The sequence below is a fragment of the Rathayibacter sp. SD072 genome (assembly GCF_017355185.1).
In the GTDB taxonomy this organism is placed as follows: domain Bacteria; phylum Actinomycetota; class Actinomycetes; order Actinomycetales; family Microbacteriaceae; genus Rathayibacter.
The window spans coordinates 1-55,729 of sequence record NZ_JADILJ010000006.1 but is presented as its reverse complement, the minus strand read 5'-3'; the positions used below and the strand labels follow the sequence as shown (position 1 = coordinate 55,729).

Below are 55,729 nucleotides of genomic sequence, written 5' to 3'. Positions count from 1 at the left end.
ACGGCAGGCCACTGGCCGAGTCGATCGTCGCGCCCAGCACGGGAGGGTCCTGGCTGCATCTGGCGGGCGGGCGCTCCGTGCCCTCGCCCCGGGCGGGGATCCTCGGGATCCCCAGCACGCCCCTGGCCGCCGACGTGGTCCGCGCGATCGGCCGTCGGGCCGCCGCGCGCGCCTGGCTCGACACCCTCATGCCCGTGCTGCGCATCGGGCGGGCGCACTCGCTCGCCGAGCTGGTGCGCACGCGGATGGGCGCGAGGGTGCTCGAGGATCTGGTCGCCCCTGTCGTCTCGGGCGTCTACTCCTCGCGGCCCGAGGACATCGACGTCGACCTCGCAGCCCCCGGTCTGAACGGGGCGATCACCCGCCGCGGCTCGCTCGCGGGCGCCGTCGCGGCGCTCCGGGCCAACGTGCCCGCCGGAGTCGCGGTGCGCGGTCTCGACGGCGGCATGCACCGCCTGGTGGCGGCCCTCGTCGAGCGGATCGACTACCTCTCGGGCGAGATCCGCACCGGAGTCGGCGTCGCGGGCCTCGGCCGGGCGGACGACGACGGTCCCTTCTCCCTCCGCCTCTCCGACGGCTCCGGCCTCACCGCGCACGCCGTGATCGTCGCGACCCCCGAGCACGACGCCCGCGCCCTGCTCGCCGACCTCGTGCCTGCCGCCCGCGACGAGGGCGAGCCGGGTGAGGACTCGGTCGAGCTCGTGACCCTCGTCGTCGACGACGCCCGCCTCGACGCCGCCCCGCGCGGCTCCGGAGTGCTCGTCGCGCCGACCGCGGACGACGTCGTCGCGAAGGCGCTCACCCACGCCACCGCGAAGTGGTCGTGGCTCGCCGCCACCCTGCCGCCAGGACGCCACGTCCTGCGGCTGTCCTACGGGCGGCCCGGCGAGCACCCGCCGCTCGCCGGCGCGAGCGATGCGGAGGCGTCCGCCGTCGCGCTGGCCGACGCCTCGATCCTGCTGGGCGTGCCCCTGGACCCCTCGACCCTCGTCGACTCGGCCCGGGTGCGCTGGGCCAACGTCCGCCCGGCCGCCGCACTCGGCCGGCGCGACCGGCTCGAGGAGTTCCGCGGGGCGCTCGCCCCCGTCGCAGGACTCGCCGTCACGGGCACCTGGATCGCCGGGACCGGGCTCGCCTCCGTGCTCCCGCACGCGGCGGAGGCGGCCGCCCTTATCCGCCGCCGCCTGGTGCGTCAAGGCGTCGGGATCGCGCACGAAGAACGGCACGGCGACGGCTACTCTGGGTCGCAGGCACCCGCATGAGTGCGGGCTGCACCGGCACGAGTGGTCATCGACCGCGTGAACGAGCCGCGAGAGCGGCCCAGGACGAGGAGTAGGCGTGAAGGGCAAGATCATCTTCGTGGCAGGAGCCGCAGCCGGATACGTGCTGGGAGCACGTGCGGGCCGCAAGCGGTACGAGCAGATCGCCGCGGCGGCCAACCGGTTCTGGCAGACCCAGCCGGTGCAGGACGTCGCGGGAGCGGTCGGCGGAGCGGCGAAGACGCAGCTCGACACCGTCTCGGACAAGGCGTACGAGCTCGTCCGCACGGTCGTCTCGAAGGCGGTCGCCGGCGGGAAGAAGTCGCAGGGCTCCAGCGATGCCGAGGCCACCGCCGCGGCCCGTCGCGCCGCCGCGAAGGTCGACGAGGCCGCGGCCTCGGCCGGCTCGGGGGGCTCGGCGTCGTCGACCCCCACGAGCAAGGCCTAGTCCCCATCCGCTCGGCCCCATCGACCGGTGCCGGGCCGGCACGTCCCGACCTCGAGGAGCTCCCGTGGTGAACGAACGCAATCCGAAGAACGCCCGATCACTGGGCGAGCTCGTCGGCGACCTCCCGGGGCTCGTCGTCGAGCTCGTGAAGGCCGAGCTCGCCTCCCTGAAGAACGAGCTGTCCGGCAAGGCCAAGAACGCGGGTCTCGCGGTGGCGCTGTTCGCCGTGGCGGCCTTCCTCCTCCTGACCGCGTGGGCCACGCTCGTGACTTTCGCGATCATCGGCATCTCGTCGTGGCTGCCGGCCTGGCTGTCGGCCCTGATCGTCACCGTGTTCTTCCTGATCGTGGCCGTGGTGCTCGCCCTGGTCGGCGTCAAGTCGATCAAGAAGGCCGTCCCGCCCGTCCCGCAGGACTCGATCGAGAGCATCAAGAAGGACGTCCAGGCGTTCAAGGGAGTCGGAACCTATGACCACTGACGTGAGCACCACTACCCCCCGCTTCGTCGACCCGGCCGAGCTCAAGCCCGACCAGCTGAAGGCCGACATCGAGCGCGCGCGCACCGAGCTCGCCGCCACCCTCGACGCCATCGAGTACAAGATCAACGTCCCCCGCAAGGTGAAGGACGCGCAGCGCACCCTGGAGCGCAAGTTCCGGGTCGTGAGCCGGCAGAACCCGTCCGCGCTGATCGCCGGTGCGGCGGGCGTCGCGGCGGCCGTCGGACTGCTCGTCTGGGGCGTCGTCAAGCAGGTCACCGAGGACTGAGCCACTCCGCACTCCGCAGCGGCCGTCCCTCCGGGGGCGGCCGCTCGTGCGTGCGCCACCGCTAGCGTTCCGGAGCCCCGGGCGCCAGAGCCGTCGACGCTTTTGTGCATCCGCGCGAGCGGAGGGATGATGGATCAATGACCGATCAGACCGCCGGAACGGCGGGTCCCGTTCAGTCCGCCCGCGAAGAGAACGCTGCCGCTCCCTCGCCGCAGCCCCCCGCCGATCAGGCCCCCGCCGATCAGCCCCTGGGATACACGCTCTGGGCGGTTCTCCGCAGGGACCCCGTACGTCCGCTCACCCTCTCCGACGACGCCCTGGCCCCGGCCGCCGAGCAGTACGAGCGCGTCGTCGCCCGGCTCGCGGAGGAGGGCGTCACCGTGCGCGGCACGTACGACGTCTCGGCCCTGCGCGCCGACGCCGACATCATGCTCTGGCTCGTCGGCTCCGAGCCCGAGGAGCTGCAGCGCGGCTACCGGGTCCTGCGCCGCACCGACCTGCTCGCGGGTCTCGCTCCCACCTGGAACGCCATGGGCGTGCACCGCGACGCCGAGTTCAGCTCGAACCACCTGCCCGCGTACATGCGCGGCAAGGATCCGGCCCGCTGGCTGACGGTGTACCCGTTCGTCCGCTCCTACGAGTGGTACATCCTCCCCGAGGAGGAGCGCCGCTCGATGCTCGCCCAGCACGGCCGTCAGGGCTCGCGCTTCCGCTCCGTCCTCACGAACACGGTGGCGTCCTTCTCGCTCGGCGACTACGAGTGGATCCTCGCGCTCGAGGACGAGGAGCTCGTCAACCTGGTCGACCTGATGCGCGACCTGCGCGCCACGGAGGCGCGCCGTCACGTGCGCGAAGAGGTCCCGTTCTTCACCGGTCGGCGCATCGAGGCCGACCAGATCGCAGAGGTGCTCCGATGAGCGACACGACCCCCGACTCCCCGACGACCGACGGCGTCCTGGTCCGCGGGGCCACTCCGCCCGCCGCGTTCGGACCCGAGCACGTCGAGGTGCCCGTCGCCTACGACGCGATCCTGCTGGCAGGCTTCGGCGGACCGGAGGGGCAGGACGACGTCATCCCGTTCCTGCGCAACGTCACCCGCGGCCGGGGGATCCCGGAGGAGCGCCTCGAGGAGGTCGCCCACCACTACCGCCACTTCGGCGGCGTCAGCCCGATCAACGCGCAGAACCGCGCGCTGAAGGCGGCCCTCGAGGCCGAGCTCGAGAAGCGCGGCATCGACCTCCCCGTGATCTGGGGCAACCGCAACTGGGCCCCCTACATGAGCGAGGCGGTGGCGGAGGCGAAGGAGCGCGGCTTCTCGAACCTGATCGCCATCGCGACCAGCGCCTACTCCTCCTTCTCGTCGTGCCGTCAGTACCGCGAGGACTACGCCGCGGCGCTCGACGCCACCGGCCTCGAGGGCGAGCTGCGGATCGACAAGGTGCGCCAGTTCTTCGACCACCCGGGCTTCGTCATGCCGTTCGTCACGGCCGTGCACGACGGTCTCGAGGAGCTGCAGGGGCGCCTCCCGGGTATCGACCTCGCCACCGAGGTGGAGGTGCTGTTCTCGACGCACTCGATCCCCATGGCCGACGCCGAGCGCAGCGGACCGCACGAGCGCCACGACGACGGCACCGTCGTCGACGTGCACGGCTTCGGTCCGGGCGGCGCCTACGAGGCGCAGCACCTCGCCGTGGCGGAGGTCGTCATGGCGGCGGCCACCACCGTGGACGTGCCGTGGCAGCTCGTCTACCAGTCGCGCTCGGGCCCGCCCACGCAGCCGTGGCTCGAGCCCGACATCAACGACGCGATCGCCGAGCTGCCCGCCCGGGGCCGCAAGGCCGTCCTCATCGTGCCGCTGGGCTTCGTCTCGGACCACATGGAGGTCATGTGGGACCTCGACAACGAGGCGCTCGAGACGTCCGAGGAGAACGGGCTCGTCGCGATCCGCGTCGCCACCCCCGGCACCGACCCCGTCTACGTGTCCGGCCTCGTCGACCTCGTGCTCGAGCGCGTCAACGGCACTCCGACCGAGGAGCGCCCGTCGATGACGGCGCTCGGCCCCTGGTACGACGTCTGCCGCCCCGGCTGCTGCGAGAACGTCCGCGCCGGCTTCAAGCCCGCGCTCGCGGGAATCGCCCCGTGACGGAGGTGCGTCCGTGAGCATCCGGGTGGGCACGCGCGCGAGCGCGCTCGCCGTCGCCCAGACCCGCATGACGGCCGACCGCATGGCGGCCGCCGCGGGCGTGCCCGTCGAGCTGGTGCGGATCGAGTCCGACGGCGACCGCATGACGGGCTCGCTGGCGTCCCTCGGCGGCACCGGCGTCTTCGTGAGCGCCCTGCGGGACGCGCTGCTGGCGGGGCGCTGCGACGCGATCGTGCACTCCCTGAAGGACCTGCCGACGGCTCCCGTCGAGGGGCTCGTCCTCGGCGCGGTCCCCGAGCGCGAGGATCCGCGCGACGCGCTCTGCGCCCGTGACGGCCGCACGCTGGCGACCCTGCCCCCGGGAGCGCGCGTCGGCACGGGCTCCCCGCGGCGCCGCGCCGCGCTGCTGTCGGCCCGCCCCGATCTCGAGATCGTCGACATCCGCGGCAACATCGACACGCGCCTGCGCCGGGTGACGGAGGAGGGCGACTCGGCGCTCGACGCGATCGTGCTGGCGGTCTCGGGGCTGACCCGGCTCGGCCGGACCGAGGCGATCACCGAGCTGCTCGACTTCGACGTCTCGCCGCACGCGCCCGGACAGGGCGCTCTGGCGATCGAGGTCCGCGACGAGGAGCCGTCGGACGAGCTGCGCACGGCCCTCGCCGCCGTCGAGCACACTCCGACCCGCGCCGCGATCACGGCCGAGCGGAGCCTGCTCGCCGCGCTGGAGGCCGGTTGCGCCGCTCCGATCGGCGCGACGGCCTCGATCGCGGGGGACGAGGTCGTGCTGCGCGGCGTCGTCTTCGCGACCGACGGCTCCGCCTCGCTCGCCCGCGAGGTGAGGGAGCGGGTCGGTAACGGTTCCCTCGGCGGAGGTCGACATTCGGCGGATCCGCAGTATGGTGGTCGCGAACTGCCCGTCGTCGATGCCGCGTTCCATTGCGGCTCCCTGCTCGCTGACGCGCTCCTCGGTGCGGGTGCCGCCGACCTCGCACCCCTGGGAGCCCCTTCGTGATCGTCCCCGCCGCCTACTCCCAGTGGGAGAAGCCGTTGCAGGGCTGGCGCGTGCTCGTCCCCCGCGGTGGCCCGTGGGGCGACGGCGTCGCCGCGGCCCTCCGCGCGAAGGGCGCCTCGCCCGTCGTCGCGCCCATGATCAACTTCGCTCCGACCGACGACTTCCCGGCGCTCGAGCAGGCCCTCGCCGACCTCGAGGCCGGCGCCTTCGACTGGATGACCGTCACGAGCGCGACCACCGTCGACGTCCTGTCGCTGCTGCGCACCACGGTCCCCCCGACGACCCGCGTCGCCGCGGTGGGCGAGACCACGGCCGCCGCGCTCGTCGCCGCCGGCTACGCCGTCGACCTCGTCCCGTCCGAGGACAACTCCGCTCGCGGTCTCCTCGCCGAGTGGGAGGAGGCGACCGGCGGCAAGCACCCGCTGCGCGTCCTCACCCTCCGCTCCGAGATCGCCAAGCCGCTGCTGACCGAGGGCCTCACGCGCATCGGCCACGACGTCCGCTCGGTCGTCGCCTACCGCACGGTCGGCGTCCCCGTCGAGGACCGCGTCGTCGCCGATGTCGCCAGCGGCGCGGTGCACGCGATCCTCGTCACCTCGGGGAGCGTCGCCGAGCAGGTGCAGAGCCAGCTGGGCCCGATCCCGGAGTCGACCCTCGTCGCGGCCATCGGCCCGCAGACCGCGAAGGACGCGCGCGCCTTCGGCCTCCGCGTCGACATCGTCGCCGACGAGCGCTCGGCCTCGTCCCTGATCGACGCGGTCGCCCGCGTCGCCGCGGAGCACGCGGGCCGCTGACCGGGGCGGTCGTCGCAGAACGTCAGCCGAGAGCAGGGGGTGTCGCCCGACAGCGGAGCGACCCCACTCTCAGCAGAGGTTCTGCTCCAGGAGCCGCTCACCTGAGCGGAGTTAGGCTGGAAGCATGACCGCCATCCGTCCGCGGCGACTCCGCACCACCCCGGCGATGCGCCGGCTCGTGCAGGAGACCCGCATCCACCCGGCCCAGCTCGTCCTCCCCCTCTTCGTCGCGGAGGGCATCACCGATGCCCGTCCGATCGGCTCCATGCCGGGGGTGATGCACCACTCCCTCGACAGCGTCCGGGGAGCGGTGACCGAGGCGGCCGAGGCGGGACTGGGCGGCGTGATGCTGTTCGGCGTGCCCACCACCCGCGACGCGGTCGGCTCGGGCGCGACCGACCCCGACGGGATCCTCAACGCCGCCACCCGCGCCGTGGTGGCGGAGGTCGGCGACGCCCTGGTCGTGCAGACCGACCTCTGCCTGGACGAGTTCACCGACCACGGGCACTGCGGGGTCCTCGACGAGCACGGCCGGGTCGACAACGACGCGACGCTCCTGCGCTACGAGGAGATGGCGCTCGCGCAGGCCGAGGCGGGGTCGCACCTGCTCGGGCTGTCGGGGATGATGGACGGCCAGGTCGGAGCGATCCGCGGTGCGCTGGACGAGTCGGGTCACTTGGACACGGCGATCCTCGCCTACTCGGCGAAGTACGCGTCGAGCTTCTACGGGCCCTTCCGCGAGGCCGTCCAGTCGACGCTCGAGGGCGACCGCCGCACCTACCAGCAGGACCCGGCGAACCGCCGCGAGGGTCTGCGCGAGGCGACGCTCGATCTCGCCGAGGGTGCCGACGTCGTGATGGTGAAGCCCGCGATGAGCTACCTCGACGTGCTGGCCGATGTGGCCGCCGTCTCGGACGTCCCCGTCTGGGCGTACCAGGTGTCGGGGGAGTACGCGATGATCGAGGCCGCCGCCGCGAACGGCTGGATCTCGCGCGAGCCGGCGATCCTGGAATCCGTCACGGGCATCCTCCGTGCGGGCGCCGACGCCGTGCTGACCTACTGGGCGGTCGAGATCGCTCGCGATCTGCTGAAGCGCTGATCGAGACCCCTCCTCGTCCACCGGGCGCGCAGCGAGCGCGCCGTATCGTGGAGGGGTGACTTCCCCGGTGAACGCCGTCTCGGCGAACGACAGCCTGTACGAGCGTGCCCGGCACGCGATCCCCGGCGGCGTGAACTCGCCCGTCCGCGCCTTCCGCTCGGTCGGCGGCACGCCCCGCTTCATGGTCTCGGCCTCGGGTCCGCACATCACGGACGCCGATGGGCGCGAGTACGTCGACCTGGTCTGCTCGTGGGGCCCGGCCGTGCTGGGCCACGCCCACCCCGAGGTCGTGGCGGCGGTGCAGGAGGCGGCCGCGCGCGGCCTCTCGTTCGGTGCATCGACCCCGGCCGAGACCGAGCTCGCCGAGCTCGTCGAGGCGCGGATCACCGCGGGCGGCGTCTCCCCGATCGAGAAGCTGCGGCTCGTCTCGACCGGCACCGAGGCCACCATGACGGCGATCCGGCTCGCCCGCGGAGTCACCGGGCGCGATCTGCTGATCAAGTTCTCGGGTCACTACCACGGCCACTCCGACGGGCTGCTGGCCGACGCCGGCTCCGGACTCGCGACCCTGTCGCTGCCCGCCTCGGCCGGCGTCACGGCCGCGACGGCCGCGCAGACGATCGTGCTGCCCTACAACGACCTCGACGCCGTGCGCGCCGTCCTCGCCGAGCGCGGCTCCGAGATCGCCGCGGTGATCACCGAGGCGGCGGCCGCGAACATGGGCGTCGTCGCTCCGGAGGCGGGCTTCAACGCGGCCCTCGCCGACCTCGTCCACGCCAACGGCTCGCTGCTGATCATGGACGAGGTGCTCACCGGGTTCCGGGTGAGCGCCGGCGGATGGTGGGGCCTCGAGAACCGCGACGCCGAGGCTCCGTACCGGGCCGACCTCTACACGTTCGGCAAGGTCATCGGGGGCGGCATGCCGGTCGCCGCGCTCGGCGGCCGAGCGGACGTGATGGACCACCTCGCTCCGCTGGGACCCGTGTACCAGGCGGGCACGCTGTCGGGGAACCCGGTCGCCGTGGCCGCGGGCATCCGCACGCTGCAGCTGGCCGACGACGCGGTCTACGCCGCCCTCGACGCCACCGCCGCGACCCTCCAGCGCGAGGTGTCGGCCGCTCTGTCGGCCGAGGGGGTCGCGCACACCGTGCAGACGGCGGGCAACCTGTTCAGCTTCGTGTTCACCGACCTCGGGCGACCGGTGCGCGACTACGCCGAGGTGCAGGCGCAGGACGCGTTCCGCTATCCGGCGTTCTTCCACTCGATGCTCGACTCGGGGGTCTCGCTCCCGCCCTCGGTCTTCGAGGCCTGGTTCGTGTCGGCCGCGCACGACGACGCCGCGATCGGGCGCATCGTCGACGCCCTGCCCGCGGCGGCGAAGGCGGCTGCGGCGGCGCGTCCGTAGGGACTCCTGCGGGGCGGCGGCGCCGCCCCGCAGGAGCCCTCAGCGGCGCGAGACCGACTTCGGCAGGACGAACACCAGCGCGAAAGCCGCGACGGCCATCAGGGTGCTGAGCAGCATCGCGGGTGCGGCGGCGTCGAGGAACCCGGAGGCCACGGTGTCGGGTCCGGTGATGATGAGCCCTCCGAAGAGGACGCTGCCGATCACCGCGATGCCCACGGCCGAGCCGATGCGCTGGATGGCCGAGATCACTCCGCTCGCCGCACCCGCGTCCTGCGGGTCGACGGTGGCGACGATGAACTGCACGTTCGGGGCGATGAAGAAGCCGTTGCCCAGTCCCGCGATCAGCAGGGGAGCGAGCAGCTGCCAGTTCGTGATCGAGTCCGGAGTCGCGGTCAGCAGCACGAGCCACACCCAGGCCAGGCCGATCGCGAGGAGGCCGCTGCCGAGGACGAGGACGTTGCGCCCCAGACGCGCGGTGAGGCGGTTGCTCTGCGAGGAGCTGATGATGCTGCCGATGGCGAAGGGGATCGAGACCAGTCCGGACTCGAGTGCCGTGTGGCCGAGACCCGACTGCCAGAGCAGCGAGATCGTGAAGAAGATGCTCGTGAACGCCGCGAAGTAGACCAGCGCCAGGATCACGCCTCCGGTGAACGCCGGGTGGCGGAAGAGCGACGGCGGGACCAGCGGCGTGCGTCCGCGGCGGACGTACAGGACCTCCCACGCGCCGAAGGCGGCCAGCAGGACGGCGCCGCCGGCGATCGAGAGGATCGTCCAGAGCGGCCAGCCCTCGTCCTCGCCCTGGATCAGCGGGACGAGCAGTGCGACGAGTCCGCCCGAGACCAGGACGAGGCCGAGCCAGTCGACACCGCCGCTGGGTGCGCGGGGGCCGGTCTCGAGCTCGCGGCGCGCGGGGAGGAGGCGGGCTGCGGCGAGGAGCGTGACGACTCCGATGGGCAGGTTCACCCAGAACACCAGGCGCCAGCCGTTCTCGTCGCCGAAGGCCTGGATGATCAGGCCGCCGATGATCGGGCCGAGCGCCGACGAGACGCCGAGGACGGCGCCCATGATCGCGAAGGCCCTGCCTCGCGACGGACCGCGGAAGAGCAGCTGGATGTAGGCGTTGACCGCCGGCACGAACATGCCGCCCGCGAGGCCCTGCACGATGCGGGCGATGACGAGCTGGACGTCGTCGGCGGCGAGGCCGCAGGCGAAGCTCGCGACGGTGAAGAGCGCGACTCCGCTGACGAAGACCCACTTGTGGCCGAAGCGGTCGCCGAGGCGCCCGGCCGGGATCAAGGCGAGGCCGAACGCCAGCGCGTAGCCCGAGATGATCCACGACAGGGTCGACTCCGAGGCGTCGAGCGTGGTGCGGATGGTCGGCAGGGCGACGTTGACGATCGTGGTGTCGAGCAGGGCGATGAACATGCCCGCGAGCAGGACGATCAGCGAGCGCCAGGCCCGGCGGTCGGGAGCGGGAGGGGCGCCGGTCGCGCCGCGGTCGGTCGACGTCTCGGTCATGGGGTGGGCCTTTCGAGCGGAAGGGGAGGAGCGCACGGGACGCACCGCGGGGGCACGGCGGCACAACCTGCGAACTCTCGCAGACGCACCCGCGCTTCCCCGAGCCGATGACTGTGCACGCCCTCAGACGAGGGCCAGCAGAGGAGGCCGGCGGACGAGGGCCGGTGGACGAGGGTGGGCGGGCGATGGCCGGCGTGCGAGGGTCAGCGCGAGCGCTCGGCCCGCCGTGCGCAGTCGATGCAGAGCTCCGCGGTGGGGCGGGCGGCGAGGCGCGCCGACCCGATGGGCCGCCCGCAGGAGGCGCAGTCGCCGTATTCGCCCTCGCCGACCCGGCGGCGGGCCTCCGCGAGCTCTCGTTCCGTCCGCGTCAGAGCGTCGCGCACCCCGGCCATCCGCGACCACTCCGCCGAGAGCGGCGTGCCCTCGGGGTCGTGCTCGTCGTCGGCCGTGCCGTCGCTGCGGGCGAGCAGCAGCTCGGCGAGGGCCTCGTCGAGGACGGCCGCCTCGCGGCGCGCCTCGTCCTGCCGCTCGGCCAGCAGCGCGTCCAGGCGTCGCAGCTCGTCGGGATCCATCGGCATCCGTCCATGGTCGCACCGCCGAGCGATCCGTTCCCCGGCGGTGCGGGGACTCGGGGCAGACTAGAGGCATGCCCGTCGTGACCGTGCTCCCCGACCGCCTCGAACTGCGCCTGACGAGGGCCGAGCGCCTGCTCGCCTTCCATCGCGGAGACGTCGTGATCGATCGCGCGAGCATCCGCTCGGCGACGGTCACCGAGGACCCGTGGATCTGGGTCCGCGGCATCCGCGCCCCGGGCACGGCCGTGCCGCTCACGATCGCGGCCGGCACGTGGAAGTTCCACGGCGGCAAGGACTTCCTGCTGATCAAGCGCACGGCCGCGGCCGTGGTGATCGATCTCGTCGACGAGGACTGGTCGCGCCTGATCATCAGCACGAAGCACGCTCCCGAGCTCATCGCGGCCCTGCAGCTCGGCCCGACGACGGCGGCGATCCCGATCATCGAGACCGACGACCTCGTCGTGGTCCCGGAGGTCGCGGAGCAGGCCGCGGCGCGGCTGGCGGCGGCGGACGAGGCGGCGATCGCCCGTGAGACGGAGGCGGCCGGAGCGGCCGAGGCCGACCGGGCGAGCGTGCCGCCCGCATCGCCCGCCGAGGACGCGGCGCTGGACACGGCTCAGGCGGTGGCCGAGACGTCCGCGGTCGCCGAGGCGGTGGCCGAGAAGAAGGCCGCGCCGAAGAAGCGGCCGCCGGCGACGAAGCCGACCTCGCAGCAGAGCACCGCCGGGAAGGCGTCCGCGAAGCCGACTCCGAAGCCCCGCACTCCTCGCGCCGACCCCTCCGTCGGCCACGCCTCGGCCGAGCCCAGCGGCGCCACCGAGGCCGCCGAGTAGCACCTGGCTCGGCGACCCCGCCGTCAGAGCCTCAGCCTCACCGCCGTCTCGAGAGCGGCTTCGATGCTCAGCCGCCAGCCCTGCGCCAGGCGCTCCTTCGTGCCGGAGTACAGGCTCGCCCCGTCGACCAGGTTGCTCGAGCAGGCGCAGACCATGCCCGCACGGAGCCCCCGGAGCCGGGCCACGACGTACAGCGCGCTCGACTCCATCTCGACGTTGAGGATCCCGTGCCGCTCGAGCGTCGCGATCCACTCCGGGGTCTCGGCGTAGAAGGCGTCGTCGCTCGCGTTGATCCCGGAGTGCACCGGCACGCTCTCGCGCTCGGCGATCGCGCGCGTCGCCTCGAGCAGCGCCGACGTGAGAGCGAGATCGGGCACCGCGGGGAAGCCCGGGTGCGCGTACGCGGCGGACGTGCCGTCGTTGCGCAGCGTCCCCTCGCTCACGAGCAGCGCACCGGGCTCGATGCCGGGCTGCGTGGCCGCCGAGCTGCCGACCCGGATGAAGGAGGTCACTCCGACCCGCGCGAGCTCCTCCACCGCGATCGCGGTCGACGGGCAGCCCATGCCGGTGCTGGTGGCGGTGATCGGGTGCCCCTTGTAGGTCCCGGTCATCGTGAGGTGCTCGCGGTTGTGCGCGACCTCGCGCACGTCGTCGAGGAACTCGGCGATCATCGGGACGCGGAACGGATCGCCCGGCAGGAGGGCCACGGTCGACACCTCTCCCGGTGCGATCCCGATGTGGTACTGGCGCTCGCCGATGCCGGCTGCGCTCTTGTCGACGGTGCTCATGCGGCCGACCCTACGCAGGCCCTGTTTCGGCGCGGTTACCCGCTCCGGTGCGATCGCGCGGTCACGCCCGGACGTCGACGAGCGTGCGCCCGCGCACCCTCCCCGCGAGGACGTCCTCGGCGATGTCGAGGGCGCCGCTCAGCGACACCGTCGTCGTGAGCTCGTCGAGCAGCTCGAGGTCGAGGTCGTGCGCGAGGCGCCGCCAGGCCTCCTCGCGGAGCTTGCGCGGCGCCTCCACCGAGTTGACGCCCGCGAGCGTCACTCCACGCAGGATGAACGGCATCACGCTCGTCGGCAGGTCCGGGCCCTGCGCCAGTCCGCAGGCCGCCACGGCGCCGCCCCAGCGGGTCTGCGCGAGCACGTTGGCGAGCGTGTGCGAGCCGACGGAGTCGACGGCGCCCGCCCAGCGCTCGGACTGCAGCGGTTTGCCCGCGTCCTGCAGCGCGGCGCGATCGACGACCTCCGCGGCGCCCAGGCGGCGCAGGAAGTCGCCCTGCTCGACGGAGCGGCCCGAGGACGCGACGACCTCGTGGCCCAGCCGCGCGAGCAGCGCGACGGCGATCGAGCCGACTCCGCCCGCCGCTCCCGTGACGAGCACGGGCCCGGCGCCGGGTCGGATGCCGTGCTTCTCGAGCGCGAGCACCGCGAGCATCGCGGTGAAGCCGGCGGTGCCGATCGCCCCGGCCCTCGCCGAGGAGATCGCTCCCGGCAGGCGCAGGAGCGAGGCGGAGTCGACACGGGCCCTCTCGGCGAGCCCCCCGTCCACCCGCTCGCCGAGCCCGGCGCCGTTCAGCACCACGCGGTCGCCGGAGTCGAAGCGCTCGGCCGCCGCGCCGTCGGCGTACTCGACGGTGCCGACGAGGTCGATCCCGGCGACCAGCGGCGGGCGCCGGACGATGCCGGGACGGCCCGCGAGGGCGAGGGCGTCCTTGTAGTTGACGCTCGAGTACTCGACGGCGACCACCACGTCGCCGTGGGCACGATCGGGTTCGTCGCGCTCGACGAGCGAGGCGCGGTTCGGGACGGCGGTGTCGGAGGAGTCCTGCTGCTCGACGACGATGGCTCGGAACATGGGCCCACGCTACGCCCGGGAGGGCGCCCCCGTCCCGGAAGGCTCAGGCGGTGCTCAGTTCAGCGCCCGCGTGCCCTCGGGCAGCGCGCCGCCGGAGTAGAGGGCGCTCGCCGTGTCCTGCAGGGCGGTCAGCGCCACGCGCTGCGTCCACGGACCGTACGAGATGCGGGCGACGCCCAGCTCCTCGAAGCGGGCGGGGGACTGCGACCCCGGAACGCCGATCACGCTGATCCGCTGCCGGCCGAGCGCGGCGACGAGCGCCTCGATCTCGGCGTCCTGGAGCAGGCCCGGCACGAAGAAGCAGGTGGCGCCCGCGTCGAGATAGGCGCGGCCGCGCTCGACGGCGTCCGCGAGGACCTCGGAGCGGTCGCGGTCGCCCGCGCGCAGGAACACGTCGGTCCGCGCGTTCAGGGCGAAGGGCACGGCCTCCTCCTCGGCGGCCGCGACGGCCTTCTCGACGGCGCGCAGCGCGTCGGCGAGCGGCTTCGCCTGATCCTCGAGGTTCGCGCCGACGACGCCGACCTCGATCGCGCGGCGGACGGTCTCGCCCGCGTCGCCGTAGCCGGCCTCGAGGTCGGCCGAGACCGGGACCTCGACCGCGGCGACGATGCGGGCGATCATGCCCAGGTGCAGATCCAGCGGGATCCGCTCGCCGTCCTCGTAGCCGAACGTCGCGGCGATGGAGTGGCTCGCGGTCGCGAGGGCGCGGGTGGCGGGCAGGGCGGCGACGGTGGACGCCGAGACCGCGTCCCAGACGTTCACCACGCTCAGCAGCTCGGGGTCGGTGTGGAGGTCGACGAGGGTGCGGCCGCGCGCTTCGATGCTCATGCCCCGACCCTAGGGTCTACCCGGTGCCGCGCGCAGGCGAGCTCGTCGCACTCCCCGCACACCACCAGCTGGGCGCGGCAGGCGGGATCGGGGCAGTTGCGCATCCGGCTCGTCGGGGCGGCGCACCCGGCGCAGCGCCCGATCACCTCGGCGTCGGGCGAGAACGTCAGCGACCCGCGGCCGTCGAAGACGTACAGCGCTCCGCGCCAGAGCCCGGAGTCGCGTCGCGCCTCGCCGTACCGGGCGATCCCGCCGTCGAGCTGGTACACCTCGCCGAAGCCGCGCGCGGTCATCAGGCTCGAGAGCACCTCGCAGCGGATGCCTCCGGTGCAGTACGTGACGACGGGGCGGCCCTTCAGGTGGTCGTAGACACCGGAGTCGAGCTGTTCGACGAAGTCGCGCGTGCTCGCGACGCTGGGCACCACGGCGCCGTCGAAGCGGCCGATCGCGGCCTCGAAGGCGTTGCGACCGTCGAAGAAGACCACGTCGTCGCGCTCGGCGACGAGCGCGTCGAGCTCGTCGGGCTGCAGCTTGACGCCGGTGCCCACGACGCCGTGCTCGTCGACGCGGAGCTCGTCCGGAGCGCCGAACGAGACGATCTCGTCGCGCACCTTGACCGTGAGCCCGGGGAAGTCGACGCTCGCGCCGTCCTCGTCCAGGCCGGACCCCTCGCTCCACTTCGCGTCCAGGCCCCGGAACGCCGGATGCTCCTTCGTGCGGCGGAGGTAGCGCTTGAGCGCCCCCATCTCGCCGCCGAGCGTGCCGTTCAGCCCGTCCTTCGAGACGAGGAGCCGACCGCGCAGGCCCAGCGACTCGCACAGCTCGCGCTGCCAGAGCCGGATCGCCTCGGGGTCGGCGAGCGGCACGAAGCGGTAGAACAGCAGGATCTTCGGCAGCACCGGCACATCCTACGAGGGTGCGGCCGCTCGGGAAACGGCGCCGCAACACGGCTGTGACAGCATCGGCGGGTGACCGACACCTCCGCCACCCTGCCGCACTCCCGGATCGAGGACGTCTTCGGGCTGGTGACCGGAGCGTTCGTCGTCTCGCTGGGCCTGTTCCTCCTGCGGGCGAGCGAGGCCGTCACCGGCGGCACCGCGGGGCTGGCGCTGCTCCTGGGCTATCCGCTGCCGATCCCGTTCGGCGTGATCCTCGTGGTCGTCAACATCCCGTTCCTCGCGCTGTCGCTGTGGAAGAAGGGCTGGCGCTTCACCCTGCGGACCATGTTCTCGATCGTGCTCGTCTCGGTGCTCGCGGGACTGCATCCGCTCGCGTTCGGCACGCTGAGCATCGAGCCGGTCTACGGAGTGCTCACGGGCGACGTGCTCGCCGGCATCGGCCTGCTGATCCTGTTCCGTCACGGCTCGAGCCTCGGCGGCTTCAGCATCGTCGCCCTGATCGCGCAGGAGCGGCTCGGCTGGCGGGCCGGCTACGTGATGATGGCGCTCGACGCCTGCGTCGTCGTGGCCGCGCTGCTCGTGGTGCCGCCGGTGAACGTGCTGATCTCGGCGGCCGGCGTCGTGGTGCTCAACCTCGTGCTCGCATTCAACCACCGGCCCGGCCGCTACCTCGGCTCCTGAGCAGGTGCTCCGCAAGCCCTGGCCCTCGTCGTGTGCGTTCGTACCCTGGAGAGGGCCCGCGATCGCGGGTCGCCCCGTCCGAACGGAGAACCCGATGTCCGACTGGAACTACGACCCCTACGCCCGCCTCGGGGAGGTGCCGTCCTTCACCCTCACCAGCGACGACATCGTCGACGGCGCCTCGCTGGCCGCCCGCCACTACGGCGAGGGCTCGGGCGGCGAGGACGTCTCTCCGCATCTCGCCTGGTCGGGAGCGCCCGAGGGCACGAAGAGCTTCGCAGTGACCGTCTTCGACCCGGACGCGCCCACCGGCTCGGGCTTCTGGCACTGGGCGCTCTACAACCTGCCCGCCGAGACGAGCGAGCTGCCGACGGGAGCGGGGGCGGCCGGCTTCGAGCTGCTGCCGCCCGGCGCGCAGACCCTGCCGAACGAGATGCGGCTGCGCCAGTTCATCGGAGCGGCGCCGCCGGACCGCGAGCACCGCTACTTCTTCGTCGTGCACGCCCTCGACGTCGAGCGCCTCGACCTCGATCCGGAGTCGACGCCGGCGATCCTGGGCTTCAACGTCCACTTCCACACGCTGGGCCGCGCGCAGATCGTCGCTACGGCGACCCCGGACGGCGCGAAGGGCTGAGCCGCCCGAGGGGCGCGCCGCTCAGCCGAAGAGCGTGCGCGCCTCCTCGTACCGGGAGTCCGGCACGGTCTTGAGGGTGCCGAGGGCCTCGGCAAAGTCGACGTGGTAGATGTCGGTGCCGCGCAGCGCCACCATGCGGCCCCAGTGCTCGGCGACGACGGAGTCGATCGCGGCCATGCCCAGGCGGGTCGCGAGGACGCGGTCGAACGCGGTGGGCGTTCCTCCGCGCTGGATGTGGCCGAGGGTGGTGGCGCGGGTCTCGATGCCCGTGCGCTCCTCGATCATGGGGGCGAGCATCTCGCCGATGCCGCCCAGGCGCGGGCGGCCGAAGGCGTCGAGGCCGCGCTCGGAGTGGGCGTCGTCCATCGTGTCGAGCGAGAAGCCCTCGGCGACGACGACGAGCGGCGCACGACCGCGGTCCTGTGCGCTCTGCACCCACTCGACGATCTGATCGATCGACGTGCGCTTCTCGGGGATGAGGATGACGTGCGCGCCCGCGGCCATGCCGGAGTGCAGCGCGATCCAGCCGACGTGTCGGCCCATGACCTCGGCGACCATGCAGCGGCCGTGCGAGTCGCCCGTGGTGCGGAGGCGGTCCATCGCGTCGGTCGCGATGCCGACGGCCGTGTCGAAGCCGAAGGTGTAGTCGGTGGCGCCGAGGTCGTTGTCGATGGTCTTGGGGACGCCGACGATCTTGAGGCCCGCGTCGGTCAGGCGCTTCGCCGCGGCGAGCGTGCCCTCTCCGCCGATCGCGATGATCGAGTCGATGCCGTTGCGCTCCATCATCGCGGCGATCTTCTCGGGGCCGCCGTTCTCGCCCTCGAAGGGGTTCGTGCGGCTCGTGCCGAGGATCGTGCCGCCCTGCTTCGCGATGCCCTGGATGTCGGAGCGCTCGAGCGGCATGATGTCGCCCTCGACCACTCCCCGCCAGCCGCCGCGGAAGCCCACGAACTCCTGGTCGTACACCTTGATGCCCTTGTAGACGGCACCGCGGATGACGGCGTTGAGGCCGGGGCAGTCGCCCCCGGAGGTCAGGATCCCGATCTTCACCCGCTCAGAGTAGAGGACGCCGGAGTCCGCGGTGCACCTGCGGGGCCGAGGGAGGGCCGGCCGCCGGTCCGGACGCGACGACGGGCCCCTCCTCGCCGCCTCGAGGAAGGGCCCGTCGTCGTGCAGGGTGGAGGACTAGCCGGCCGCGCTCGCGTTGAGCTCGCCGTTGACTCCGTTCGGGAAGAACCCGCCCTTGGTGGTCGACGCCGGGTTCAGGTAGACGATGTTCAGCACCTGGCCGGGGCTGCGGCTGAACGCGATGCCGTTGGCGTCGGTCGGCTGGATGTTCGCCGCACCATTCACCTTGATGCCCTGGTCGAGGTCGGTCGCCGCCCCGTCGAGGGAGTCGCGGGCGTCCGAGAGCTTGCCCGCGGGCACCTCGAGGCCGAGTGCGTAGAGCGCCGAGCGGATCGTGCCCGCGTGGTAGGCCTCGACCGCGAGGATGCCGGCAGCGGCCTCGAGGAAGACGGGCGAATCGATCAGCGGAGCCGCGCCCTTGTACGCCGTGACTCCGACGTCCTCGAACACGAACGCGCCGAGCAGGAAGTTCTGCTCGTTCAGGAACGGGTCGAAGGTGCCTCCGGGAGCGATCAGGCCGGCCGCGGTGGCGGCCGCGTTGAAGCTCGCCTGCAGGTCGATCTTCGGGCGCGCCACGGTGGTGCCGCCGATGGCCTTGCGGAGGAACTTCACGTGCGCCCGCTCGTCCTGCGCGATCTCGGTCGCGACCGACTTCAGCCACGGGGTCTTGAACGGCACCGCGCGACCGCCGGTGACGGTGCCGGGAGTGCCGGCGCCGGTGACGTCGGCGGCGTCCAGGCCCCGGCCGGTGACGGCGCGGAGGTAGAACTCGGCCTCGAGGTACTCGAGGTTGAGGGCGAAGTTCAGGATCGAGCCGTCGCTCGGTCCGCCGGGCGCCTGGTCGGCAGCGGCGGCGGAGGGGGCGGCGGCCAGGGCGGCCGCGCCGATGCCGAGGCCGGCGACGCCGGTGGCCTCGAAGAAGCGGCGACGGTCCAGAGCGGTCTCGGAGCTCCTGACGATCGCCTTGCGGATGAAGGTCGTGTCGAACATGTGCGCATCTCCAGTGATAGGCGGATGCCGGACGACTGAACGCCGTCGCGACAGCGCGAAGCTACGCCCGTGAAGAGGCCTCTGACCAGCGGAATCGGCGAGAAAAATCTGCGCATGTGGTCATCGGTCCTGATCCAATCCGGGCATCGCGCCGGCTCCGAAGAGTCAGTGCGGGAGGGCTGTCGCGGCCCTCGCCGCCGAGCTCGACCGGCGGTGTCGGAGGGCGCGATTAGCATCGCTGCGTGACGTCCGCCCCTCCTGCTCCCGAGCCCGCCCGGGCGACGGTCTACGCGCCCGCCGTGCCGGTGAGCCTCGCGCTCACCGTCCGCACGCTGCTGCGCGGCACGGGCGACCCCACGATGCTGATCGACGCCTCCGGCTTCTGGAAGGCCTTCCGCACGCCCCACGGCGCAGGCACCCTGCACCTCGTGCAGGCGGTCGACGGCTCGGTGCGCGCGCGGGCGTGGGGCGAGGGTGCGGAGTGGCTGATCGCGCAGGTGCCCGAGCTCCTGGGGCACGGCGACGACTGGAGCGGCCTGGATCTCTCCTCGCACCGGCCCCTGGCCGACGTGCTGCGCCGGGTCGAGGGCCTGCGGCTCGCCCGTGCCGGGCTGGTCTTCGAGATGCTGGCGCCGTCGATCCTCGAGCAGAAGGTGACGAGCACCGAGGCGTGGCGGGCGTACCGGGCGCTGGTCCGCCGCTACGGCGATCCCGCCCCCGGCCCGGTGCCCGTGCCCCTGCACGTGGCGCCGACGGCCGAGCAGTGGCGCCGCATCCCGTCGTGGGAGTGGCACCGCGCCGGAGTGGATCCGCGCCGCTCGCGCACCCTGCTCACCGCCGCGCTCGTGGCGCCGGGACTCGAGCGCACGCTGACCCTCGGGCGCGGCGGCGCGCAGGTCGAGTCGCGACTGCGCTCGGTGCCCGGGATCGGCGCGTGGACCGCCTCCGAGGTGATGATGCGCGCGCACGGCGATCCGGACGCGGTCAGCGTGGGCGACTACCACCTCGCCGCGGCGGTGGGCTTCGCCCTCACCGGCCGCCTCGGAGTCGACGACGACGGCATGCTCGAGCTGCTCGAGCCGTGGCGCGGGCACCGGCAGCGGATCATCCGGCTGATCGGCTGCAGCGGTGCGCGGAAGCCGCGCCACGGGCCGCGGATGACCATCCAGGACCACCGGTGGCACTGAGGGCGTGACGTCCCGGCGCCACGCGCCCGATGATCACGCCCATCCGAGGATCAGGCACGTCGAGGATCAGGCACGTCGAGGATCAGGCACGTCGAGGATCAGGCCCGTCGAGGATCAGCCGCCTCGAGGATCAGGCGCCGAGCTCCTCCAGCACCGCCATCGCCGCGTTGTGCCCGCCGAGTCCCGAGACGCCGCCGCCCCGCCGTGCTCCCGCACCGCAGACCAGCACGCGCGGATGCGCGGTCGCGACGCCCCAGCGCTGCGCCGGAGTGTCCAGCGGCTCGTCGTCCTCGGCGAACGGCCAGGAGAGGGGTCCGTGGAAGATGCTGCCGCCCGGCAGGCCCAGGCTCTCCTCGAGATCGTGCGTCGTGCGCGTCTCGAGACACGGGGCGCCGTCGGCGTCGAGCAGGATCAGGTCGCGGATCGGCTCGGCGAGCACCGAGTCGATCGAGTCGAGGATCTCCTCCTGCAGCCGCTGCCTGGTCGACGCGTTGTTCTCGGCGGTCAGCCAGCGGTCGGGGGTGTGCAGGGCGAAGACGGTGAGGGTGTGCGCTCCCGAGGCGGCCAGCTCGGGCGAGAGGATCGTCGGGTCGGTCAGCGAGTGGCAGTAGATCTCGCACGGGATCGGGGTGGGCGTGCGGCCCCTGCCTGCTGCCCGGAAGGCCGATTCCAGGGCGTCCCAGCCCTCGTTCACGTGGAAGGTGCCGCCGAAGGCCGCCTCCGGTGAGACGCTCTCGTCGCGCAGCCGCGGCAGGCGTCGCAGCACGAGGTTGATCTTGACCTGGGCGCCCTCCGGCCGAGGGCCGCCGACGCCCGACCCGCCGTCCATCAGCCGGTCGAGGACGAAGGGCGCCACGTTCGAGAGCACGAACCGCGCGCGGACCCGGCGGCTGCGCGGGCCCCGGCGGTAGACGACGTCGCCGTCGGCTCCGATCGCGGTCACCTCCGCCCCGGTCAGGATCCGGGCTCCGGCGTCGCGGGCCGCGCGGTCCAGGGCGCCCGAGACCGAGCCCATGCCGCCGACCGGGACGTCCCAGTCGCCCGTCCCGCCGCCGATCACGTGGTAGAGCAGGCAGCGGTTCTGGGCGAGGTCGGCATCGGCCGCGCCGGCGAAGGTGCCGATGAGGGCGTCCGTCAGCAGGACCCCGCGCGCGAGGTCGTTCTCGACGCTCCGCTGGATCGCCTCCCCGATCGGGCGCTCGATGAGCGCACTCCAGACGGAGTCGTCGCCGACGAGGCGCCGCGCCTCCTCGCGTCGCAGCAGCGGCTGGGTGAGGGTCGGCCAGAGCGCCGTCGCGGCCGTCGAGGTGAGGCGCGAGAAGCCGGCGAAGCCCTCGGCGTCGGCCGGGGAGCCGAGCCGGTCGAAGGAGGCGGCGGTCGCCTGCGCGTCGTGCGTGTCGACGAGCAGCCCGCGGGTGGGGTCCGCGGGATCGGGGGTGTAGGAGGAGTAGCGGCGCCGCACGAGCGGCACGTCGATCCGCAGGTCGTCGAGGATCGTGCGCGGCAGCAGGCTCACCAGGTAGGAGTAGCGGCTGAGCCGGGCCTCGACGCCGCGGAACGGGTACTCCGACACGGCGGCACCGCCCGTGCGCGCGCTCCGCTCGAGGACCAGCACGTCGAGCCCGGCCTGCGCGAGGTAGGCCGCGGCGACCAGGCCGTTGTGGCCGGCACCGACGATCACCACGTCGACCGCCGGATCGGACGGCGGCGAGGCGGGACGCGGGCCGGGCGCGGTGCCGCTGCGCTCGCGGTCCGAGACGTCCAGGGGCCGGTGCCGATCGCGTCGGACTGTGCTTCGCGCCATGCAGGCCAGTGTGGTCGGCCGGGCGGCGGGACGCGAGTCCGGGCGCCGCGGGGTCGACGGCTCCGCTCAGTCGGCGTCGCTGCCCAGCGCCTCGGTGACGAACTCGCGCAGCGAGAAGAGGATCTCCTCGCTCGAGCGCCCGCTGGACTCGGCCAGGCGGCCGGTCAGCCAGGTGAGGCAGATGACGGAGGCCCCCGCCACGTCCGACGCGGTCGGCACGACCACTCCGTCGGCGTCGACCACGCCCTCCTCGATCGGGCTCAGCGCACGCTCGAGGACGGCCAGGTTCATCGGGCCGGTCGCCTCGCCGTCGAAGGCGGCCGCGCTGTCGATCAGCGCCTGAGCGGCGATCATCGCGGCACGCGGGACGGGCAGCGGATCCATCGGGTCTCCGATCGCGAGCGGGGGTGTTCGGGTGCGCCCATCGTCCCGCTCGTCCCCACCGGCGTCCACCACACCCGACGGGAAGGGGGAGTCTTCCCAGAGGCCGCTTCCCGGAGGCCGCTTCCCGGAGGCCGCTTCCCGGACGTCTCTTCCCCGAGGAGTCGGCACGAGGGGGGCGACACGCCCCGCCTGGCCGCCGCCTCGGGCATAGCCTCGTGGGATGGAGCAGTCGACGTCCTCAGCCGTGCCCGGGAACGACCCGGAGCACGAGGTGCCGATCGACGCGCCGGAGGCCGGCCAGGAGCAGGCCGAGCACTCCGCGCCCGAGGACCAGCAGCCGCAGCAGCGCGAGCAGCGCCGCCGGCCGCGCTCCGAGGACGCGCCCGACGCGCGTCCCGTCGATCGGGGCGCTCTGAGCGAGACCGGCCAGTACCACACGGGCGAGGCGCTGCGTCTGCCGCGTCGCAAGCCCGAGTTCGACGACGTCGAGCCGATGCTCGAGCGCGTCGAGAAGCTCGCGCGCCGCTGGCTCATCCGCAGTCGCGCCTTCGAGGCCGACCCCGCCGCCCGCCGCCTGGCCGGCGTGCTGCAGGACCCGGACGGACTCGACTTCACGGCCGGCTTCGTCGACGGCGTGGCCCGACCGGAGGACCTCTCGGTCGCCGCCGAGAACCTCGCGGCGCTCACCGCCAAGACCCCCGCCTTCCTCCCTCCGTACCTCCGCGCGGCGGTCGCCGCGGGCGGTGCCGTGGGCCCGGTCCTGCCCTGGATCGTCGTCCCGGCGGCCCGGCGCGTGCTGCGGCAGCTGGTCGGCCACCTGGTGGTCGACGCCTCCGACGCCCGCCTCGGCTCGGCGATCGCGTCGCTGCGCGAGGGCGGCGACCGGCTGAACCTCAATCTGCTCGGCGAGGCCGTGCTCGGCGAGCGCGAGGCGCTGCGGCGGCTGGAGGGGACGAGGCTGCTCCTCGAGCGCCCCGACGTCGACTACGTCAGCATCAAGGTCTCGAGCATCGCGAGCCAGCTCTCGATGTGGGCCTTCGACGAGGCGGTCGAGCGGATCGTCGAGCGGCTCACTCCGCTCTACGAGACGGCGGCGATGAGCCCGACCCCCAAGTTCATCAACCTCGACATGGAGGAGTACCGCGACCTCGACCTCACGGTCGCCGTCTTCCGCCGCCTCCTCGACCACCCGAACCTGCTCGAGCTGGAGGCCGGCATCGTGCTGCAGGCCTACCTGCCCGACGCCCTGGGCGTGCTGCAGGACCTGACCGCCTGGGCGACCGGGCGCCGCGCGCGCGGCGGGGCGCGGATCAAGGTGCGCGTGGTCAAGGGCGCGAACCTCGCCATGGAGCGGGTGGACGCCGCGATCCACGACTGGCCGGTCGCGACCGTCGGGAGCAAGGCCGAGGCCGACACCAACTACAAGCGACTGCTCGACTGGGCGTTCGACCCCGCGCGCACCGACGCCGTGCGGATCGGCGTCGCCGGCCACAACCTGTTCGACGTCGCCCACGCCTGGATCCTCGCGAACGAGCGGGGCGTGGTCGAGGCGGTCGACATCGAGATGCTGCTGGGCATGGCCACCGGCCTCGCGCGGGCGATCCGGGAGGACGTCGGGCAGCTGCTCCTCTACACGCCCGTGGTGCACCCGCGCGAGTTCGACGTGGCCATCTCGTACCTGATGCGGCGACTGGAGGAGAACGCGAGCCCCGAGAACTTCCTGTCGGCCGTCTTCGAGCTCGAGGACGAGAGCGTCTTCCAGCGCGAGCTGGAGCGGTTCCGCCTCTCGCTCGAGGCGCTCGACGACCGCCTGCCGGCGCCGAACCGCACGCAGGACAGGCTGCGCGAGTGGTCGTCGGGATCGGGTCGGCGCCTCGTGCAGGAGCACGCGCGCGCCGGCGAGCACTCCGTCGACCCCGCTGCCGCCGGGCTCACCGAGGCGGTCCTCGGGCTCAGCCGCGGCTCCGGAGCGGCCGCGGCGACCGCCGGGTTCCGCAACGAGCCGGACACCGACCCCTCCCTGCCCGGCAACCGCCGCTGGGCGCGCCTGATCACCGGGCGGCTCGCCACCTCCACGATCGGCACCGCCACGGCCGATGCCGCGCGGATCACGACTCCGGAGGCGCTGCAGGAGCTGCTGCGCACCGTCGAACGGCGGGCTCAGCGATGGGGCGAGCGGCTGGGCTACGACCGCGCGGCGATCCTCGACCGCGCCGGGCTCGCGCTCGCCGCGAACCGCGACCGGCTCCTCGAGGTGATGGCCTCCGAGACCGGCAAGACCATCGCCGAGGGCGATCCCGAGGTCTCCGAGGCGATCGACTTCGCCCACTACTACGCCACCCGCGCGCGCGAGCTCGACGCGGTGACGGGCGCCACCTTCGTGCCGGCGCGAGTCACGGTCGTCGCTCCGCCGTGGAACTTCCCGGTCGCGATCCCCGCCGGCTCGGTGCTCGCGGCGCTCGCCGCGGGATCGGGAGTCGTGCTGAAGCCCGCCCCGCAGGCGCGGCGCTCGGCGGCGGTGCTCGCCGAGGCGCTCTGGGACGCCGGCGTCCCGCAGGACCTCCTCGCCCTGGTCGACCTCGACGAGGAGTCGCTGGGACGTGCGCTGATCACGGATCCGCTCGTCGACCGCGTGATCCTCACCGGCAGCTACGACACCGCCAAGCTCTTCCGCTCCTGGCGGCCCGACCTGCCGCTCGTCGCCGAGACGAGCGGGAAGAACGCGATCGTGGTCACGCCCCACGCGGACTACGACCTCGCCGTGGCCGACATCGTGAGGAGCGCGTTCGGGCACGCCGGGCAGAAGTGCTCGGCTGCGTCGCTGGTGATCCTCGTCGGGTCGGTCGCCCGCTCGAAGCGGTTCCGCGCTCAGCTCGTGGACGCCGTCACCTCGCTGCGCGTGGGGTACCCCGAGGACCCGGCCTCCGTCATCGGACCGCTGATCGAGAAGCCGACCGGCAGGCTCGCGCACGCCCTCACCACGCTCGGTGCGGGGGAGTCGTGGCTCGTCGAGCCGCGGCAGCTGGACGACAGCGGTCGGCTCTGGTCGCCGGGAGTCCGCGAGGGGGTGACCGAGGACAGCTACTTCCACCTCACCGAGTTCTTCGGTCCCGTCCTCGGGATCATGCACGCGGCCACCCTCGAGGACGCGATCCGGATCCAGAACGGCACCGACTACGGGCTGACCGCCGGGCTGCACTCGCTGCACGCCGACGAGCTCGCCCTGTGGCTCGACTCCGTCGAGGCCGGCAACCTGTACGTCAACCGCGGCATCACCGGCGCGATCGTGCGCCGGCAGCCGTTCGGCGGCTGGAAGCGCTCGTCGGTCGGCGGCGGCGCGAAGGCGGGCGGTCCGAACCACCTGATCGGCCTGGGCTCGTGGAAGCCGTCGCCCGCGCGCCCGTCGTCGACGCTGCACCTGCGCGGCCTCGACGACCGGGCCCGCCGGTTCATCGAGGCGGCGCAGTCGTCGCTGCAGTTCGAGCAGTTCGACCTGCTCCGCCGCTCCGCGCTCTCGGACCAGCTCGCCTGGGCGACCGAGTTCGGAGTGGTGAGCGACATCTCGAAGGTCGGCGTCGAGCGCAACCTGTTCCGCTACCTGCGGGTGCCGATCGCGCTGCGCCTCGCCGACGGAGGCGACCTGGGGGAGCTGCTCCGCGTCATCGCCGCGGGACTGCTCACCCGGTCGAGGATGGACGTCTCGACGTCGATCCCGCTGCCGCCGCGGGTGCTCGAGATCCTCGCGGGCGACGAGCTCGCCGAGATGGCGGGGCTCGTGCCCAAGGTGGTCGTCGAGTCGGACGCGCAGTGGCTCGAGCGGGCGGCGGCCGGGCGCATCACCGCGTCGCGCATCCGCATCGTCGGCGACATCGTCTCGGACCGGGTCGACGAGTACGCCGGCCCCGGGGGCGGCGCCGCAGGGTCGCCCGGATCCGACGGCGAGGAGGCGCTCGCCGCCCGCACCGCGACGCGGTCCTTCACCGACGTGGTGACCGGCATCACCCGCGGCAGCACCGGCAAGCCGATCCCGCTGCAGCGCGCCGACGGGTCGCGGATCCCTCTCGCCTCCGCGCTCGCGGAGGCCCTCGGCGGGTCGCCGGACGTCGCGATCCACGCGAACCCCGTCACCCCGGCCGGCCGCGTCGAGCTGCTGCCCTTCCTGCGCGAGCAGGCCGTCTCGATCACCAACCACCGGTTCGGCACGCCGATCGCGCTCTCGGACGACGTGATCTGAGCGGACGGTCCGGGCGCGGTGACCCTACAAAAGGTTGTCGCTGCAACGAAAGGTGTAGGGTGACGTCATGCCTCCCGGATCCCCGACGCCCGCTGCAACGCCGACGCCCGACGGATCCCCGAGCGAGCCCCGGTGGCTCACGCCCGAGCAGCTGGGTGCGTGGATCCGCTTCATCGCGGTCGTCGAGCTGCTCCCGGGCGCGCTCGACCAGCAGCTCCAGCGCGACGCCGGCCTCACCCACTTCGAGTACATGACCCTCGCGATGCTCTCGGAGGCGCCCGACCGGACGCTGCGGATGACCACGCTCGCGACCCGCACGAACGCGACGCTGCCGCGGCTGTCGCACGTCGTCACCCGGCTCGTCGCGCGCGGCTACCTCGAGCGGCGGCCGTGCCCGACGGACGGGCGGGCGACCAACGCCGTCCTCACCGAGGAGGGGCTGGCGAAGCTCGTCGCGACCGCTCCCGGCCACGTGGCCACGGTGCTCGCCGACGTGATCGACCCGCTCGACGCCGAGCAGATCCCGCAGCTCGCCGACATCATGGCGCGCATGCTGACCCGTCTGGATCCCGACGGGCGCATGACGGTCGACGCCGTCCGCTCGGCGCTCGGTCCCTCTGCTGAGGACCCCGACGGAAACCGGTCCGCCCGGGAGTAGCCTCCCGTCTTGCGCTTCTCGACGACGATGCACCAGGTCGGCCGCACCACCGGGATCGAGGTCCCGCCCGAGGTGATCGCCGCCCTGGGCGGCACCCACGTCACCGCGATCGAGGGGGCGGAGGCCGACGCCACCCGCGCGCGGCGCGTCGCGGGCGTCGTCGAGAAGCTCGCCGTCCCCCTCCCTCCTCCTCAGGGATGACTCCGCGGCGCCGCCTGCCGAGTCCCGCACTCTGCGCGCCGGAGCCTGGATAAGGTTCACCTCAGTGCCCCACGGGGGGAGCACGCGAGCGCGGTGCGCGGAGTCGGGGGACGAGATGAGTGCGGTTCGACGTTGGGTGTTCCCGATCGTGTGGATGGTGATCATCGGAGCGGCGAGCATCGCGCTCGTCAAGATCGCCTTCTTCCCGGACAGCGCGGCCGAGGCCGATCCGACCGTCCCGACCGGCGAGCTCACCGAGCCGGTCGTGACCGTCGCCCGCGGCACCATCACCAACGACCTCACCCTGCAGGGCTCCGTCGCCGCCGACCCTGCCGTGCCGCTCAAGGCCACCGCCGTCGGCACCGTCGACGACGTGTACATCGAGCAGGGCGCGACGGTCGCCGAGGGCGACCTCGTGTACGACATCCGCGTCGAGACCGCGCGCGACCCGGTCGAGACCACCGCGGCCGACGGCACCGTGAGCGTCTCGCAGCCGCCCCCTGCGGTGCGCTTCGAGCGCGTGTACGCCGAGGCCGACGGCGTGCTCAGCGCCCTCGGCGTCATCCACGACCAGGCCGTGACGGTCGGGGAGGTGACCGGCCAGGTCGCTCCGCCCCGCTTCTCGGTCACGGGATCGATCGACGCGCAGCAGCTCTACCGGATCCAGGACCGCCCCACCGAGGCGCAGGTCTCGATCACCGGAGGCCCGGCCGCGTTCACCTGCACCGGCCTCGCGATCACCACGCCGCTCGCGGGCGAGGGCACCGGAGAGGCGGCGGGCGGCGAGGCGGCTCCGACCGGCTCCGGCACGAGCTTCCGCTGCCAGGTGCCCGCCGAGGTCACCGTGTTCCCGGGCCTCGCCGCCACCGTCACGCTGGCCGGCGGCCTGGCCGAGGACGTCCTGGTGGTGCCGACGACCGCCGTCGAGGGCACGGCCGAGTCGGGAGTCGTCTTCCGGCTCGCCGAGGACGGCTCGACCGAGGAGGTCCCCGTGACGCTCGGGCTCACCGACGGCTCGAGCGTCGAGATCACGGGAGGCGTGGACGAGGGCGCGGAGCTGCTGCAGTTCGTGCCGGGGGCCACCGCGAACGACGCCGCCGTCGAGGGCGGCGAGTGCGTGCAGAACCCCGACGGCTCGGTGTTCTGCCCGTGACGATCCTCCGGCTCGAGGGGATCCGGAAGGTCGTGCCGCTGCCCGACGCGCCCCCGCTGACGATCCTCGACGGCGTCGACCTCGAGGTGGGGGAGGGCGATCACGTGTCGGTCGTCGGCCGCAGCGGCTCCGGCAAGTCCACGCTCCTGAACATCCTCGGCCTGATCGACGAGCCGACCGAGGGGCGGATGCTGCTCGAGGGGCGGCCGACCGAGACCCTGTCCTCGCGGGCGCGGGCGCGCATCCGCGGCGGCAGCATCGGCTTCATCTTCCAGCAGTTCAACCTGCTCGACGGCCGCACCGCCCGCGAGAACGTGATGACCCCGCTGCTCTACGCCTCCGGACGCGAGTTCTGGCGCCGCCGCGAGATCGCGGCCGAGATGCTCGAGCGCGTGGGCCTCGGGCACCGCGTCGACTCCTCGCCCGGGCGGATGTCCGGCGGCGAGCAGCAGCGCATCGCGATCGCGCGCGCACTGGTGCGCCGTCCGCGGCTGATCCTGGCCGACGAGCCCACCGGCGCACTCGACACCGACACGGGGGAGACCGTGATGAGCCTGCTCGACGAGATCGCCCGCGAGTCGGGCTCGGCTCTCGTGACCATCACGCACGACCCGGCGATCGCCTCCCGCGCCGAGCGGCACTACCGGCTCGACCGCGGCCGGCTGGACACGGCGTCCTCGGCGGGGACGCTGCACGACCGGGCGCCCGCGCACGCCGCGCCCGCGGCCGACCCCGAGGGCGCGCTCTGATGGGCGGCCTGGTCGGCATCGCCGGCGCGATCGTCGAGGCGTGGACCGAGCTGCGCATCCACCGCGGCCGCGTGCTGCTCTCGCTCATCGGAGTGGCGGTCGCCGTCGCGGCGCTCACCGGAGTCGTCGCGGCCGGCGGCATCGCCCGCCAGGCGAGCATCGAGCAGGCCGAGCGCTCGAGCGGGCGCCCCGCCAGCCTCTACGTCAGCGCCTACACGACGAGCGGCGACGGCGTCGTCGACCCCGCCGCACTCCAGACGGCGTGGGAGACGGTGCTCGAGCGCTACGGCATCACGTACGCGAGCCGCACGACCTACGGATCCGCGCGCGTGCAGTTCGCGGACGGAGCCGTGGACGTGCCCGTCACCGCCGTCGACCAGCCCTACGCCGAGATGCACCGCCTCGAGGTCGAGGAGGGCAGCTGGTTCACCGAGCGCGACGAGCTCCGGCTCGCTCCCGCCGTCGTCGTGAGCGAGATCTTCTGGGACCGCCTCGGGCGACCTGACCTCGCCACGCACCCCACGGTCACCCTCCTGGGTGCCGAGCGCGACACGACCGCGGTTGTGGTGGGGGTGACCCCGGTGACCCAGTGGGACACCGAGCCCACGATGATGATGCTCGCCGACGGGTACGCGGGCGTCGCCGAGGAGCCCGCGGCCGAGGACCCGTTCGGCGGCGGAGCGATCCCGAACTACGAGATGTGGGTGCCGCTGGACATCGCGGAGCCGCTCGCCCAGGCGGTGCAGCGCGACATCGCGGCCGCGCTCGGCCCGGGGATCGACGCCGACGTGAGCCGCCAGGACTACCTCACGTACGACTCGGATCCGTTCGGGGTGCTGACCTGGGTGATCGGCGGCGTCGCCGGACTGGTGCTCGCCCTCGGGGCGCTCGGGCTCCTGAACATCGCCCTCGTCACGGTGCGGCAGCGCATCCGCGAGATCGGGATCCGGCGCAGCTTCGGCGCCTCCTCCGGCCGCATCTTCTTCTCGATCATGATGGAGAGCGTGGTCGCGACGGTGGTCGCCGGCGTCGCGGGGGTCGCGATCGCGGTGATCCTCGTCACCAATCCGCTGACCGTCGGCTGGATCCAGCAGAACGGCATCGAGGACATCCCGCCGTTCCCGGCGGAGGCGGCACTGCTGGGGCTCGGCGCGGCGACCCTCGTCGGGGCGCTGGCCGGTCTCGTCCCGGCGATCGTGGCCGTCCGGGTCAAGGTCATCGACGCGATCCGGTACTGACGTGCGGGGGCGAGCGCGGCGGGCGGCGGCGGGACTGCTCGCGGCGGTGGTCCTCGCCCTCGTGGGCTGCACGGCGCCGCCCACGGGCTCCCAGGACGCGCTGGACGCGCTGGCGGAGCGCGTCGGCGCGGCGGAGGGTGTCGACTCCGTCACGAGCTCGCTCGACCAGGCGGACGTCAAGGACCGCCCGGACGAGTGGATCGCCTTCGTCGAGGTCGGCGCCGGAGGCAGCGACCTCCGGACCGCCTCGGCGGTGCAGGTCGCGCTCGGTGCGGGGGTCGTCGGAGCGGACCTGCGGGTGAGCCTGAGCGTCGGTGCGGGGGAGGGCCTCGCCCCCGTGCACCTCGATCCTCGCCGCAGGGCGGACGTCGCTCTCGCGGAGGACCTCCGCTCGCTGCCGGTCGTCGACCGGGTCGACCTGGTCTCGGGACGGACCGCGTCGCTCACGGCGGACGCGGACCTCGCCGATGCCGTCCCCGTCATCCGTCCGCTCGCCCCGCTCCCGGACGAGCGCGGCGCGCTCTCGCTCTCGACCGGGACGAGCCTGATCGGAGTCGACGGCACGCGTCCCGGCGCGGCCCTGCTCGCGCGCCTCGACCGGCTCGACGAGGACCCCGGGATCGACGAGGTGCGGACGGGCACCGGTGCGCCCCTGGCGCTCCGGGCCTCGGTCGACGTCGTCGCGGAGGACGTCCCGGCGGTCGCCGCGCTGCTCGCTGCCACGCCGGACGAGGCCGCCGACGCGGGCACGCACCCGCGGACCGCCTTCACCGTCTCGGCGCCCGGGTACGGCGGGACGACGAGCGGGTTCCTGGGGCTCCCGCTCGGCTCCGCGGAGCCGGACGATCTCTCGCGGACGGGGGAGCCGCCGGTGGATCCCTCCGAGACGGCCGAGAGGATCGCGGTGGGCGAGGCGGGCGTGCGCGCGGTCCTCGAGTCCGCCGCCGCCGCGACCGGCGTCGCCGCCGAGGTCGCCGTGCGTGTCGAGGAGTGCCCCGACGGGCGGGGGACGCGGGTGGCGGGCGGTGCGGTGGTACCCGTCTTCACGGTGTTCGACAGCCCGCAGGAGCCCTTCGACGCGATCGTCGCGCAGTGGGCCGAGGCGGGCTTCGAACAGGTCGACCGGACGATGGGGCGCGACTACTGGGCCTCGAAGGCGCGGCGCGAGGACTCCGTCGACTCGGTGAGCATCCGCGGCACCCAGGAGGGGCTGAGCCTCACCGCGACCGCGGAGTGCGTGCGACCGTGACGCGCAGCGCCGCAGGCTAGGGCGCCGTCGAGCGCCGCACGACGAGCTCGGGCTGGAACACGGTCTGCCGGGGGATCAGCTCGGGGTCGGCGGCCTCCTCGAGCAGCACCCGCAGCGCTGTGCGCCCGATCGTGGTGCTCGGCTGGCGCATCGACGAGAGCGGCACGGCGGCGGCGGCGGCGAAGGCGATGTCGTCGAAGCCGATCAACGCGATCTCGTCGGGCACCAGCATCCGCCCGTTCGCGGCCAGCGACTGCAGCAGCCCGAGGGCGAGGAGGTCGTTCGCGGCGAAGACGGCGTCGGGGCGCTCGCGGCGGGGCCGGGACGCCAGGCGCTCGCCCGCCGCGACCCCCTCGGCCACGGTGAGCGCCGAGGTGGCGACCACCTCGATGTCGACGGGGGTCTCGCTGTCCTCCGCGGCGACCCGCGCTCCCGCCAGCCGGTCGACGACCTGGCGGATCTCGAACGGGCCGCCGACGAAGGCGAGGCGCCGCCGGCCGGTGGCGATGAGGTGGTTGACGGCCATCCGCCCACCGGCGACGTTGTCGACAGAGACCGAGCTGAAGCGCCCGTCGCCGCTGAAGCGGTCGACGAGCACGGCGGGGATGCCGCGCTCGCGCAGGCGCTCGAGCCGACGGGTGATGTCTCCGTGCGGGGAGACGAGCACGCCGCGCACCTGCTGCTCCTCGAACAGGTCGAGGTAGTGGCGCTCGCGGGCGACGTCCTGGTCGGTGTTGCCGTGCAGCACGGCGATGCCGTGGCGGGACGCCTCGTCGACGGCCCCGTGGACCACGTCGCCGAAGAACGGGTTGCGGCCGTCGAGCACGACGAAGCCGACGGTCGAGCTGACGCCGTTGCGGAGCTTGCGGGCCGCGTCGTTGCGCACGTAGCCGAGCTCCTCGATCGCGGAGTTCACCCGCACGAGGTTCTCGGCCGAGACCTCGTCCGGGCGGTTGAGCACGTTCGAGACCGTGCCCACCGAGACGCCGGCGTGCTGCGCCACGTCGCGGATGCTCGCTGCCACTGTTCCCCTCCATCACGACCGCGCAACGAGCGGCACTGCTCGTCTTGACCGACCCGGTCGTCGTCCCTAGAGTATGCCTGAACAGCGGATGAATCGATTCAGGTTCCGACGTCCCCGTCCTCCGCGGCGGGAACCCGCCACTCCGCTCGCCCCACACCCCCCTGCCCTCGACGAGGAGGCACCTCCGTGACAGACACCGCGCCCGCCCCGGCGCTCGAGCTCGCCCGGGTGGTGAAGTCCTTCGGCGCCGTCGTCGCGCTGCGCTCGGGCACCCTGACCCTGCACTCGGGCTCCATCCACGCGCTGATCGGCGAGAACGGCGCGGGCAAGTCGACGCTCGTGAAGATCATCGCCGGGGTCCACCGCCGCGACGCGGGGGAGTTCCTGCTCCACGGCCGCGACGTCGACTTCACCTCGACCGCGCAGTCCAAGGCCGCCGGCGTCGCCGTGATCTACCAGGAGCCGACGCTCTTCCCCGACCTCTCGGTCACCGAGAACATCTTCATGGGCCGCCAGCCCACCGACCGCTTCGGCCGGATCGACCGCCGGGCCATGCGCGCCGAGGTCGAGCAGCTCATGCGCCGGCTCGGCGTGGCGATCGATCCGGAGCGGCCCGCCGAGGGCCTCTCGATCGCCGACCAGCAGATCATCGAGATCGCGAAGGCCATCTCGCTCGACGCCTCCGTCCTGGTGATGGACGAGCCGACGGCCGCCCTCTCGGGCGTCGAGGTCGAGCGCCTCTTCGCCGTGGCGCGGAGCCTGCGCGACGAGGGCCGGGCGCTGGTGTTCATCTCGCACCGCTTCGACGAGGTCTTCGCCCTCTGCGACACGATCACCGTGATGCGCGACGGCTCGTACATCGCGACGACGCCGACCACCGAGGCCACGATCGACGGGATCGTGCGCCAGATGGTGGGCCGCGACGTGACCGAGCTGTTCCCGAAGCAGCCGGCCGAGATCGGCGAGGTCGTCCTCGCGGTCCAGGGCCTCACCCAGCCGGGCGTCTTCCACGACATCTCGTTCACCGTGCGGGCGGGCGAGATCGTCGGTCTCGCCGGGCTCGTGGGCGCCGGTCGCAGCGAGGTGGCCCGGGCGGTCTTCGGAGTGGACCCGTACCAGAGCGGCACCGTCACGCTGAACGGGGCCCCGCTGCCCCGGCGCGACCCGGCCGGTGCGATGCGCGCCGGGGTCGCCCTCGTGCCCGAGGACCGCCGCAAGCAGGGCCTGGTGCTCGACGCCTCCGTCTCGAACAACATCACCACGGCGATCCGCCGCGGCCTGACGAAGGGCGGCCTGCTCACCCGCGGAGCCGAGAACTCGGCGGCGCGGATCTGGGCCGGGCGCCTCGAGGTGAAGACCAACGCGCTCGACACGGTCGCCGGCACCCTCTCGGGCGGCAACCAGCAGAAGGTCGTCCTGGGCAAGTGGCTCGCCACGAACCCGAAGGTGCTGATCATCGACGAGCCCACCCGCGGCATCGACGTCGGCACCAAGTCCGAGGTGCACCGGCTGCTCTCGCAGCTCGCGGGCGAGGGCATGGCGATCCTCATGATCTCCTCCGAGCTGCCCGAGGTGCTGGGCATGGCCGACCGCGTCCTGGTGATGCGCGAGGGCCGCCTGACCGGCGAGCTCCCGCGCGCCGAGGCGACCAGCGAGGCCGTCATGCTCGCCGCGACCGGCGGCACCGGCGCGATCGCCGCCGATCCGACCGCCGCGGGCACGTCCGCCCGCGGCACCGAAGGGAGCGCCGCATGAGCGCCGCCACGACCACCGAGCCGCGGACGGGCCGGCCGGCGCCCTTCTCGGGCGGCCTCTCCCGCGGACTCCGCGGCTTCGCGACGGCGCGCGAGACGAGCATCCTGCTCGCCATCGTGCTGCTGGTCGCGGTGACGACGGTGAAGAACCCGTCCTTCCTCTTCTCGCCCGACGGCTGGCGCGACCTCCTGCTGACGCCGTCGATCCTGGTGCTCGTGGCCGTGGGCCAGGCGATCGTCGTGATCACCCGCAGCGTCGACCTCTCGGTCGGCTCGATCCTCGGGCTCACCGCGTACCTCACCGGCCGGCTCTTCCTCGACGTGCCGGGTCTGCCGATCATCGTCGTCTTCGTCGCGGGGATCCTCTTCGGGTCGCTGCTGGGCCTCATCAACGGCGCGCTGGTCGCCTTCGCGAAGGTGCCCGCGCTGGTCATCACCCTCGGCACGCTCTACGCCTACCGCGGCATCAACGTGGCCTGGGCGGGCAGCGACCGGGTCAACGCCTCGGACATGCCGAAGGACTTCCTGGCGCTGGGCACGGGGCAGATCCTCACCATCCCGATCCTCACGATCATCGCGCTCGTGGTTCTGGTCGTCGCCGGGTACTGCATGCGCAACCTGCGGGCGGGGCGCGAGTTCTACGCCATCGGCTCCGAGCCGGACGCGGCCCGCCTCTACGGCCTGCCGGTCACCCGGCGGATCCTCACCGCCTTCGTGCTGAGCGGCGCGCTGACCGGTCTCGCCGGCGTGCTGTACGCGGCCCGCTACGGCACCGTCAACTCGCAGGCCGGCTCCGGCTGGGAGCTCGACGCCGTGGGCGCGGCGGTCATCGGAGGCGTCGCGATCTTCGGCGGTTCCGGAACGGTCTGGGGGGCGGCGCTCGGCGCGGTCCTGCTCCTGACCATCAACCGGGCCCTCCCGATCCTGGGCGTGCAGGACTTCTGGCAGCGCGCCGTCGTCGGCGTCCTCATCATCGGCGCGATCGTGTTCGACCGCGTCCTCTCGATCCGGCAGTCCCGCCGGCTCCTGGCAGAAAGGGACGACGCGCGATGAGCTCTCTCTCGACCGAGACGACCGCCGTGCGCACGGCGCGGACCTACCGCGACTACGGTCACGGACCCCTCCGCCGCATCCTGCTGACCCGCGAGACCGCGATCATCGCGCTGCTGGTGCTCGTGGTGCTCGTCGCCTCCGCCACCGTGCGGAACTTCGACCGCCCGATCACGGTGACCTACCTCCTCCTGGACATCGCCCCCGTGCTGCTGATCGCCCTGCCGATGACGCTGATCATCGTGACGGGCGAGATCGACCTCTCCGTCGCCTCGACGGTCGGGCTGGCGAGCGTGCTGACCGGCATCCTCACCCAGGCGGGCGCTCCGTTCGCGGTGGCCGCGCTCGTAGCTCTGCTGGCGGGCGCCGTGGGAGGAGCGCTGAACGGGTTCCTGATCACGGTGGTCGGCCTGCCGTCGCTGGCTGTGACCATCGGCACGCTCGCGCTGTACCGCGGGCTCGCCGTCGGACTGCTGGGGACCACGGCCGTCACCGACTTCCCCGAGTTCTGGACCGACCTCGCGACGTCCAAGATCGGCGACTCCCCGATCCCGACGATCGTCGTGCCGATCGTGGTCCTGGCCGTCGTGTTCGCGGTGCTGCTGCACTTCACGTCCTTCGGCCGCGGGATCTACGCGATCGGCCTGAACGACGAGGCCTCGACCTTCTCGGGCGTGAACGTGAACCGGACGAAGTTCGTCCTGTTCCTGCTCTCGGGCGTGGTGTCGGCCTTCGCCGGCGTCTACTTCACGCTGCGCTACGGCTCGGCTCGCGGCGACAACGCGACGGGCCTGGAGCTCCAGGTGATCGCCGCGGTGCTGCTGGGCGGCGTCTCGATCTTCGGCGGTCGCGGGGCTCTGCACGGGGTCCTCGCCGGCGTCGTGCTGATCGGGATCCTCGCCAGTGCACTGCGACTGGCCAACGTCACCTCCGACGTCATCAACATCATCACCGGAGTGCTCCTCGTGCTCTCGGTGGTGTCCACCAGCCTCCTGGGCTGGGTGCAGAAGAAGCGCACCCGCCCCGGGACACCCCGATCGGCCCCGGGCCCGCGCCCGTGACCGATCCGCACCGACAGCACCTCCCGCACCGGGCCGGCGGAGGCCGGACCCGCACTCCGATCGAAAGGACGAAACGATGACGTTTCCCACGAAGGGCCGCGCGCTCCGGCGCCTGGGCTCCGTGACAGCAGCGGCGGTGGCGTTCGCGCTCGTCGCGACCGGCTGCTCCGCCGGCGGCTCCGACTCCGGCTCCGGCTCCGAGGGTGGAGGCGACGCGAACTACGCGATCACCTTCCTCCCCAAGAACCTCGGCAACGCGTACTTCGACACCTCCGACGCCGGAGGCGAGAAGGCGATCGAGGAGTTCGGCGGCACGTACGCCGAGGTCGGGCCGTCGGAGGCGACCCCCGACGCGCAGGTCTCCTACATCAACACGCTCACGCAGCAAGGCGCAGGAGCGATCGTGCTCTCGGCGAACGACCCGAAGGCGATCTGCGACGCGCTGAACGAGGCCCGCGACAACGACGTGAAGGTGGTCACCTTCGACTCCGACACGAACGCCGACTGCCGCGACCTCTACATCAACCAGGCCACCGCCGAGGGCATCGCCAAGGCGCAGGTCGACCTGATCACCGAGCAGATCGGCGACTCCGGGGAGATCGCGATCCTCTCGGCCTCGGCGAACGCCACGAATCAGAACGCGTGGATCGAGCTGATGACCGAGGAGCTCGAGGCGAACCACCCCGACGTGACCCTCGTCGACACCGTCTACGGCGACGACGACGACCAGACCTCGTTCGACAAGACGGCGGCGCTGCTGCAGTCGCACCCCGACCTCAAGGGCATCGTCTCGCCCACGACGGTCGGCATCGCGGCGGCCGCGCGCTACCTCTCGACCTCGGACTACAAGGGGAAGGTCGCGCTGACCGGTCTCGGCACGCCGAACCAGATGCGCGAGTACGTCGAGGACGGCACCGTCACGGCGTTCGCGCTGTGGAACCCGGGAGACCTCGGCTACCTCGCTGCCTACGCCGCGAAGGCCCTGATCGACGGCGACATCACCGGCGAGACCGGCGACTCGTTCGAGGCGGGCGACCTGGGCACGTTCGAGGTGGGCGAGGACGCGACCGTGCTCCTCGGCGACCCGTTCGTGTTCGACGCCGAGAACATCGCGGACTTCGACTTCTGAGTCGCATCTGCACTGCGGGCCCTCGCGATCCTCGGATCGCGGGGGCCCGCTCTCGTCAGCCCAGGTCCGCTCTCGTCAGCCCAACGTGATCAGGAGCTCGTCGCCGTCGAGGTCGACCAGGGCGTCGGAGTAGTGCGCGATGCGGGGGAGGCCCTCGGTCGTCGGGCTGTCGTGCCCGCCGACGACGACGACGCGCATCCCGGCGGCGAGCCCCGAGCGGATGCCCGCCTCGGCGTCCTCGAAGACGACGGCGTCCGCGGCTGCGACGCGCAGGCGCTCGGCGGCGGCCAGGTACCCGTCGGGGGCGGGCTTGCCGTGCAGCACGTCGTCGGCCGTGACGACGACGTCGGGGGCGGGCACCCCGGCGGCTGCGAGCCGGCCGGCCGCGAGGGCGGGGCTCGCCGAGGTGACGAGGGCGACGCAGGGGCGGGGCAGCGCCGCGAGGAACGCGACCGCGCCGGGGATCTCGACGGTCCCCTCCGTGTGCTCGAGCTCGTACGCGTTCAGCTCGGCGACGATCGCGGCGACGTCGCTGCCGGGCGGGGCGAAGCGGCGCACGCTGTCCTCGGCGCGCACCCCGTGCACCGAGGCGAGGATCATCGCGCGGTCCAGGCCGAAGCGATCGGCGAAGTCGCGCCAGATGGTCTCGACGACCGCGGTCGAGTCGACCAGTGTCCCGTCCATGTCGAAGAGGGCGGCGCGGGCGCGGATCAGGTGCGGCATGCGTCCATCCTGGCCCAGGCCGGACGCGGGGCTCAGACCAGCCGGTTCTCGTAGGCGTGCACGACGATCTGCACGCGACTGCGCAGCCCCAGCTTCACCAGGACGCTGCGCACGTGGGTCTTCACCGTGGCCTCGCTGATGAAGGAGGCGCTCGCGATCGCGGCGTTGCCGAGCCCCTTGGCGACGAGCGCGTAGATCTCCCGCTCGCGCGGGGAGAGCGCGGCGAGCACCTCCTCCGCCCGGCGCTCGCCCTGCACGCCGGCGAAGCGCCGCACGAGCGCGCCGGCGTCGACGGGCGGGGCGTCGCCGACCGCCACCGCGCGGACCGTCGCGAGCAGCTGCTCCGGAGTCGCGTCCTTGGTGAGGAAGGCGGCGGCGCCCGCGCGGAGCGAGCGGAACACGGCCTCCTCCTGCCGGAAGGTGGTGAGGACGACGACCTGCGGGCCTCGGGTCCGCTCGGCGCCCTCGCCGCCGGTGATGCGCCGCGTGGCCTCGAGGCCGTCGAGCAGCGGCATGCGGATGTCCATGAGCACGACGTCGGGCTGCTCGGCGGCGACCAGCGCCACTCCCGCCTCCCCGTCGGAGGCGGCGCCGGCGACGACGAGATCCGGCTGGGACTCGATCAGCATGCGCAGACCGTGCACGAACAGCTCCTGGTCGTCGACGAGCGCGACGCGGACGGCCGCGCTCATGCGGCGACCCCCTCCGCGAGACCGCGTGCGGTCGCGGTCGTGGGGAGGAACGCGGTGACGAGGAACGAGCCGTCCGGATCCGGGCCGGCGCTCAGCCAGCCGCCCGCCAGCCGCGCGCGGTGCTCCATCCCGGCGAGGCCGAAGCCGCGGTGGGCGGAGCGGGCCGCGGGCACGGCGTCGCCCGGGCGGCTCGAGACGGTGAGCAGGAGCCCGGGTCCGTCCCAGGCGAGGGAGACGGAGGCGACGGGGTCGGTGCCGCCGTGCTTGAGCACGTTCGTCAGGCTCTCCTGCACGATGCGGTGCACGGCGAGCTCCTGCGCGGGGGTGATACCGCCGCGCTCGCCGACCTCCCGCAGCTCGACGTGCACCCCCGTGCCCTCGAAGCGGCGGACGAGATCGGCGAGGTCGGACAGCCCGGGCTGAGGCCGGTCGGTCTCGTCGGTGAGCCCCTCGATCAGGCCGCGCAGGTCGACCAGGGCCGAGCGGGACGTCTCGGCGATGCGCAGGAGGGAGGAGTCGGTCGATTCGGGATCCGTGCGGCGGAGGAACCGGGAGCCGTCGGCCAGGGCGATCACGACGGCGAGGGAGTGCGCGAGCACGTCGTGCACCTCCTGGGCGATCTCGGTGCGCTCCTTGAGAGCCCGCAGCTCGTAGCCCGCGATGAGGAGCTCGCGCTCGGTGAGCTCGATCCGCTCGTCCGCCGCCTCGTTCCTCGCGGCGAGGCTCAGCGCCGTGCCCGCGCTCCACGAGACCGCCCAGAGCAGGGCGTGCACGGCGGCCAGGCCGCTCGCCCAGCCGAGCGCGAGAGGCGGGTGGTCCCACGTCTCGCCGATGCCGATCCAGCTCAACCAGCCGCCGGAGTAGACGAGGGAGAAGCCGACGGCCGTCGCCCAGACCGCCCCGGTGAGCAGACCGACCCAGCGGAGCCGGGCGGGTCCCGACCGGGCGACGGCGAAGGCCACCACGAGGGAGCCCTCGAGGATCGGCCAGGTCGTCGATCCGGCGAGCGCGAGACCGGTGAGGTGCACGAGGGGGACCGCGGCCACGAGTCCCAGGGCGAGCGCCGGGCGGGCGATGCACAGCGCGATCGCGATCGCGATGGGCACGAGGACGACGGCGAAGTCGAGCATCTGCCGGGCGGTCGCGAGCCGGCCGATCTCGGCGGACCACCAGAACGCCGCGAACAGCGCACCGAGCAACGGTGGAGCGAGCAGGAGGAGGGAGCGGCGGCGGCTGGACATGGCCTCACCGTAGGCGAGCCCCGCGGCCCCGCGACACGATCGCGCGGCGATCTCCTCCCTCGTGATGAGGCGCCGTCTCCGCCCGTCCCGTCCGCTCATCGGCGTCTCATCGGATGCTCGCCGCCCGTGCTCAGGCGCCCCGGGACCGGGCGACGCTACCCTTCAGGAGGAATGCGGGCACGGCGCCCGGAGGGGAGCGGAGAACGCGATGAGCGACGAGAACGAGCGCACGGCGGCCGAGTCGACCGCGGGCGGAGGCGAGGCCGGGGCCTCGTCCGGACCGCGCGCCGGCTGGTACCCCGACCCCGCCGGATCCCCGCGCCAGCGCTGGTGGGACGGCACCGGCTGGACCGAGTCGCTGCGCGACGCTCCGGCCGCGACGCCCGTCGCTCCCGTGCCTCCCGCCGCTCCCGCGGCACCCGTCGCCCCGCCGGCGCCGCCGCTCTACGGCCAGACCTCCAGCGGTCAGTCCACGAGCTACGGGCAGTCGGCGTCCGGGCAGTCGGCCTCCGGCCCAGCGACCCCCGGTCCGATCGCTCCCGGCCCCGTGCCCGGGCAGCAGGCTGCGGCCCAGCCACAGTACGGCCAGCAGGCCCCGGCGCAGCCCCAGTACGGCCAGCAGTCTCCGGCGCAGCCGCAGTACGGCCAGCAGACCCCGTACGGCCAGCAGACCCCGTACGGGCAGCAGAACCCGTACGCCGCGCAGAACCCGTACGCCCCGCAGCCCTACGCCTCCGCACCCCGCTCGGCCGCCCCGCAGCCCCGCGACCCGAGCATCGTGAGCTCGACGCCGTGGATCTGGGTCGTCGTCCTGCTTCCGCTGCTCTCGGCCCTCTCGATCCTGCTGCTCCCGCCGGACCTCGTCGTCGAGTCGGCGATGAGCTCGGCCTACGGCCCGACGTCGTCGATGGGCGTGTCGACCGCGTACCTCCTCGGCCTCGGCGCCGTGCAGGTCATCGGCTTCCTGATCTACGCGGCCGAGGTCGTCTTCGCGTTCCTCGACTGGCGCCAGCTCAAGAGGGCGGGGATCCAGCGGCCCTTCCACTGGGCCTGGGCCTTCCTCGCGGCGCCCTACGTCTACGTGATCGGCCGCAGCGTGGTCGTGAAGCGCGTGACCGGCGGCGGGCTGCTGCCGCTGTGGATCCTCCTCGGCGTGATCGCGGTGTCGTTCATCGTCGGGATCGCCTGGGCCGGCGCCCTCCTGTCGGAGATGTCGCAGTCCTTCCCCTCGATGATGTACTGATCCGCATGCCCTCGACGGGTCCGGTGAACGGCGACGTCTCGTTCTGGTGGTCCTCGATCGGCCGGCCGGAGCCGCGTCCCGCGCTGCCCGGACCCCTCGACGTCGACGTGTGCATCGTCGGCGCCGGCTACACGGGTCTCTGGACCGCCTACTACCTGAAGAAGGCCGCGCCCGGGCTGCGGATCGCGGTGCTGGAGCAGCGCTTCGCCGGCTTCGGCGCGTCCGGACGCAACGGCGGCTGGCTGACGAACGAGATCACCGGGGGCGTCTCCTCCTACGCCCGGACGCACGGCCGCGACGCGGTCGACGAGTTCCAGCTCGCGGTGAACGGGACGGTCGACGAGGTGATCGCGGTCGCGGCCGCCGAGGGGATCGACGCCGACATCGTCAAGGGCGGTGAGTACCAGGTCGCCCGCGGCCCGGCGCAGAAGCGGCGCCTCGAGGCCGCGGTCGCCGCCGCGCAGGCGCGCGCCCACACCGACGTCGAGCTGCTCGGCGCCGCGGAGGCGTCGGCTCGCATCGCGGTGAGCGGCACCTCGGCGGGCATGTGGCACCCGCACTGCGCCCGCATCCACCCGGCGAAGCTCGCCGCCGGCCTCGCCCGCACCGTCGAGGCGCTCGGGGTCGTGATCCACGAGGACACGAGGGTCGACGAGATCCGTCCCGGGGCCGCCGTCACCGCACGCGGGACCGTCCGCGCCGGCGTCGTGCTGCGCGCGACCGAGGGCTTCACGGCGCAGCTCTCCGGCCACCGCAGGGAGTGGCTGCCGATGAACTCGTCCCTCATCGCGACCGAGCCGCTGCCGGCCGCCGTGTGGGACGAGCTCGGCTGGGCGGGGCGCGAGACGCTCGGCGACCTCGCGCACGCCTACATGTACGCCCAGCGCACGGCCGACGACCGCATCGCGATCGGCGGCAGGGGAGTGCCGTACCGCTACGGCTCCGGCCTCGACATCGACGGGGCGACCGACCCGCGGACTCTCGGGAGGCTGCGCGAGGTCCTCGAGCGCTTCTTCCCGGTGCTGCGGGGCGTACGGATCGAGCACGTCTGGTCGGGCGTCCTCGGAGTGCCGCGCGATTGGCACGCGACCGTGGGCCTGGACCGGGCGACCGGACTCGGCTGGGCCGGCGGGTTCGTCGGCACCGGCGTCACAGCGACGAACCTCGCCGGGCGGACCCTGCGCGATCTGGTCCTCCACCACCTCGGCGCCGGGGAGCGCACGCCGCTGACCGGTCTGCCGTGGGTCGACCACCGCGTGCGGAAGTGGGAGCCCGAGCCGCTGCGCTGGCTCGCCGTGACGACGCTCTACACCGCCTACGGCCTGGCCGACGCGGCGGAGGCGCGGGGCCGGGTGACGACGTCGCCGCTGGCGACCCTCGCGGACGTCGTCGCGGGCCGCTCGCACTGAGACCGGCGCACGACCCGGGGAACTACGCCTCGCCGCGCTGGATGAGGCGCGAGAGCACGATCGCCGACCTCGTGTGGTCGACGTTCGGGGCGATGCGCACCTTCTCGAGCGCGAGCTCGAGGCTGGGGATGTCGCGCGAGCGGATGTGCACGATCGCGTCGGCCGAGCCGGTGACCGTGCCCGCGTCGACGACCTCGGGGACGGCGGACAGGATCCGGCGCAGCTCGTCGGGGGCGACGGTGCCCCGGCAGAACAGCTCGACGTACGCCTCCGTCGCCATGCCGTCGACCGCGGGGTCGACCTTGATCGTGAAGCCGCGGATCACGCCGTCGGCCACGAGCCGGTCGACGCGGCGCTTCACGGCGGAGGCGGACAGGCCGACCACCCCGCCGATGTCGCCGTAGCCCGCCCGGGCGTTCTGGCGCAGCAGATCGAGGATCTTCCGGTCGATGTTGTCCATGCGTCGAGCCTAGAGCGGAGCGGCCGGCGCTCCGGTCGCGCCTCAGGAAGTGAGGGTAGCCTTGCCTCTGCACGCTCACCGAGCAGGAGGAGGAGGCCCCGTGCCCGCATTCCTCAGCGAGCTGGGCTTCGTGGAGCTGCTCGCCGCCCTGTTCGCCATCGTCTTCCTCCGCGCCCAGGCCACCTACTGGCTGGCCCGCGCGATCGTGGCCGGAGCCGCCTCCCGCCGCTGGGGCCGGTGGCTCGAGTCGCCGCCGATGCGCCGCGCCTCGGCCGTCCTCGCCCGCTACGGTGCGCCCGCGGTCACCGTGAGCTTCCTGACGGTGGGCTTCCAGACCGTGCTGAACGCGGCGGCCGGAGCGGCGCGGATGCGCTTCCCCGTCTACCTGCTCGCGATGGTCCCGGGATGCCTCGCCTGGGCGCTCGTCTACGCGACCGTGGGGTTCGCGGTGCTGTGGGCGGTCGTCGGCGCCGCCGCCGGGTCGCCCGTCGGAGTCGCGGTGCTCGCGGCGCTCGCCGTCGCCGCGGTGGTCGCGGTCGTGGTCCTGCGCCGCCGCGGAGCGGTCCGCTCCTCGCGCTGAGTCGTTGCAGCGCCCAGCGGGGTCGTCCGGCACGGCGTCGACCGGGGTCGCTTCCGCGACCCCGGGACCGCTGCGGCGATCACTCCTGCGATCCCTCTGGCAAAAACCCACGCTCGGCTATATAGTTGCAGAAGGTCAATAGTTGATCCCCATCAACCAAGACCGCAGATGTCGAATCGAGGAGCCGTATGTCCCGCGCACAGCGCACCGCTCCGGAGGCCGCCGCCCCGGACCGTCACACCCCCGCAGGCCCCGACGGGGCCATGTCGCACCGCCAGGTGCTCGAGTCGCTCAGCGGCCTGCTGCTGGGCATGTTCGTCTCGATCCTCGCCGGCACGGTCGTCTCGACCTCGCTGCCGCTGATCATCTCGGACCTGAAGGGCGACCAGAACGCCTACACCTGGGTCGTCACCGCGACCCTCCTGGCGACCACCGTCTCGACCCCGCTCTGGGGCAAGTTCGCCGACCTCTTCAACCGCAAGCTGCTGATCCAGCTCGCCCTCGCGGTCTTCGTGATCGGATCCGCGGCCGCCGGCTTCTCGCAGGACACGAACATGCTGATCGTGTTCCGCGTCTTCCAGGGCCTGGGCGCCGGCGGTCTCGCCGCGCTGAGCCAGATCATCATGGCCGACATCATCAGCCCCCGCGAGCGCGGCAAGTACGCCGGCCTCTTCGGCGGCGTGATGGCCGTCGGCACCGTCGGAGGCCCGCTGCTGGGCGGCGTCGTCACCGACGCGTTCGGCTGGCGCTGGAACTTCTTCATCGCGCTGCCCGTCGCGATCGTCGCGATCGTGCTGCTCCAGGTGACCCTCCGCCTCCCGGCGCACCCCAAGCGCACCGTCAAGATCGACTACTTCGGCGCGGTCCTCATCGCCGCCGGCGTCTCGCTCCTGCTGATCTGGGTCTCGCTCGCCGGCAAGAACTTCGAGTGGGCCTCGTGGGAGACCGCGCTCATGGTCGGCGGCGCCGTCGTGCTGCTGGTCTCCGCGGTGATCGTCGAGCTCACGGTCGACGAGCCGATCATCCCGATGGGCATGTTCACGAACCGCACCTTCAGCCTCGCGGTCGTCGCGAGCGTCTCGGTGGGCGTCTCGATGTTCGGCACCGCGGTGTTCCTCGCGCAGTACATGCAGCTCTCGCGCGGAGCCACCCCGACGCAGTCGGGACTGCTCACGATCCCGATGATGGCGGGTCTGCTCATCGCCTCGACGATCTTCGGCGGCATCATCTCGCGCACCGGCAAGTGGAAGGCGATCATGGTCTCGGGCGGCGTGCTCGCGGTCGTGGGCACCTACCTGCTGAGCACCCTGCGCTACGACACGAACCTGGTCCTCGTCGGGATCTACATGGCCGTCCTCGGCGCCGGCCTGGGCATGCTGATGCAGAACCTCGTCCTCGTCGTGCAGAACTCGATCGAGGTGAAGAACCTCGGAGTCGCGACCAGCGCGGTCACCTTCTTCCGCAGCCTCGGCGGAACGATCGGCGTCTCGGTCCTCGGGTCGATCCTCGGCACCGTGATCACCGATCGCATCGGCAGCGGCATCGCGGGCCTCGAGCCCGCCGACCAGGCGATCGCCGCCCAGACCCTGGGCAGCGGCACCATCCCGCAGGTCGCGACTCTGCCCGAGCCGATCCGCATCGTGGTCGAGAGCGCCTACGGCATCGGAGTCGGCGACGTGTTCCTCTTCAGCATCCCGCTCGCGGTCATCACCCTGATCGCCGTGGTCCTGCTCCCGAACGTCGACCTCGGCACCAAGAACGCGATCCAGCTGAAGTCGGAGCCGACGAGCCCGTCGACCCGCACCGTCGAGGACGCGGAGGACGCGCTCATCGCGACCGCCGACGGCCAGGCGGGGCTGCGTCCGGTCGGCCAGGCCCGTCCGACCGGCTCGATCGACGTGGTCGAGCGCCACTGATGACTCCTTCCGGAGTCCTCGACGCCGCGCCGGGATCCGCTCCCGGCGCGGCGTCGGCGCGCGCACTGGCCGAGGTCGAGGAGCAGATCACCGCGCTCGCCGTCCAGGTGCGCAGCGCGGTGCGCGACGCGGCGGCCGCGATCGACCCGTCCCTGCCTCCGTTCGGCCTGCGGCTGCTGCGGATGCTGGAGCGCTGCGGCCCGGTGCACGCGAGCGTGGCGGCCGAGCGCCTCGGCGTCGATCGGAGCGTCATCAGCCGCCAGGTGCGGCAGCTCGCCGAGCTCGACATGCTCGAGATGACCGTGGACCCCGCCGACGGGCGCGCCCGGTTCCTCGCGCTCACCGCCTCAGGTCGCGAGCGCATGGCCGACCTCGGCGGCGAGCAACGGCAGCGGATGCAGAAGGCGCTGCAGGCCTGGCCCGAGGCGGATCTGCTCGCCTTCGCCGGCTACCTCGAGCGGCTCACGACCGCGGAGTGACCGGGGGAGCCGCGATCAGCGTCGCGACCTGCACCACGAAGGCCCGGCGCCGCTCGCGCACGCCGTCGCCGCTCGAGCGGTCGGTGAACGGCGTCAGGTGCCAGATCTCGCACAGCCCGAGCAGGGCGATGAACACGTCGTCCGGTGCCCAGCCCGCGTCGACCACTCCCGCCGCCTGCCACTCGCGCACGCGCGCCTCGGGCGCGGGGGTCGCGCCGAGCCGCTGGCTCGCCTCCTCCCAGAAGCCGGGGCCCTCGAGCCGCGCCCAGGTGAGCAGGCGGAGGAACTCGGGGTGCTCCCACACGTGGTCGAACATCCGCTCGGCGAGATCGGGGAGATCGACCGCCTCGGCCAGCAGGACGGTGTCGAGCTCCTGCACCGCGCCGACGACGGACGAGACGAAGAGCCCGCGCTTGCCGCCGAAGTAGGCGTACAGGCGCTCCTTGTTCAGGCCGGCGGACGCGGCGATGCGGTCGATCCGCGCGCCCGCGAAGCCGTGCGCGGCGAACTCGGCGATCGCGGCGCGCAGGATCCGCTCGCGGGCGGGCTCGACGGCCGCCTCGGACTTCTTCGCGCTCATGGGAACACCTCCGGCCGCTCGAACGTTACACTCGTCCGTGCCCAACCAACCAGTTGGGGTGGTTCGGCCTCGACGACGCGGCCCGGATCCGGACCCGCCGGTCCCGCTCCTGCCCCGTCCGAAAGGCTCCCTTGACCTCGCACGCCCCGTCGACCGCCCAGCCGCCCTCCCGCCGCTGGTGGGTCCTCGTCATCCTCGCGCTCACGCAGCTCGTCGTCGTCCTCGACGGCACCATCGTCAACATCGCGCTCCCCGAAGCCCAGCGCGACCTCGGCCTCTCGGACGTCGAGCGCCAGTGGGTCGTCACCGCGTACGCCCTGGCCTTCGGCGCCCTGCTGCTGCTGGGCGGCCGCATCGCCGACTACACCGGACGCAAGCGCACCTACCTCATCGGCATGGTCGGCTTCGGCGCGGCGTCCGCGTGGGGCGGTCTCGCCTCCTCCGGCACCGAGCTGATCGCGGCCCGCGGTCTGCAGGGCGCGTTCGCCGCGCTCCTGGCCCCCGCCGCCCTCGCCCTGCTCACCGTCACGTTCCCCGGCGGGCGCGAGCGGAGCACCGCGTTCGCCGTCTTCGGCGCGGTCGCCGGTGCCGGTGCCGCCGTCGGCCTCGTGCTGGGCGGCCTGCTCACGGAGTTCGCCGACTGGCGCTGGTGCCTCCTGGTCAACGTGCCGTTCGTCGTCGTGGGTGTCGTCGCCGGAGCGCTGCTCGTGACCGAGAGCCGCGCCGAGGGCCGCAACCGCTTCGACATCGCGGGCACGATCGTCGTCGCCCTCGGACTCTGCGCCGTGGTCTACGGCTTCACCCTCGCCGAGCAGGGCTGGCTCCGCGCCGACACGATCGGCTTCCTGGTCGTCGGCGTGCTGCTCCTCGCGCTCTTCGTCCGCATCCAGGCGCGCTCCGATCACCCGTCGCTGCCGCTGCGCATCGTGGCCGACCGGGTCCGCGGAGGCGCGTTCCTCATCCAGGCCATCGTCGGCAGCGTCATGATCGGCTCCACCCTCTACCTGACGCTGCACCTGCAGATCGTCCTGGGCCTGCCTCCGCTGGAGGCCGGTCTCGCGAGCCTCCCGATGACCCTGACGATCATGGTCGTCGCCGGCATCGCGACCCGCCTGCTCCCGGTCGTCGGACCCCGCCTGCTGATGATCGCCGGGCCGGTCATCGCCGCCGTCGGACTCCTCTACCTCAGCCGCATCACGGCCGACGGCGCCTACCTCGTGCAGGTGCTGCCCGCGCTGATCGTGCTCGGCGTCGGCATGGCCATGATCTTCGTGCCCGTGCAGAACCTCGCCCTCACCGGAGTCGCCGCGCACGACGCCGGTGCCGCCGGAGCGACCGCGAACGCCGCCATGCAGATCGGCGGCTCGGTGGGCCTCTCGATCTTCACGACGATCTACGCCGGCGCCGTGGGCTCCGCGCCCTCGCCCGCCGCCTTCGTCGACGGCTACTCCGCGGTCTTCCTCACCGCGGCCATCGGACTCGTCATCGCGGCGGTCGTCGCGGCAACGATGATCCGGGTGAAGAAGGAGGAGTTCCTCGCGCAGGCTCCGAAGGAGGCCGTGGCGCACCTGGGCTAGGCCTCTCGGCCGGGATGGGTCGGCGGTGCCCCACCCCGGCCGAGCCCTCGGCTAGGGTGCTGCAATGCTCCCTCTGACCGAGGACGCGGTGCGCGCCTCCTTCGTGAACGCCTCGCGCAAGGAGGTCGCGGACCTCTCGCTGCCGGCCGGCTTCGACTCCCTCGACTGGGACTCGATCGATCTTCTCGGCTGGCGCGACAAGAAGATCGGGCGCCGCGCGTACGCGGTCGTGCCGCTGGACGGCCGCGTCGTCGGCGTCCTGCTCAAGCAGGCCGACGCGCTGCCCCGCTCGCGGGCGCAGTGCTCGTGGTGCCGCGACACCCGGCTGCCGAACGACGTCGTCTTCTTCGGCGCTCGGAAGGCCGGCGCCGCGGGTCGGGCGGGCGACGCGCTCGGCACGCTCGTCTGCTCCGACTTCCAGTGCTCGGCGAACGTGCGGGCGCGTCCGCCGATCGCGTACGTCGGCTTCGACGTCGAGGCCGCCAAGGCCGAGCGGATCGAGACGCTGCGTGCGAGATCCGCCGGTTTCGTGCGCGAGGTGCTCGCGACGGAGTAGCGCGCCTCAGCGCTCCGGGCGCCGCGTCGACGCCCGCACGTGCATCCGCTCGCCCTGGCGTCCGAACAGCGACAGGAACTCGACCGGCCTCTCGTCCGCCCGGCCGAACCAGTGCGGCACGCGCGTGTCGAACTCGGCAGCCTCGCCCGGGGGCAGCACGAGGTCGTGCTCGCCGAGTCGCAGCCGGAGCCGCCCGCTCAGCACGTAGAGCCACTCGAACCCCTCGTGCGTGCGCTGATCGAGGTCCTCGACCGGCAGCGGCAGCGGCCCGCCCGGGATCGTGTGCTTGAACGCCTGGAGCCCGCCGGCGTCGCGGCTGAGCGGCTGGATGAGCATGCCGTGCCGCCGAATGGGCCGCCCGTGCACGCGCGGATCCTCGGGCGCCGCTCCGACCAGCTCGTCCAGCGGTGCGCCGAGGGCGCGCGCGATCGGCAGCAGCAGCTCGAGCGTCGCGCGCCGGCCACCGCTCTCGAGGCGCGACAGCGTGCTCGACGAGATGCCCGTCTCGGCCGACAGCGAGGCGAGGGTGCGGTCGCGCCGCACGCGGAGCCGGCGCAGGCGCGGGCCGACGGCGGCCAGCACCTCCTCGTCGGACGGCGGAGTGCTCTCGATCGGTTCGGCCATGCGACAGATCCTGGCAGAGACGCCTGCCGGTCTTGCCGGAACGGCACGGATTCCGGCCTCGGAGCCGAGGAGGGCGCACTCTCGGAGCATGACGCACACCGACGCCCCCTCCGCCCGCCACCGCCCCGCCGACGTCCTGATCGTCGGCGCCTCCTTCGCCGGCCTCGCCGCCGCCACCGCTCTGGGCCGGAGCCTCCGCGACGTCGTCGTCATCGACGGCGGCCCTCCCCGAAACGCGCCCTCGCCCGGGGCGCACAACGTCCTCACCCGCGACGGCACGTCGCCCCTCGAGCTCGCCCGGCTCGCCCGCCTCGAAACCGAGGGCTACGGCGCCCGCGTCGTCACCGGCGAGGTCGTCGCCGCCTCGAGCACCGACGACAGCGTCTCGGCGACCCTCGCCGACGGCACCGTGCTGTACGCCCGGCGGCTCCTGCTCGCGAGCGGAGTCGCCGACCGGCTCCCGGACATCCCCGGCCTCGCCCCGCGCTGGGGCCGCGACGTGCTGCACTGCCCGTACTGCCACGGCTTCGAGGTGCGCGGCCGGAGGATCGCGGTGCTCGGCAGCTCCTTCGCCCCGCACCAGGCGCAGATGTTCCGCCAGCTGAGCCCGTACGTCTCGATCCTGCTGAACGGCGACGAGGCACCCGAGGGGGAGGAGGCGCTCCGTCTCGCGGCCCGCGGCATCGACCTCGTCGCGGGCGCGGTCGAGGAGCTCCGGATCGAGGACGACCGTCTCGTCGGCGCCGTGGTCGACGGACGCCTCCTGCCGCTCGACGCCGTCGTCGTCGCTCCGGACGTCGCCGGCCGCCTGCCGTCCGGTCTGCGCCTCGAGCTCGTCGACCACCCCTCGGGCGTCGCGCGGCACCTCCCGGCCGACCTCATGGGCCGCACCGGCGTCGACCGCGTCTTCGCCGCCGGCTCGCTCGTCGAGCCGATGTCGCAGGTGATGGCGGCCGCCGCCGACGGCCTGCGGGTGGGCGCCGCGATCAACCACGACCTGATCGAGGAGGAGATCGCCCTGGCGTTGAGCGAGCACGCCGCCTAGCGCCGCCGGTACTCCAGCTCCGGCCGCCCCGGCGAGCCGTAGCGCGGCGCGCGCTCCGCGACTCCGGTATCGGCCAGGTGCTCGAGGTAGCGCCGGGCCGTGACCCGCGAGATGTCGAGGCGGGTCGCGAGCTCGGCCGCCGAGAGGCCGACCTCGCCGAGCAGCGCGGTGACCGACTCGAGGGTCTGGGCCGAGAGGCCCTTGGCCAGGCCCGGCGCGTTCGAGGTCCGCAGCGCCGCGAACGCGCCGTCGACCTCGTGCTGGCTGGCGACGGCCGAGCCGTGCAGTCGCCCCCGGTAGGAGCGGTAGCTGGCGAGCTTCGCCGCGAACGTGCTGAAGACGAACGGCTTGATCAGGTACTGCACGATCCCGGCGGCGACGGACGCGCGCACCACGGCCGCGTCGCGCACGGCCGTGATCGCGATCACGTCGACGTCCAGCCCGGCAGCCCGCACGGCACGGCAGAGGTCGAGCCCGCCCATGTCCGGCAGGTTCATGTCGAGCAGGATCAGCGCGATGGCGGAGTCGGCCCGCAGTGCGCGGATCGCCTCGGCTCCGGTGCCGGCGACCGCCGCCACCTCGAAGCCCTCGACCCGGCGGACGTAGTCGGCGTGCGCGCTCGCGGTGAGCGGCTCGTCCTCGACGACGAGCACCCGGATCGGGTCGGTGCCGGTCACCGTGCCGCCTCCGCCACGCGCGCGGGCAGCGGCAGCTGCACCGTGAACACGGCTCCGACGTGCCGCGACACCTCGATCGTGCCGCCGAGGCGCTGCACGACCTGCTGCACGAGGGCGAGGCCGATGCCGCGGCCGAACTCGTCCTGCTCCTTCGTCGAGTAGCCGCGCGCGAAGACGTCCGCCGTCTCCTCGACTCCCGGGCCGCTGTCGGACACCTGGATCACCAGCTCCTGCTCGCCGCCCGCGCCCTCCGCGTGGCCGAGGTAGACCTCGACCCACGGCTCGTCGGCGCCGTCGGGAGCCGCGGCCGCGTCCAGCGCGTTGTCGATCAGATTGCCCAGCAGCGTCACCAGGTCGCCCGGGTCGAAGCCCTGCGTGCCCGGCTCGAGGTGGGTCTCGAGGTGCAGCTCGACGCCGCGCTCGCGCGCCTGCGCCGTCTTGCCGAGCAGGAGCGCCGCGATGACCGGCTCCTGCACCGAGGTGATCAGCCGGTCGGCGAGCCGCTGGCTGAGCGTGAGCTCGCCGGCCGCGAACGACAGGGCCTGCTCGGGCCGGCCCAGCTCGATGAGCGAGGCGATGGTGTGCAGGCGGTTCGAGAACTCGTGGGTCTGCGAGCGCAGGGCGTCCGAGAGGGTGCGCATCGACTCCAACTCGCCGGTCATCCGCTGCAGCTCGGTGCGGTCGCGGAGGGTCGTCACGGTTCCCAGCGGCCGCGCACCGGGGGAGGCGGCCGGCTGCTCCGTGACCACGAGGATCCGCTCGCGCGCGACGACGAGGCGGTCGGTCACCGGCTCGTCCGAGCGGAGCAGCTCGCGCAGCGCCTCCGGGAGGTCGAGGTCGGCGATCGGCACGGGGGTGCGGACGCCCTCCAGGCCCAGCAGCTCGAGCGCGTGGTCGTTCGCGAGCACCAGGCGCCCGCGGTCGTCGACCAGCAGCAGCCCCTCGCGCACCGAGTGCAGCACCGACTCGTAGTAGGCGAACACCTGGCTCATCTGCTCCGGACCGCGCCCGCCGGTCACCCGCCGCAGATAGCGGGCCAGGAGCCAGGAGCCGAGCCCGCCGAGCAGGACCGCGCCGAGCGCGCCCCACGCGACGACCTGCACCCGCGCGCCGAACGAGGCGTCCACCGCCTGCAGCGTTACCCCGGCCGAGACCAGCGCGACGATCTCGCCGCTCCCGTCGAGGACGGGCGCGACCGCGCGCACCGACGGCCCGAGCGTGCCGGTGTAGGTCTCGGTGAAGGTGCGGCCCTCGAGCGCGGGGGAGATGGTGCCGATGAACGGCTGCCCGATCCGCTCGCGATCGCGGTGCGTGTACCGGGTGCGGTCCGGGTTCATGATCGTGAGGAAGTCGACGCCCGTGTCGGCCATGATCGCCTCGGCGTAGGGCTGGAGCGAGCGCGACGGATCCGGCCCCTGCGTCGCCTCGACGACGAACGGGTTGTCGGCGACGGTGCGCGCCACCACGAGGCTGCGCTCGGCGGCGTCCGCTCCGGCACGACCGCGCGCATCGACGGCGAGGACCGCGACCGCGGCGGCGGCGATCAGCAGGATGCACAGCAGCTGCACCGCGAAGAGCCGGGCGGCGATGCTGCCGCGGGGTCCGCGGTCGCTGCGGGGGCGCGGGGCGCGCACTCGGGGCATCGCGACCTCCTCGTCACGTCTCGCGGTGTCCGGACCGATCCGCGTCCTCTCGTCGATCCGCGTGAACAGTATGAACGCAACCGCGGCCCCGGACTCCGGCGGGGCCACCATCGGAACGTCCCGGAGCGCTCGCCGCACCGGCCCCCCACCTCACGGACACCGCACGACCCTCCCCTCGACGAAGAGACAGGACACGCTCATGGCGAAGACGCCCGGACGCCCCTCCGACCGGTCCGGCAGTGACCGGCTCAGTCCCGCGGTCACTCCCGCGAAGACCCGCAAGCGGATCGACCGCAACCACTGGCTCTACATCGCGGTCATCATCGCGGTCGTCGCCGGCATCATCGTCGGCCTCGTCGCCCCCGCGTTCGCCGCGACGCTCGAGCCCGTCGGCAAGGCCTTCGTCGGCCTGATCAAGATGATGATCGCGCCGATCATCTTCTGCACGATCGTGATCGGCATCGGCTCGATCGCCAAGGCCGCGACGGTCGGCAAGGTCGGCGGACTGGCGCTGGGCTACTTCATCGTGATGTCGACCTTCGCCCTGGCGATCGGCCTGGTCGTCGGCAACATCCTGCACCCGGGCGAGGGCCTGGACATCTCGGGCGCCGAGTACGACACGAGCGACCTCAAGGCCGAGACCACGTCGGAGTTCGTCCTCGGCATCATCCCCGTCTCGCTGTTCTCGTCGTTGGTCGACGGCAGCATCCTGCAGACCCTCTTCGTCGCCCTCCTCGTCGGCTTCGCGCTGCAGAAGATGGGCGCGAAGGGCCAGCCGATCCTCGGAGCGATCAAGCAGCTCCAGGTGCTCGTGTTCCGCATCCTCTCGATGGTGCTCTGGGTCGCACCCATCGGCGCCTTCGGAGCGATCGCCGCGGTCGTCGGCAAGACCGGCTGGGGTGCGGTCGTCGCCCTCGCCACCCTGATGATCGGCTTCTACGTCACCTGCGCGATCTTCGTGATCGTGATCCTGGGCCTGCTGCTGCGCCTGGTCACCGGCGTCAGCATCTTCTCGCTGATGAAGTACCTCGGCCGCGAGTACCTCCTGATCGTCGGCACCTCCTCCTCCGAGGCCGCCCTGCCTCGTCTGATCGCCAAGATGGAGCACCTCGGCGTCTCCAAGCCCGTCGTCGGCATCACGGTCCCGACCGGCTACTCCTTCAACCTCGACGGCACCGCGATCTACCTGACCATGGCGTCGCTCTTCATCGCCTCGGCCACCGGCTCGCCCATGTCGATCTCGGAGCAGATCGGGCTGCTCCTCTTCATGATGATCGCGTCGAAGGGAGCGGCGGGCGTCACCGGCGCCGGCCTCGCCACCCTGGCCGGCGGCCTGCAGTCCTTCCGCCCCGACCTGGTCGACGGCGTCGGAGTCATCGTCGGCATCGACAGGTTCATGTCGGAGGCCCGCGCGGTCACCAACTTCACCGGCAACGCGGTCGCCACCCTGCTCGTCGGAACCTGGACCAAGCAGGTCGACACGACCCAGGTCCGCGAGGTCCTCGCCGGCCGCGCACCGTTCGACGAGGCCTCCCTGGGCGCCGACGACCACGACGCCCCGGCCGCCTCCGGCACCTCCATCACCGAGGGCATCGCGTCGATCGACGCCTCGGAGCGCGCCCAGCTCGCCGGCAAGCGCTAGGCACCGCCCGCCCCACGGCGACCGCCCCGCTCGAGGAACCGACCCCCTGGGTTCCTGGAGCGGGGCGGTTCCGCGTGCAGGCGGCGGCTCGGCAGTGGTGGATCCCGGTACCCCCGCTGCTCGGGCTGCTCCATCAGCACCAGTGGGCGCGAATCGACTCGAATCGGGCCTCGCGCGGCCGTCAGCCCCCGAGTCGCGACCACTCGCCATCCCCGTGCTGATCGAGCAGCGCCCTGCGCGCGGGTCGATTCCCACCTGCTCCCGGACACGGGGATCCCGATACCCCCGCTGCGCGGGCTGCTCGATCAGCAGGGGATCGTCAGTCGGCGCGCCGCCCCACTCCGAGAAGCGGCAGCGTCACCGTGCACAGGGGGCCGATCAGCACCGCGAAGGCGAGGGTGCCGAACCCCACGTTGCCGCCGAGCGCCCAGCCGATCAGCAGCACCGTCGCCTCGACTCCCGAGCGGCCCACCCAGATGGGCAGCCCCGTGCGCCGGTGCAGCCCCGTCATGAGCCCGTCGCGCGGGCCGGGGCCCAGGTGCGCGCCGATGTAGATCCCGCTCGCGACGGCCAGCAGCACGAGTCCCGCCGAGAAGAGCAGGATCTGCCCCCACAGCGCCGCGGGCGTCGGGATGAGCCACATCCCGAGCTCGATCGCGGGCCCCACCGTCAGCACGTTCAGCACCGTGCCCAGGCCCGGACGCTGCCGGAGCGGGATCCACAGCAGCAGCACCAGCAGGCCGATCACGTTGGTGAGCAGTCCGATTCCCAGTCCGGTCTGGCGCGAGAGGCCCTGCGCGAAGACGGTCCACGGATCCACGCCGAGCGACGCCCGGATCATCATCGCGTCGGCGACGCCGTAGAGGACGAGCCCGGCCATCAACCGGGGAACGG

Annotated in this window: 54 protein-coding genes (1 of these 54 cut by a window edge); 34 read left to right on the top strand and 20 right to left on the bottom strand. The window is 73.1% G+C overall.

Annotated features, from left to right (window positions below; translation table 11 throughout):
• The 10 genes from IOC53_RS03930 to hemL form a co-directional block, all read left to right on the top strand.
• Positions 1 to 1,262 carry the 3' portion of an FAD-dependent oxidoreductase gene (locus IOC53_RS03930; RefSeq protein ID WP_307786062.1) on the top strand. It extends 244 nt beyond the left edge of the window, so the window shows 1,262 of its 1,506 coding nt (coding positions 245-1,506); its start codon lies off the left edge, out of view; it ends in the stop codon at positions 1,260 to 1,262.
• Between the two features lie 76 nt (positions 1,263 to 1,338).
• On the top strand, positions 1,339 to 1,707 hold the full coding sequence (locus IOC53_RS18770) for a YtxH domain-containing protein (protein WP_307786061.1): 369 nt from the start codon (positions 1,339 to 1,341) through the stop codon (positions 1,705 to 1,707).
• Positions 1,708 to 1,771: 64 nt separating this feature from the next.
• Positions 1,772 to 2,185 (top strand): phage holin family protein, encoded by a 414-nt coding sequence (locus tag IOC53_RS18765; protein WP_077224022.1) that lies wholly within the window; start codon positions 1,772 to 1,774, stop codon positions 2,183 to 2,185.
• A gap of 1 nt (position 2,186) precedes the next feature.
• Positions 2,187 to 2,471: a DUF3618 domain-containing protein gene (locus tag IOC53_RS03915; protein WP_251945372.1), complete on the top strand. Its 285-nt coding sequence runs from the start codon at positions 2,187 to 2,189 to the stop codon at positions 2,469 to 2,471.
• 137 nt (positions 2,472 to 2,608) lie between these two features.
• Positions 2,609 to 3,388 carry a hydrogen peroxide-dependent heme synthase gene (gene hemQ, locus IOC53_RS03910; protein ID WP_207403075.1) on the top strand — a complete coding sequence of 260 codons (780 nt, stop codon included), beginning with the start codon at positions 2,609 to 2,611 and terminating at the stop codon, positions 3,386 to 3,388.
• Complete coding sequence (locus tag IOC53_RS03905; RefSeq protein ID WP_207403074.1) at positions 3,385 to 4,614, top strand: ferrochelatase; 1,230 nt, start codon at positions 3,385 to 3,387, stop codon at positions 4,612 to 4,614. Before hemQ ends, IOC53_RS03905 begins: the two co-directional genes overlap by 4 nt.
• A 13-nt stretch (positions 4,615 to 4,627) precedes the next feature.
• Positions 4,628 to 5,629 carry a hydroxymethylbilane synthase gene (gene hemC, locus IOC53_RS03900; RefSeq protein WP_207403073.1) on the top strand — a complete coding sequence of 334 codons (1,002 nt, stop codon included), beginning with the start codon at positions 4,628 to 4,630 and terminating at the stop codon, positions 5,627 to 5,629.
• The gene (locus IOC53_RS03895) at positions 5,629 to 6,423 is read left to right on the top strand and encodes a uroporphyrinogen-III synthase (protein ID WP_207403142.1); all 795 of its coding nucleotides are present in this window, start codon (positions 5,629 to 5,631) and stop codon (positions 6,421 to 6,423) included. The genes hemC and IOC53_RS03895 overlap by 1 nt, the downstream gene beginning before the upstream one ends.
• A gap of 124 nt (positions 6,424 to 6,547) precedes the next feature.
• A complete protein-coding gene (hemB, locus tag IOC53_RS03890) occupies positions 6,548 to 7,522 on the top strand; it encodes a porphobilinogen synthase (RefSeq protein WP_207403072.1) in 975 nt (324 codons plus the stop codon).
• A 55-nt stretch (positions 7,523 to 7,577) separates the two neighbouring features.
• Positions 7,578 to 8,927 (top strand): glutamate-1-semialdehyde 2,1-aminomutase, encoded by a 1,350-nt coding sequence (hemL, locus tag IOC53_RS03885; RefSeq protein ID WP_307786060.1) that lies wholly within the window; start codon positions 7,578 to 7,580, stop codon positions 8,925 to 8,927.
• Positions 8,928 to 8,966: 39 nt separating this feature from the next.
• Here hemL and IOC53_RS03880 read toward each other — a convergent pair whose 3' ends face one another.
• Together IOC53_RS03880 and IOC53_RS03875 are read right to left on the bottom strand one after the other, a co-directional pair.
• Positions 8,967 to 10,445 (bottom strand): MFS transporter, encoded by a 1,479-nt coding sequence (locus tag IOC53_RS03880; RefSeq protein WP_207403071.1) that lies wholly within the window; start codon positions 10,443 to 10,445, stop codon positions 8,967 to 8,969.
• Between the two features lie 203 nt (positions 10,446 to 10,648).
• On the bottom strand, positions 10,649 to 11,023 hold the full coding sequence (locus tag IOC53_RS03875) for a TraR/DksA C4-type zinc finger protein (protein ID WP_242682888.1): 375 nt from the start codon (positions 11,021 to 11,023) through the stop codon (positions 10,649 to 10,651).
• 68 nt (positions 11,024 to 11,091) lie between these two features.
• Here IOC53_RS03875 and IOC53_RS03870 point away from each other — a divergent pair, with 68 nt between their 5' ends.
• Entirely contained in the window at positions 11,092 to 11,853 is a 762-nt protein-coding gene (locus IOC53_RS03870; RefSeq protein WP_207403070.1) for a hypothetical protein, read from the top strand.
• 23 nt (positions 11,854 to 11,876) lie between these two features.
• Here the strand turns inward: IOC53_RS03870 and IOC53_RS03865 are convergent, their stop codons facing one another.
• From IOC53_RS03865 to IOC53_RS03850, 4 genes are all read right to left on the bottom strand, one after another.
• Positions 11,877 to 12,641, bottom strand: coding sequence for a nucleoside phosphorylase (locus tag IOC53_RS03865; RefSeq protein WP_207403069.1), 765 nt, complete (start codon positions 12,639 to 12,641; stop codon positions 11,877 to 11,879).
• Positions 12,642 to 12,702: 61 nt separating this feature from the next.
• The gene (locus IOC53_RS03860; RefSeq protein ID WP_207403068.1) at positions 12,703 to 13,713 is read right to left on the bottom strand and encodes an MDR family oxidoreductase; all 1,011 of its coding nucleotides are present in this window, start codon (positions 13,711 to 13,713) and stop codon (positions 12,703 to 12,705) included.
• Positions 13,714 to 13,767: 54 nt separating this feature from the next.
• Entirely contained in the window at positions 13,768 to 14,541 is a 774-nt protein-coding gene (locus tag IOC53_RS03855) for an isocitrate lyase/phosphoenolpyruvate mutase family protein (protein WP_207403067.1), read from the bottom strand.
• Positions 14,538 to 15,437, bottom strand: a complete 900-nt coding sequence (locus IOC53_RS03850) for a rhodanese-related sulfurtransferase (RefSeq protein ID WP_242682895.1) — start codon at positions 15,435 to 15,437, stop codon at positions 14,538 to 14,540. Before IOC53_RS03850 ends, IOC53_RS03855 begins: the two co-directional genes overlap by 4 nt.
• A gap of 72 nt (positions 15,438 to 15,509) precedes the next feature.
• Here IOC53_RS03850 and IOC53_RS03845 point away from each other — a divergent pair, with 72 nt between their 5' ends.
• Together IOC53_RS03845 and IOC53_RS03840 are read left to right on the top strand one after the other, a co-directional pair.
• Positions 15,510 to 16,121, top strand: coding sequence for a YitT family protein (locus tag IOC53_RS03845; protein WP_207403066.1), 612 nt, complete (start codon positions 15,510 to 15,512; stop codon positions 16,119 to 16,121).
• 94 nt (positions 16,122 to 16,215) lie between these two features.
• Entirely contained in the window at positions 16,216 to 16,755 is a 540-nt protein-coding gene (locus IOC53_RS03840) for a YbhB/YbcL family Raf kinase inhibitor-like protein (RefSeq protein ID WP_207403065.1), read from the top strand.
• 21 nt (positions 16,756 to 16,776) lie between these two features.
• Here the strand turns inward: IOC53_RS03840 and IOC53_RS03835 are convergent, their stop codons facing one another.
• Both IOC53_RS03835 and IOC53_RS03830 read right to left on the bottom strand, forming a co-directional pair.
• Positions 16,777 to 17,805: a 6-phosphofructokinase gene (locus IOC53_RS03835; protein ID WP_207403064.1), complete on the bottom strand. Its 1,029-nt coding sequence runs from the start codon at positions 17,803 to 17,805 to the stop codon at positions 16,777 to 16,779.
• A gap of 135 nt (positions 17,806 to 17,940) precedes the next feature.
• On the bottom strand, positions 17,941 to 18,873 hold the full coding sequence (locus IOC53_RS03830; protein ID WP_207403063.1) for a ferritin-like domain-containing protein: 933 nt from the start codon (positions 18,871 to 18,873) through the stop codon (positions 17,941 to 17,943).
• A 242-nt stretch (positions 18,874 to 19,115) separates the two neighbouring features.
• Between IOC53_RS03830 and IOC53_RS03825 the strand changes: the two genes are divergently transcribed.
• Positions 19,116 to 20,060 carry a DNA-3-methyladenine glycosylase gene (locus IOC53_RS03825; protein ID WP_207403062.1) on the top strand — a complete coding sequence of 315 codons (945 nt, stop codon included), beginning with the start codon at positions 19,116 to 19,118 and terminating at the stop codon, positions 20,058 to 20,060.
• A 130-nt stretch (positions 20,061 to 20,190) separates the two neighbouring features.
• Here the strand turns inward: IOC53_RS03825 and IOC53_RS03820 are convergent, their stop codons facing one another.
• Together IOC53_RS03820 and IOC53_RS03815 are read right to left on the bottom strand one after the other, a co-directional pair.
• Positions 20,191 to 21,864 (bottom strand): NAD(P)/FAD-dependent oxidoreductase, encoded by a 1,674-nt coding sequence (locus IOC53_RS03820; RefSeq protein ID WP_207403061.1) that lies wholly within the window; start codon positions 21,862 to 21,864, stop codon positions 20,191 to 20,193.
• Between the two features lie 66 nt (positions 21,865 to 21,930).
• The gene (locus IOC53_RS03815) at positions 21,931 to 22,248 is read right to left on the bottom strand and encodes a hypothetical protein (RefSeq protein WP_207403060.1); all 318 of its coding nucleotides are present in this window, start codon (positions 22,246 to 22,248) and stop codon (positions 21,931 to 21,933) included.
• A gap of 493 nt (positions 22,249 to 22,741) precedes the next feature.
• On the opposite strand from IOC53_RS03815, the gene IOC53_RS03810 reads away from it, so the two are divergent.
• The 7 genes from IOC53_RS03810 (at position 22,742) to IOC53_RS03780 (ending at position 31,730) form a co-directional block, all read left to right on the top strand.
• On the top strand, positions 22,742 to 26,482 hold the full coding sequence (locus tag IOC53_RS03810) for a bifunctional proline dehydrogenase/L-glutamate gamma-semialdehyde dehydrogenase (RefSeq protein ID WP_207403138.1): 3,741 nt from the start codon (positions 22,742 to 22,744) through the stop codon (positions 26,480 to 26,482).
• Positions 26,483 to 26,549: 67 nt separating this feature from the next.
• Entirely contained in the window at positions 26,550 to 27,140 is a 591-nt protein-coding gene (locus tag IOC53_RS03805) for a MarR family winged helix-turn-helix transcriptional regulator (RefSeq protein WP_207403059.1), read from the top strand.
• A gap of 9 nt (positions 27,141 to 27,149) precedes the next feature.
• Positions 27,150 to 27,341, top strand: a complete 192-nt coding sequence (locus tag IOC53_RS03800) for a hypothetical protein (protein ID WP_207403058.1) — start codon at positions 27,150 to 27,152, stop codon at positions 27,339 to 27,341.
• Between the two features lie 136 nt (positions 27,342 to 27,477).
• Positions 27,478 to 28,494 carry an efflux RND transporter periplasmic adaptor subunit gene (locus IOC53_RS03795; protein WP_207403057.1) on the top strand — a complete coding sequence of 339 codons (1,017 nt, stop codon included), beginning with the start codon at positions 27,478 to 27,480 and terminating at the stop codon, positions 28,492 to 28,494.
• Entirely contained in the window at positions 28,491 to 29,243 is a 753-nt protein-coding gene (locus IOC53_RS03790) for an ABC transporter ATP-binding protein (RefSeq protein ID WP_207403056.1), read from the top strand. The genes IOC53_RS03795 and IOC53_RS03790 overlap by 4 nt, the downstream gene beginning before the upstream one ends.
• Positions 29,243 to 30,481 carry an ABC transporter permease gene (locus tag IOC53_RS03785; protein WP_207403055.1) on the top strand — a complete coding sequence of 413 codons (1,239 nt, stop codon included), beginning with the start codon at positions 29,243 to 29,245 and terminating at the stop codon, positions 30,479 to 30,481. Before IOC53_RS03790 ends, IOC53_RS03785 begins: the two co-directional genes overlap by 1 nt.
• A gap of 1 nt (position 30,482) precedes the next feature.
• A complete protein-coding gene (locus IOC53_RS03780; RefSeq protein WP_207403054.1) occupies positions 30,483 to 31,730 on the top strand; it encodes a hypothetical protein in 1,248 nt (415 codons plus the stop codon).
• A 16-nt stretch (positions 31,731 to 31,746) separates the two neighbouring features.
• Here IOC53_RS03780 and IOC53_RS03775 read toward each other — a convergent pair whose 3' ends face one another.
• Positions 31,747 to 32,754: a LacI family DNA-binding transcriptional regulator gene (locus tag IOC53_RS03775; protein ID WP_207403053.1), complete on the bottom strand. Its 1,008-nt coding sequence runs from the start codon at positions 32,752 to 32,754 to the stop codon at positions 31,747 to 31,749.
• A gap of 186 nt (positions 32,755 to 32,940) precedes the next feature.
• On the opposite strand from IOC53_RS03775, the gene IOC53_RS03770 reads away from it, so the two are divergent.
• From IOC53_RS03770 to rhaS, 4 genes are all read left to right on the top strand, one after another.
• Entirely contained in the window at positions 32,941 to 34,509 is a 1,569-nt protein-coding gene (locus IOC53_RS03770; protein WP_207403052.1) for a sugar ABC transporter ATP-binding protein, read from the top strand.
• Entirely contained in the window at positions 34,506 to 35,561 is a 1,056-nt protein-coding gene (locus IOC53_RS03765; protein WP_207403051.1) for an ABC transporter permease, read from the top strand. Before IOC53_RS03770 ends, IOC53_RS03765 begins: the two co-directional genes overlap by 4 nt.
• A complete protein-coding gene (locus IOC53_RS03760) occupies positions 35,558 to 36,619 on the top strand; it encodes an ABC transporter permease (protein WP_207403050.1) in 1,062 nt (353 codons plus the stop codon). Before IOC53_RS03765 ends, IOC53_RS03760 begins: the two co-directional genes overlap by 4 nt.
• A gap of 76 nt (positions 36,620 to 36,695) precedes the next feature.
• Positions 36,696 to 37,748 carry a rhamnose ABC transporter substrate-binding protein gene (gene rhaS / locus IOC53_RS03755; protein WP_207403049.1) on the top strand — a complete coding sequence of 351 codons (1,053 nt, stop codon included), beginning with the start codon at positions 36,696 to 36,698 and terminating at the stop codon, positions 37,746 to 37,748.
• A gap of 75 nt (positions 37,749 to 37,823) precedes the next feature.
• Here rhaS and IOC53_RS03750 read toward each other — a convergent pair whose 3' ends face one another.
• The 3 genes from IOC53_RS03750 to IOC53_RS03740 are packed head-to-tail and all read right to left on the bottom strand — an operon-like array spanning position 37,824 to position 40,404.
• Positions 37,824 to 38,471, bottom strand: a complete 648-nt coding sequence (locus tag IOC53_RS03750; protein ID WP_207403048.1) for an HAD-IA family hydrolase — start codon at positions 38,469 to 38,471, stop codon at positions 37,824 to 37,826.
• A 32-nt stretch (positions 38,472 to 38,503) separates the two neighbouring features.
• Entirely contained in the window at positions 38,504 to 39,163 is a 660-nt protein-coding gene (locus tag IOC53_RS03745) for a response regulator transcription factor (protein WP_207403047.1), read from the bottom strand.
• Complete coding sequence (locus IOC53_RS03740; protein WP_207403046.1) at positions 39,160 to 40,404, bottom strand: sensor histidine kinase; 1,245 nt, start codon at positions 40,402 to 40,404, stop codon at positions 39,160 to 39,162. Before IOC53_RS03740 ends, IOC53_RS03745 begins: the two co-directional genes overlap by 4 nt.
• A gap of 208 nt (positions 40,405 to 40,612) precedes the next feature.
• Here IOC53_RS03740 and IOC53_RS03735 point away from each other — a divergent pair, with 208 nt between their 5' ends.
• Together IOC53_RS03735 and IOC53_RS03730 are read left to right on the top strand one after the other, a co-directional pair.
• A complete protein-coding gene (locus IOC53_RS03735) occupies positions 40,613 to 41,647 on the top strand; it encodes a DUF2510 domain-containing protein (RefSeq protein ID WP_207403045.1) in 1,035 nt (344 codons plus the stop codon).
• A 5-nt stretch (positions 41,648 to 41,652) separates the two neighbouring features.
• On the top strand, positions 41,653 to 43,056 hold the full coding sequence (locus tag IOC53_RS03730) for an FAD-binding oxidoreductase (protein ID WP_207403044.1): 1,404 nt from the start codon (positions 41,653 to 41,655) through the stop codon (positions 43,054 to 43,056).
• Positions 43,057 to 43,078: 22 nt separating this feature from the next.
• On the opposite strand, the gene IOC53_RS03725 is transcribed toward IOC53_RS03730, so the two are convergent.
• Positions 43,079 to 43,516, bottom strand: coding sequence for an Lrp/AsnC family transcriptional regulator (locus tag IOC53_RS03725; RefSeq protein WP_055786568.1), 438 nt, complete (start codon positions 43,514 to 43,516; stop codon positions 43,079 to 43,081).
• Between the two features lie 100 nt (positions 43,517 to 43,616).
• On the opposite strand from IOC53_RS03725, the gene IOC53_RS03720 reads away from it, so the two are divergent.
• From IOC53_RS03720 to IOC53_RS03710, 3 genes are all read left to right on the top strand, one after another.
• Complete coding sequence (locus IOC53_RS03720; RefSeq protein ID WP_207403043.1) at positions 43,617 to 44,096, top strand: DedA family protein; 480 nt, start codon at positions 43,617 to 43,619, stop codon at positions 44,094 to 44,096.
• A 263-nt stretch (positions 44,097 to 44,359) separates the two neighbouring features.
• The gene (locus tag IOC53_RS03715) at positions 44,360 to 46,012 is read left to right on the top strand and encodes an MDR family MFS transporter (RefSeq protein ID WP_207403137.1); all 1,653 of its coding nucleotides are present in this window, start codon (positions 44,360 to 44,362) and stop codon (positions 46,010 to 46,012) included.
• Positions 46,012 to 46,491 (top strand): MarR family winged helix-turn-helix transcriptional regulator, encoded by a 480-nt coding sequence (locus tag IOC53_RS03710; protein ID WP_207403042.1) that lies wholly within the window; start codon positions 46,012 to 46,014, stop codon positions 46,489 to 46,491. The genes IOC53_RS03715 and IOC53_RS03710 overlap by 1 nt, the downstream gene beginning before the upstream one ends.
• On the opposite strand, the gene IOC53_RS03705 is transcribed toward IOC53_RS03710, so the two are convergent.
• Positions 46,475 to 47,071 carry a TetR family transcriptional regulator gene (locus IOC53_RS03705; protein ID WP_207403041.1) on the bottom strand — a complete coding sequence of 199 codons (597 nt, stop codon included), beginning with the start codon at positions 47,069 to 47,071 and terminating at the stop codon, positions 46,475 to 46,477. The genes IOC53_RS03710 and IOC53_RS03705 overlap by 17 nt on opposite strands.
• Before the next feature lie 131 nt (positions 47,072 to 47,202).
• Here IOC53_RS03705 and IOC53_RS03700 point away from each other — a divergent pair, with 131 nt between their 5' ends.
• Both IOC53_RS03700 and IOC53_RS03695 read left to right on the top strand, forming a co-directional pair.
• Complete coding sequence (locus tag IOC53_RS03700) at positions 47,203 to 48,648, top strand: MFS transporter (RefSeq protein ID WP_242682887.1); 1,446 nt, start codon at positions 47,203 to 47,205, stop codon at positions 48,646 to 48,648.
• A 64-nt stretch (positions 48,649 to 48,712) separates the two neighbouring features.
• Positions 48,713 to 49,204 carry an FBP domain-containing protein gene (locus IOC53_RS03695; protein ID WP_207403039.1) on the top strand — a complete coding sequence of 164 codons (492 nt, stop codon included), beginning with the start codon at positions 48,713 to 48,715 and terminating at the stop codon, positions 49,202 to 49,204.
• Between the two features lie 6 nt (positions 49,205 to 49,210).
• Here the strand turns inward: IOC53_RS03695 and IOC53_RS03690 are convergent, their stop codons facing one another.
• A complete protein-coding gene (locus IOC53_RS03690) occupies positions 49,211 to 49,828 on the bottom strand; it encodes a helix-turn-helix domain-containing protein (protein ID WP_207403038.1) in 618 nt (205 codons plus the stop codon).
• 88 nt (positions 49,829 to 49,916) lie between these two features.
• On the opposite strand from IOC53_RS03690, the gene IOC53_RS03685 reads away from it, so the two are divergent.
• Positions 49,917 to 50,873: an NAD(P)/FAD-dependent oxidoreductase gene (locus IOC53_RS03685; RefSeq protein ID WP_207403037.1), complete on the top strand. Its 957-nt coding sequence runs from the start codon at positions 49,917 to 49,919 to the stop codon at positions 50,871 to 50,873.
• Here IOC53_RS03685 and IOC53_RS03680 read toward each other — a convergent pair.
• A complete protein-coding gene (locus IOC53_RS03680; RefSeq protein WP_307786059.1) occupies positions 50,870 to 51,550 on the bottom strand; it encodes a response regulator in 681 nt (226 codons plus the stop codon). The genes IOC53_RS03685 and IOC53_RS03680 overlap by 4 nt on opposite strands.
• The gene (locus tag IOC53_RS03675; RefSeq protein ID WP_207403036.1) at positions 51,547 to 53,193 is read right to left on the bottom strand and encodes a sensor histidine kinase; all 1,647 of its coding nucleotides are present in this window, start codon (positions 53,191 to 53,193) and stop codon (positions 51,547 to 51,549) included. Before IOC53_RS03675 ends, IOC53_RS03680 begins: the two co-directional genes overlap by 4 nt.
• Before the next feature lie 199 nt (positions 53,194 to 53,392).
• Between IOC53_RS03675 and IOC53_RS03670 the strand changes: the two genes are divergently transcribed.
• The gene (locus IOC53_RS03670; protein WP_207403035.1) at positions 53,393 to 54,835 is read left to right on the top strand and encodes a cation:dicarboxylate symporter family transporter; all 1,443 of its coding nucleotides are present in this window, start codon (positions 53,393 to 53,395) and stop codon (positions 54,833 to 54,835) included.
• Positions 54,836 to 55,154: 319 nt separating this feature from the next.
• Here IOC53_RS03670 and IOC53_RS03665 read toward each other — a convergent pair whose 3' ends face one another.
• Entirely contained in the window at positions 55,155 to 55,715 is a 561-nt protein-coding gene (locus tag IOC53_RS03665; RefSeq protein WP_242682890.1) for a YitT family protein, read from the bottom strand.
• Positions 55,716 to 55,729: the final 14 nt, after the last annotated feature.

Bases quoted from the DNA above. Each gene is read 5' to 3' on its own strand.
- IOC53_RS03875 (WP_242682888.1), bottom strand. From the start codon at position 11,023: ATGCCGATGGATCCCGACGAGCTGCGACGCCTGGACGCGCTGCTGGCC.
- IOC53_RS03805 (WP_207403059.1), top strand. From the start codon at position 26,550: ATGCCTCCCGGATCCCCGACGCCCGCTGCAACGCCGACGCCCGACGGA.
- IOC53_RS03695 (WP_207403039.1), top strand. From the start codon at position 48,713: ATGCTCCCTCTGACCGAGGACGCGGTGCGCGCCTCCTTCGTGAACGCC.
- IOC53_RS03785 (WP_207403055.1), top strand. From the start codon at position 29,243: ATGGGCGGCCTGGTCGGCATCGCCGGCGCGATCGTCGAGGCGTGGACC.
- IOC53_RS03685 (WP_207403037.1), top strand. From the start codon at position 49,917: ATGACGCACACCGACGCCCCCTCCGCCCGCCACCGCCCCGCCGACGTC.
- IOC53_RS03670 (WP_207403035.1), top strand. From the start codon at position 53,393: ATGGCGAAGACGCCCGGACGCCCCTCCGACCGGTCCGGCAGTGACCGG.
- IOC53_RS03880 (WP_207403071.1), bottom strand. From the start codon at position 10,445: ATGACCGAGACGTCGACCGACCGCGGCGCGACCGGCGCCCCTCCCGCT.
- IOC53_RS03735 (WP_207403045.1), top strand. From the start codon at position 40,613: ATGAGCGACGAGAACGAGCGCACGGCGGCCGAGTCGACCGCGGGCGGA.
- IOC53_RS03750 (WP_207403048.1), bottom strand. From the start codon at position 38,471: ATGCCGCACCTGATCCGCGCCCGCGCCGCCCTCTTCGACATGGACGGG.
- IOC53_RS03665 (WP_242682890.1), bottom strand. From the start codon at position 55,715: ATGGCCGGGCTCGTCCTCTACGGCGTCGCCGACGCGATGATGATCCGG.
- IOC53_RS03865 (WP_207403069.1), bottom strand. From the start codon at position 12,641: ATGAGCACCGTCGACAAGAGCGCAGCCGGCATCGGCGAGCGCCAGTAC.
- IOC53_RS03810 (WP_207403138.1), top strand. From the start codon at position 22,742: ATGCTCGAGCGCGTCGAGAAGCTCGCGCGCCGCTGGCTCATCCGCAGT.
- IOC53_RS03705 (WP_207403041.1), bottom strand. From the start codon at position 47,071: ATGAGCGCGAAGAAGTCCGAGGCGGCCGTCGAGCCCGCCCGCGAGCGG.
- IOC53_RS03675 (WP_207403036.1), bottom strand. From the start codon at position 53,193: ATGCCCCGAGTGCGCGCCCCGCGCCCCCGCAGCGACCGCGGACCCCGC.
- IOC53_RS03905 (WP_207403074.1), top strand. From the start codon at position 3,385: ATGAGCGACACGACCCCCGACTCCCCGACGACCGACGGCGTCCTGGTC.
- IOC53_RS03740 (WP_207403046.1), bottom strand. From the start codon at position 40,404: ATGTCCAGCCGCCGCCGCTCCCTCCTCCTGCTCGCTCCACCGTTGCTC.
- IOC53_RS03745 (WP_207403047.1), bottom strand. From the start codon at position 39,163: ATGAGCGCGGCCGTCCGCGTCGCGCTCGTCGACGACCAGGAGCTGTTC.
- IOC53_RS03870 (WP_207403070.1), top strand. From the start codon at position 11,092: ATGCCCGTCGTGACCGTGCTCCCCGACCGCCTCGAACTGCGCCTGACG.
- IOC53_RS03715 (WP_207403137.1), top strand. From the start codon at position 44,360: ATGTCGCACCGCCAGGTGCTCGAGTCGCTCAGCGGCCTGCTGCTGGGC.
- IOC53_RS03730 (WP_207403044.1), top strand. From the start codon at position 41,653: ATGCCCTCGACGGGTCCGGTGAACGGCGACGTCTCGTTCTGGTGGTCC.
- IOC53_RS03840 (WP_207403065.1), top strand. From the start codon at position 16,216: ATGTCCGACTGGAACTACGACCCCTACGCCCGCCTCGGGGAGGTGCCG.
- hemB (WP_207403072.1), top strand. From the start codon at position 6,548: ATGACCGCCATCCGTCCGCGGCGACTCCGCACCACCCCGGCGATGCGC.
- IOC53_RS03760 (WP_207403050.1), top strand. From the start codon at position 35,558: ATGAGCTCTCTCTCGACCGAGACGACCGCCGTGCGCACGGCGCGGACC.
- IOC53_RS03815 (WP_207403060.1), bottom strand. From the start codon at position 22,248: ATGGATCCGCTGCCCGTCCCGCGTGCCGCGATGATCGCCGCTCAGGCG.
- hemQ (WP_207403075.1), top strand. From the start codon at position 2,609: ATGACCGATCAGACCGCCGGAACGGCGGGTCCCGTTCAGTCCGCCCGC.
- IOC53_RS03820 (WP_207403061.1), bottom strand. From the start codon at position 21,864: ATGGCGCGAAGCACAGTCCGACGCGATCGGCACCGGCCCCTGGACGTC.
- IOC53_RS03855 (WP_207403067.1), bottom strand. From the start codon at position 14,541: ATGAGCATCGAAGCGCGCGGCCGCACCCTCGTCGACCTCCACACCGAC.
- IOC53_RS03830 (WP_207403063.1), bottom strand. From the start codon at position 18,873: ATGTTCGACACGACCTTCATCCGCAAGGCGATCGTCAGGAGCTCCGAG.
- IOC53_RS03765 (WP_207403051.1), top strand. From the start codon at position 34,506: ATGAGCGCCGCCACGACCACCGAGCCGCGGACGGGCCGGCCGGCGCCC.
- rhaS (WP_207403049.1), top strand. From the start codon at position 36,696: ATGACGTTTCCCACGAAGGGCCGCGCGCTCCGGCGCCTGGGCTCCGTG.
- IOC53_RS03860 (WP_207403068.1), bottom strand. From the start codon at position 13,713: ATGTTCCGAGCCATCGTCGTCGAGCAGCAGGACTCCTCCGACACCGCC.
- IOC53_RS03710 (WP_207403042.1), top strand. From the start codon at position 46,012: ATGACTCCTTCCGGAGTCCTCGACGCCGCGCCGGGATCCGCTCCCGGC.
- IOC53_RS03725 (WP_055786568.1), bottom strand. From the start codon at position 43,516: ATGGACAACATCGACCGGAAGATCCTCGATCTGCTGCGCCAGAACGCC.
- IOC53_RS03690 (WP_207403038.1), bottom strand. From the start codon at position 49,828: ATGGCCGAACCGATCGAGAGCACTCCGCCGTCCGACGAGGAGGTGCTG.